The sequence below is a fragment of the Microcoleus vaginatus FACHB-2002 genome (assembly GCF_040004035.1).
In the GTDB taxonomy this organism is placed as follows: Bacteria; Cyanobacteriota; Cyanobacteriia; order Cyanobacteriales; family Microcoleaceae; genus Microcoleus; species Microcoleus vaginatus_C.
Map to the genome: position 1 here is coordinate 57,672 of NZ_JAMPLN010000004.1, position 57,091 is coordinate 114,762.

General features: G+C 46.2%; 56 protein-coding genes (1 of these 56 running past the window's edge). 31 read left to right on the plus strand and 25 right to left on the minus strand.

Annotated features, from left to right (window positions below; all coding sequences use genetic code 11):
• Window positions 1-123, plus strand: partial view of a DUF2079 domain-containing protein gene (locus NDI35_RS04635; RefSeq protein ID WP_445311692.1) — the end only. It extends 1,314 nt beyond the left edge of the window; only the last 123 of its 1,437 coding nucleotides appear in the window; the start codon falls outside the window, past its left edge; it ends in the stop codon at window positions 121-123.
• Window positions 124-158: 35 nt separating this feature from the next.
• Here the strand turns inward: NDI35_RS04635 and cas6 are convergent, their stop codons facing one another.
• Window positions 159-1,283, minus strand: a complete 1,125-nt coding sequence (cas6, locus tag NDI35_RS04640; RefSeq protein ID WP_445311693.1) for a CRISPR-associated endoribonuclease Cas6 — start codon at window positions 1,281-1,283, stop codon at window positions 159-161.
• Window positions 1,284-1,594: 311 nt separating this feature from the next.
• Here cas6 and NDI35_RS04645 point away from each other — a divergent pair, with 311 nt between their 5' ends.
• The 5 genes from NDI35_RS04645 to NDI35_RS04665 all read left to right on the plus strand — a co-directional run bounded on the left by NDI35_RS04645 (window position 1,595) and on the right by NDI35_RS04665 (window position 5,435).
• Entirely contained in the window at window positions 1,595-1,957 is a 363-nt protein-coding gene (locus NDI35_RS04645) for a ferredoxin-thioredoxin reductase catalytic domain-containing protein (protein WP_015174029.1), read from the plus strand.
• Window positions 1,958-2,103: 146 nt separating this feature from the next.
• Entirely contained in the window at window positions 2,104-2,511 is a 408-nt protein-coding gene (locus tag NDI35_RS04650; protein ID WP_445311694.1) for a DUF309 domain-containing protein, read from the plus strand.
• A gap of 305 nt (window positions 2,512-2,816) precedes the next feature.
• Window positions 2,817-3,287: an LptA/OstA family protein gene (locus NDI35_RS04655; RefSeq protein ID WP_445311695.1), complete on the plus strand. Its 471-nt coding sequence runs from the start codon at window positions 2,817-2,819 to the stop codon at window positions 3,285-3,287.
• A gap of 172 nt (window positions 3,288-3,459) precedes the next feature.
• Window positions 3,460-4,188: an LPS export ABC transporter ATP-binding protein gene (gene lptB, locus NDI35_RS04660; protein WP_333068222.1), complete on the plus strand. Its 729-nt coding sequence runs from the start codon at window positions 3,460-3,462 to the stop codon at window positions 4,186-4,188.
• An 80-nt stretch (window positions 4,189-4,268) separates the two neighbouring features.
• Window positions 4,269-5,435, plus strand: a complete 1,167-nt coding sequence (locus NDI35_RS04665; protein ID WP_445311696.1) for an LptF/LptG family permease — start codon at window positions 4,269-4,271, stop codon at window positions 5,433-5,435.
• Between the two features lie 172 nt (window positions 5,436-5,607).
• On the opposite strand, the gene NDI35_RS04670 is transcribed toward NDI35_RS04665, so the two are convergent.
• A complete protein-coding gene (locus tag NDI35_RS04670) occupies window positions 5,608-6,978 on the minus strand; it encodes a hypothetical protein (protein ID WP_445311697.1) in 1,371 nt (456 codons plus the stop codon).
• Window positions 6,979-6,982: 4 nt separating this feature from the next.
• On the opposite strand from NDI35_RS04670, the gene NDI35_RS04675 reads away from it, so the two are divergent.
• From NDI35_RS04675 to NDI35_RS04705, 7 genes are all read left to right on the plus strand, one after another.
• Window positions 6,983-7,225: a hypothetical protein gene (locus NDI35_RS04675; RefSeq protein ID WP_445311698.1), complete on the plus strand. Its 243-nt coding sequence runs from the start codon at window positions 6,983-6,985 to the stop codon at window positions 7,223-7,225.
• Window positions 7,226-7,441: 216 nt separating this feature from the next.
• Entirely contained in the window at window positions 7,442-8,161 is a 720-nt protein-coding gene (pgl, locus tag NDI35_RS04680) for a 6-phosphogluconolactonase (RefSeq protein WP_445311699.1), read from the plus strand.
• A 206-nt stretch (window positions 8,162-8,367) separates the two neighbouring features.
• A complete protein-coding gene (locus NDI35_RS04685; protein WP_445311700.1) occupies window positions 8,368-9,156 on the plus strand; it encodes a double zinc ribbon and FHA domain-containing protein in 789 nt (262 codons plus the stop codon).
• Between the two features lie 82 nt (window positions 9,157-9,238).
• Complete coding sequence (locus NDI35_RS04690; protein WP_445311701.1) at window positions 9,239-9,730, plus strand: FHA domain-containing protein; 492 nt, start codon at window positions 9,239-9,241, stop codon at window positions 9,728-9,730.
• Between the two features lie 55 nt (window positions 9,731-9,785).
• Window positions 9,786-10,523, plus strand: coding sequence for a PRC-barrel domain-containing protein (locus tag NDI35_RS04695; protein WP_445311702.1), 738 nt, complete (start codon window positions 9,786-9,788; stop codon window positions 10,521-10,523).
• A gap of 280 nt (window positions 10,524-10,803) precedes the next feature.
• Complete coding sequence (locus NDI35_RS04700) at window positions 10,804-11,253, plus strand: hypothetical protein (RefSeq protein ID WP_445311703.1); 450 nt, start codon at window positions 10,804-10,806, stop codon at window positions 11,251-11,253.
• Window positions 11,250-11,702 (plus strand): FHA domain-containing protein, encoded by a 453-nt coding sequence (locus NDI35_RS04705; protein ID WP_445311704.1) that lies wholly within the window; start codon window positions 11,250-11,252, stop codon window positions 11,700-11,702. The genes NDI35_RS04700 and NDI35_RS04705 overlap by 4 nt, the downstream gene beginning before the upstream one ends.
• 145 nt (window positions 11,703-11,847) lie before the next feature.
• Here the strand turns inward: NDI35_RS04705 and NDI35_RS04710 are convergent, their stop codons facing one another.
• A complete protein-coding gene (locus NDI35_RS04710) occupies window positions 11,848-12,426 on the minus strand; it encodes a DUF1997 domain-containing protein (RefSeq protein ID WP_445311705.1) in 579 nt (192 codons plus the stop codon).
• 208 nt (window positions 12,427-12,634) lie between these two features.
• On the opposite strand from NDI35_RS04710, the gene pheA reads away from it, so the two are divergent.
• Both pheA and NDI35_RS04720 read left to right on the plus strand, forming a co-directional pair.
• Window positions 12,635-13,582, plus strand: coding sequence for a prephenate dehydratase (gene pheA, locus NDI35_RS04715; RefSeq protein WP_445311706.1), 948 nt, complete (start codon window positions 12,635-12,637; stop codon window positions 13,580-13,582).
• Window positions 13,583-13,632: 50 nt separating this feature from the next.
• Window positions 13,633-14,274, plus strand: coding sequence for a pentapeptide repeat-containing protein (locus NDI35_RS04720; RefSeq protein WP_445311707.1), 642 nt, complete (start codon window positions 13,633-13,635; stop codon window positions 14,272-14,274).
• Between the two features lie 36 nt (window positions 14,275-14,310).
• Here the strand turns inward: NDI35_RS04720 and NDI35_RS04725 are convergent, their stop codons facing one another.
• The 8 genes from NDI35_RS04725 to rpsL all read right to left on the minus strand — a co-directional run bounded on the left by NDI35_RS04725 (window position 14,311) and on the right by rpsL (window position 23,872).
• Window positions 14,311-15,255, minus strand: coding sequence for a PspA/IM30 family protein (locus tag NDI35_RS04725; protein WP_445311708.1), 945 nt, complete (start codon window positions 15,253-15,255; stop codon window positions 14,311-14,313).
• A gap of 190 nt (window positions 15,256-15,445) precedes the next feature.
• The gene (locus NDI35_RS04730) at window positions 15,446-17,233 is read right to left on the minus strand and encodes a helix-turn-helix domain-containing protein (RefSeq protein WP_445311709.1); all 1,788 of its coding nucleotides are present in this window, start codon (window positions 17,231-17,233) and stop codon (window positions 15,446-15,448) included.
• Between the two features lie 286 nt (window positions 17,234-17,519).
• Window positions 17,520-18,161 carry an LON peptidase substrate-binding domain-containing protein gene (locus NDI35_RS04735; protein ID WP_006632192.1) on the minus strand — a complete coding sequence of 214 codons (642 nt, stop codon included), beginning with the start codon at window positions 18,159-18,161 and terminating at the stop codon, window positions 17,520-17,522.
• A 408-nt stretch (window positions 18,162-18,569) separates the two neighbouring features.
• A complete protein-coding gene (rpsJ, locus tag NDI35_RS04740; protein ID WP_006632193.1) occupies window positions 18,570-18,887 on the minus strand; it encodes a 30S ribosomal protein S10 in 318 nt (105 codons plus the stop codon).
• Window positions 18,888-19,125: 238 nt separating this feature from the next.
• Complete coding sequence (gene tuf, locus NDI35_RS04745) at window positions 19,126-20,355, minus strand: elongation factor Tu (RefSeq protein ID WP_190660866.1); 1,230 nt, start codon at window positions 20,353-20,355, stop codon at window positions 19,126-19,128.
• Window positions 20,356-20,457: 102 nt separating this feature from the next.
• Window positions 20,458-22,530 carry an elongation factor G gene (fusA, locus tag NDI35_RS04750; RefSeq protein ID WP_445311710.1) on the minus strand — a complete coding sequence of 691 codons (2,073 nt, stop codon included), beginning with the start codon at window positions 22,528-22,530 and terminating at the stop codon, window positions 20,458-20,460.
• Between the two features lie 345 nt (window positions 22,531-22,875).
• Window positions 22,876-23,346, minus strand: a complete 471-nt coding sequence (gene rpsG / locus NDI35_RS04755; protein ID WP_006632196.1) for a 30S ribosomal protein S7 — start codon at window positions 23,344-23,346, stop codon at window positions 22,876-22,878.
• A gap of 145 nt (window positions 23,347-23,491) precedes the next feature.
• Window positions 23,492-23,872: a 30S ribosomal protein S12 gene (gene rpsL / locus NDI35_RS04760; protein ID WP_006632197.1), complete on the minus strand. Its 381-nt coding sequence runs from the start codon at window positions 23,870-23,872 to the stop codon at window positions 23,492-23,494.
• A 455-nt stretch (window positions 23,873-24,327) separates the two neighbouring features.
• Here rpsL and NDI35_RS04765 point away from each other — a divergent pair, with 455 nt between their 5' ends.
• Entirely contained in the window at window positions 24,328-24,531 is a 204-nt protein-coding gene (locus tag NDI35_RS04765) for a hypothetical protein (RefSeq protein ID WP_445311711.1), read from the plus strand.
• 221 nt (window positions 24,532-24,752) lie between these two features.
• Complete coding sequence (locus NDI35_RS04770) at window positions 24,753-25,604, plus strand: Npun_R2479 family HD domain-containing metalloprotein (RefSeq protein WP_445311712.1); 852 nt, start codon at window positions 24,753-24,755, stop codon at window positions 25,602-25,604.
• Window positions 25,605-25,854: 250 nt separating this feature from the next.
• On the opposite strand, the gene NDI35_RS04775 is transcribed toward NDI35_RS04770, so the two are convergent.
• From NDI35_RS04775 to NDI35_RS04805, 7 genes are all read right to left on the minus strand, one after another.
• The gene (locus NDI35_RS04775) at window positions 25,855-26,370 is read right to left on the minus strand and encodes a Fur family transcriptional regulator (protein ID WP_333175001.1); all 516 of its coding nucleotides are present in this window, start codon (window positions 26,368-26,370) and stop codon (window positions 25,855-25,857) included.
• A gap of 486 nt (window positions 26,371-26,856) precedes the next feature.
• A complete protein-coding gene (locus tag NDI35_RS04780; RefSeq protein ID WP_445311713.1) occupies window positions 26,857-26,985 on the minus strand; it encodes a hypothetical protein in 129 nt (42 codons plus the stop codon).
• Between the two features lie 21 nt (window positions 26,986-27,006).
• Window positions 27,007-27,393: a hypothetical protein gene (locus tag NDI35_RS04785; protein WP_445311887.1), complete on the minus strand. Its 387-nt coding sequence runs from the start codon at window positions 27,391-27,393 to the stop codon at window positions 27,007-27,009.
• Window positions 27,394-27,942: 549 nt separating this feature from the next.
• Entirely contained in the window at window positions 27,943-28,680 is a 738-nt protein-coding gene (rpaA, locus tag NDI35_RS04790) for a two component system response regulator RpaA (protein WP_333237403.1), read from the minus strand.
• Window positions 28,681-29,120: 440 nt separating this feature from the next.
• Complete coding sequence (locus NDI35_RS04795; protein WP_445311714.1) at window positions 29,121-30,083, minus strand: FTR1 family iron permease; 963 nt, start codon at window positions 30,081-30,083, stop codon at window positions 29,121-29,123.
• Window positions 30,084-30,184: 101 nt separating this feature from the next.
• On the minus strand, window positions 30,185-30,619 hold the full coding sequence (locus NDI35_RS04800) for a ferritin-like domain-containing protein (protein ID WP_333102835.1): 435 nt from the start codon (window positions 30,617-30,619) through the stop codon (window positions 30,185-30,187).
• Window positions 30,620-30,735: 116 nt separating this feature from the next.
• On the minus strand, window positions 30,736-31,188 hold the full coding sequence (locus NDI35_RS04805) for a hypothetical protein (protein WP_445311715.1): 453 nt from the start codon (window positions 31,186-31,188) through the stop codon (window positions 30,736-30,738).
• A gap of 135 nt (window positions 31,189-31,323) precedes the next feature.
• On the opposite strand from NDI35_RS04805, the gene NDI35_RS04810 reads away from it, so the two are divergent.
• A complete protein-coding gene (locus tag NDI35_RS04810) occupies window positions 31,324-31,542 on the plus strand; it encodes a hypothetical protein (RefSeq protein WP_445311716.1) in 219 nt (72 codons plus the stop codon).
• A 369-nt stretch (window positions 31,543-31,911) separates the two neighbouring features.
• Here NDI35_RS04810 and NDI35_RS04815 read toward each other — a convergent pair whose 3' ends face one another.
• A complete protein-coding gene (locus NDI35_RS04815) occupies window positions 31,912-32,043 on the minus strand; it encodes a hypothetical protein (protein ID WP_333367076.1) in 132 nt (43 codons plus the stop codon).
• A 2-nt stretch (window positions 32,044-32,045) separates the two neighbouring features.
• On the opposite strand from NDI35_RS04815, the gene NDI35_RS04820 reads away from it, so the two are divergent.
• From NDI35_RS04820 to NDI35_RS04830, 3 genes are all read left to right on the plus strand, one after another.
• Window positions 32,046-32,975, plus strand: a complete 930-nt coding sequence (locus tag NDI35_RS04820; protein ID WP_445311717.1) for an energy-coupling factor ABC transporter permease — start codon at window positions 32,046-32,048, stop codon at window positions 32,973-32,975.
• Window positions 32,968-33,624 (plus strand): energy-coupling factor transporter transmembrane component T family protein, encoded by a 657-nt coding sequence (locus NDI35_RS04825; RefSeq protein WP_445311718.1) that lies wholly within the window; start codon window positions 32,968-32,970, stop codon window positions 33,622-33,624. The genes NDI35_RS04820 and NDI35_RS04825 overlap by 8 nt, the downstream gene beginning before the upstream one ends.
• Before the next feature lie 135 nt (window positions 33,625-33,759).
• Window positions 33,760-34,494 (plus strand): energy-coupling factor ABC transporter ATP-binding protein, encoded by a 735-nt coding sequence (locus NDI35_RS04830; RefSeq protein WP_445311719.1) that lies wholly within the window; start codon window positions 33,760-33,762, stop codon window positions 34,492-34,494.
• Between the two features lie 112 nt (window positions 34,495-34,606).
• Here NDI35_RS04830 and NDI35_RS04835 read toward each other — a convergent pair whose 3' ends face one another.
• On the minus strand, window positions 34,607-35,611 hold the full coding sequence (locus NDI35_RS04835; RefSeq protein ID WP_445311720.1) for an ion transporter: 1,005 nt from the start codon (window positions 35,609-35,611) through the stop codon (window positions 34,607-34,609).
• Between the two features lie 244 nt (window positions 35,612-35,855).
• On the opposite strand from NDI35_RS04835, the gene NDI35_RS04840 reads away from it, so the two are divergent.
• Window positions 35,856-36,863 (plus strand): 2-hydroxyacid dehydrogenase, encoded by a 1,008-nt coding sequence (locus NDI35_RS04840; RefSeq protein WP_445311721.1) that lies wholly within the window; start codon window positions 35,856-35,858, stop codon window positions 36,861-36,863.
• Window positions 36,864-37,059: 196 nt separating this feature from the next.
• Window positions 37,060-37,497 (plus strand): CAAD domain-containing protein, encoded by a 438-nt coding sequence (locus NDI35_RS04845; RefSeq protein ID WP_445311722.1) that lies wholly within the window; start codon window positions 37,060-37,062, stop codon window positions 37,495-37,497.
• A gap of 141 nt (window positions 37,498-37,638) precedes the next feature.
• Here NDI35_RS04845 and aroA read toward each other — a convergent pair whose 3' ends face one another.
• Window positions 37,639-38,994, minus strand: a complete 1,356-nt coding sequence (gene aroA, locus NDI35_RS04850; protein WP_445311723.1) for a 3-phosphoshikimate 1-carboxyvinyltransferase — start codon at window positions 38,992-38,994, stop codon at window positions 37,639-37,641.
• Window positions 38,995-39,439: 445 nt separating this feature from the next.
• On the opposite strand from aroA, the gene NDI35_RS04855 reads away from it, so the two are divergent.
• Window positions 39,440-39,943, plus strand: a complete 504-nt coding sequence (locus NDI35_RS04855) for a hypothetical protein (RefSeq protein WP_445311724.1) — start codon at window positions 39,440-39,442, stop codon at window positions 39,941-39,943.
• A gap of 132 nt (window positions 39,944-40,075) precedes the next feature.
• Here the strand turns inward: NDI35_RS04855 and NDI35_RS04860 are convergent, their stop codons facing one another.
• Window positions 40,076-40,555: a hypothetical protein gene (locus NDI35_RS04860; RefSeq protein WP_445311725.1), complete on the minus strand. Its 480-nt coding sequence runs from the start codon at window positions 40,553-40,555 to the stop codon at window positions 40,076-40,078.
• A gap of 143 nt (window positions 40,556-40,698) precedes the next feature.
• Here NDI35_RS04860 and NDI35_RS04865 point away from each other — a divergent pair, with 143 nt between their 5' ends.
• From NDI35_RS04865 to NDI35_RS04875, 3 genes are all read left to right on the plus strand, one after another.
• Complete coding sequence (locus NDI35_RS04865) at window positions 40,699-41,376, plus strand: hypothetical protein (protein WP_333059019.1); 678 nt, start codon at window positions 40,699-40,701, stop codon at window positions 41,374-41,376.
• A 237-nt stretch (window positions 41,377-41,613) separates the two neighbouring features.
• Window positions 41,614-41,913: a putative quinol monooxygenase gene (locus NDI35_RS04870; protein ID WP_190656699.1), complete on the plus strand. Its 300-nt coding sequence runs from the start codon at window positions 41,614-41,616 to the stop codon at window positions 41,911-41,913.
• 116 nt (window positions 41,914-42,029) lie between these two features.
• On the plus strand, window positions 42,030-42,836 hold the full coding sequence (locus NDI35_RS04875; protein WP_445311726.1) for an MOSC domain-containing protein: 807 nt from the start codon (window positions 42,030-42,032) through the stop codon (window positions 42,834-42,836).
• Window positions 42,837-42,848: 12 nt separating this feature from the next.
• Here the strand turns inward: NDI35_RS04875 and NDI35_RS04880 are convergent, their stop codons facing one another.
• From NDI35_RS04880 to NDI35_RS04890, 3 genes are all read right to left on the minus strand, one after another.
• Window positions 42,849-43,697, minus strand: a complete 849-nt coding sequence (locus NDI35_RS04880) for a Uma2 family endonuclease (RefSeq protein ID WP_445311727.1) — start codon at window positions 43,695-43,697, stop codon at window positions 42,849-42,851.
• 40 nt (window positions 43,698-43,737) lie between these two features.
• The gene (locus tag NDI35_RS04885) at window positions 43,738-44,607 is read right to left on the minus strand and encodes a calcium-binding protein (protein WP_445311728.1); all 870 of its coding nucleotides are present in this window, start codon (window positions 44,605-44,607) and stop codon (window positions 43,738-43,740) included.
• Between the two features lie 75 nt (window positions 44,608-44,682).
• A complete protein-coding gene (locus NDI35_RS04890) occupies window positions 44,683-46,356 on the minus strand; it encodes a methyltransferase domain-containing protein (protein WP_445311729.1) in 1,674 nt (557 codons plus the stop codon).
• 357 nt (window positions 46,357-46,713) lie between these two features.
• On the opposite strand from NDI35_RS04890, the gene NDI35_RS04895 reads away from it, so the two are divergent.
• From NDI35_RS04895 to NDI35_RS04910, 4 genes are all read left to right on the plus strand, one after another.
• Complete coding sequence (locus NDI35_RS04895) at window positions 46,714-50,691, plus strand: glycosyltransferase (protein WP_445311730.1); 3,978 nt, start codon at window positions 46,714-46,716, stop codon at window positions 50,689-50,691.
• Between the two features lie 295 nt (window positions 50,692-50,986).
• Window positions 50,987-51,736: a peptidylprolyl isomerase gene (locus tag NDI35_RS04900; protein WP_333077408.1), complete on the plus strand. Its 750-nt coding sequence runs from the start codon at window positions 50,987-50,989 to the stop codon at window positions 51,734-51,736.
• Between the two features lie 131 nt (window positions 51,737-51,867).
• On the plus strand, window positions 51,868-54,876 hold the full coding sequence (locus tag NDI35_RS04905; protein ID WP_445311731.1) for a peptidase domain-containing ABC transporter: 3,009 nt from the start codon (window positions 51,868-51,870) through the stop codon (window positions 54,874-54,876).
• A 52-nt stretch (window positions 54,877-54,928) separates the two neighbouring features.
• A complete protein-coding gene (locus NDI35_RS04910) occupies window positions 54,929-56,935 on the plus strand; it encodes an HlyD family secretion protein (RefSeq protein WP_445311732.1) in 2,007 nt (668 codons plus the stop codon).
• The last annotated feature ends 156 nt before the right edge of the window (window positions 56,936-57,091 follow it).

The window sequence follows — 57,091 nt, forward strand, 5'->3', positions numbered from 1 at the left end:
TATCCTGGCTGGATGAGCGATCGAGAATTTGTTAAAAACCTAGTAACTCAACTAAAAAACACCCCACAATTTCAACTAAAATATCAGCGAGACGACATATACCTATTTACTAAGAGTCATTAGTCATTAGTCAGTAGTCAACAGTCAACAAATTCGCGCTAATCCTCCACTTTCAAAGCCCTTCTTGCCAACTTCACGTAAGTTTTCACAGTTTCATAAGGCATTTCCAAATCAGCAGCAATATCAAACAAAGATTCCCCCAATTCCCTGCGCGCCAAAATCGTCGCCCAAGTTTCAGCAATCTCAGCAGCGCGACTTCCGCCTGTACGCTTTCTGTGCGCCATAAACTTCTGTGTCAATTCATCTATTCGCGCCGCCAATACGCTTTGTATCGACACTTCAGGTAGCGCTTGTGTCAACCATTGTGCTCGCGTTTGTCCCAATCCAAAAGTTGTTTTGTGGCCAGTGCCGCAATAAGGCGCTAACCGCCCCAAAGCATAAAATAATTGTACAAAATCAGGGCGATTGTGAGCCGATCGCCCTAGCCCCAATTCCACAGCCCCCGTGAACCCCGTTACCATGCCTTTTTTGCCCGCTGCTACCTTTTGCGACTCCAATTTGTGGCGGCTAATAATTACATTCTCATCAATCCAATTCAAAAATTCTGCTTGGTCAAAATTTAGCCGCGAAAAGTTATTCCAGCGGCGTAAATAGCTGTGAAAAACATTTTCGGGAACTGGCAAAGGGAAGTGATGACCTTTGCTACGAAAGCTTGTAGGAGTCACAAAACTAAGTTTGATGGTGGGCGAAAAGGGGGGCTCTGCTGTTAATAATTGCTGGTAAGTTGTGGGAGCAAAAGCAATATCCCAAGAGCGAATTAGCAGCGGAGCATTTCGCAAATCTATCTCTTGGGGCAAATTTTGCACCCACTGACTCAGCCACTGCACTACTTGCTTTGAAAGTCCTGTTACGTACCAGCGATAAATTCGATCGCCCAAAAGCTGAAATTCTTTGCCACCAGGGAGCAAATCACCTTCCAATCCCGAAATAGTAAAGGCTTTTTCTGACTGTTCATCGTGCAAAAGTTGCGATAAATCCGGGTCAGTTTGCTGTACTTGACCTAAAAACCAAGCGTGCAAACCTATAGCATACTGCGCGTACAGATAGCTAGCAGCGCGGGGAGTCAATTCAAACACTAATCCGACTAACTCGGTGTCAGCCGGCCAAATCAGCCCAGAGGGAGGAGATTTTTTGCTGTGGGTGCGGTTCGGGGAAGTTGCCATCAGATGCCGTGCCTATAGCCGTCACAGAAAGAGCGCCGTGCTATCTTATCCGATTTTTATCCCCTTTGGGGGATGATAGTTGAGGGCGATCGACTGCCCAAATCTTTTGGCAGCTCCAAAAACCCGGTCTGCAGCAAGTTTCCCGAACCCTCCGGGATAGAGAAAAACCACTAAAAAACCGACAACCTAAAACTCAATCTTTGTCAAGGTTTTCCTCCTTGTAAGTAAACAGAAATATACAAGTGTTTAAAATCCTATTCTGCGCTACAATTGTCAAAAGCTCGTAGCATCCTCAACTCCGATCCTAAACTATGAACACAACAGAAAAATCTAAACTCTCCAACGAAAAAACTTTGGAGGCGATGAAGAATTTCTCCGAAACCTACGCTAAGCGCACGGGAACTTACTTTTGTTCCGAGCCTTCCGTCACTGCTGTCGTGATAGAAGGACTAGCAAAACACAAGGATGAACTAGGCGCTCCCTTATGCCCTTGTCGCCATTACGAAGATAAAGAAGCCGAAGTAAAAGCCGCCTACTGGAACTGTCCGTGCATTCCCATGCGCGAGCGCAAAGAGTGTCACTGTATGTTATTTTTAACGCCAGATAACGATTTCGCGGGAACTACTCAGGAAATTGGAATGGATCAGATTCAAGCTGTCAGAGAGACTATGTAATCGGTTAAGTAGGCGGTCGTTAAATGGCAGTAGTTTTGAAAACAGGTCGTGATTTTTCCTATTTTTAAGACTTAGCTATTAAAAAAAATCGATCGCCGCCTACTCAAACAGGTATTCGCAATCGAAAATCCCCAATTTTCACTCGAATGACAGAGGAAATCTCGCTGGAGTTTTGCCAAGGTATCGAACAGTTTAACAGCCAAGAATTTTACGCTTGTCACGATACTTTAGAGGCTTTGTGGATGGAAGCCGGGGAGCCGGAAAAAAGGTTTTATCAGGGAATATTGCAAATTGCGGTCGCGCTTTATCACTTAGGAAATCAAAACTGGCGCGGTGCAGTAATTTTGCTTGGAGAAGGAATAAATCGGCTCAGTTATTATCAGCCGAGTTATGCCGGAATTGCCGTTGAAGACTTGCTGGGACAAAGTGCTAAACTTTTGAGCGCTTTGCAACAAGCTGGCCCGGAAGAAGTAGCTAAATTTCAACTGTTGTTCGCAGGTACAGAAGTTGCAGGCTTGCAATTGCCGCGAATTATCAAAGTACCAAAAAGTTAAATAAATGTTTGTATTAGGGTGTGCAGTATACTTGGCCTCTACACAGAGGAGGGCTGGCTTTCTTGCCGGCTGCCCAAGTATATTAATTTGCTGTGGAACGAGCAAGAGGCTCGTTCCCGGTTAAGACAGTTGTAGCCACTCAGCAAAATAACCAATTAAATTCGCTGTTGTCTTGCTAGGATAATTGGTTGAGACTATCGGGTCAATCGATCGACCTCACGGGAATCTTTCTGGCCGTTAAGATAAAATATCTAACTGGAGATAATGCCCTTCAGCAATTTCACAAATATTGAGGCTCCAAGCTTATGATGCCCTCCGCTAAACTACTCAATTCCAGAATATTCAAAGGATTATCGCTGCTGTTGCCCCTCACTCTGGCAGGCGCGATCGCCTCTCCCACTTACCCGCAAGCCGGGCCGCCCCGCACTCTCAGTGTGCGATCGGACATTCAAGAAGCCGACTCCAAAACCGGCATCGTGACTGCCCGTGGCAACGTCCAAATTAACTATCCAGCCCGCCAAATACAAGCAACTGCGGCTCAAGCTCAATATTTCAGCCGCGAGCGCCGGATCATTCTCAGCGGAGATGTTTACGTATTGCAGCAGGGCAACAGCCTGCGCGGCGAAACCATAACATACCTCATCGACGAAGGGCGGTTTATTGCCCTGCCAAACAACCCAGGACAGGTAGAATCTGTCTATCTGGTTGCCCCGGAACAAGATGCGGCAGCTCAAAATGCAGTTGGCTCCCCACGTCCAACTACAGCCCCCCGGTAAAAGTGGACCGCAGCAGCGAAATTTCGCCTCAGCCAAAACATACTACTTGGGATAGATGCGAAATTTCGTGTTTATAAAACTAACAAACTTGAAAAGGTAAAATTTAAATTAGAGAGTCGATCGCACAAAGCCGCAGTCTGAAATTAGCTTGTAGAGCTTGCCGGGAGCGAAAATGAAAATTGTACTCGAAAATATTCACAAATCCTACGGAAAACGCAATGTAGTTAGTCGCGTCAACCTTTCGGTAGCGCAAGGAGAAATCGTAGGACTGCTAGGCCCCAACGGTGCCGGCAAAACCACCACATTTTACATAGCAACCGGATTAGAAAAACCAAATCAAGGCACCGTTTGGCTAAACGATTTAGACATCACTAAATTGGCGATGCACCAGCGAGCGCATTTGGGAATTGGCTATCTCGCTCAAGAAGCAAGCATTTTCCGAAACCTGAGCGTGCGGGACAACATTTTGTTAGTCCTAGAACAAACTCAAGTGCCGCGCTGGGAATGGCGCGATCGAGTTGATTTCCTATTGCAAGAATTTCGCTTAGAAAAAATAGCATCTAGTTTGGGAATTCAAATATCGGGGGGAGAAAGGCGACGGACTGAACTGGCCAGAGCATTAGCCGCAGGGCGAGACGGCCCGATGTTCCTATTTTTAGACGAACCGTTTGCAGGCGTCGATCCGATCGCAGTAGACGAAATTCAAACCATTATTGCTAAATTGCGCGATCGTAAAATCGGCATCCTCATCACAGATCACAACGTCCGAGAAACCCTCGAAATTACCGATCGAGCCTACATCATGCGAGACGGTCAAATTTTAGCCTCCGGGGCGGAAGAAGAACTCTACAGCAACCCTTTAGTGCGACAGTATTACTTAGGTGACAACTTCGTGCGATAGTCTTTTGAAGGCATTCCCCATGGCCATAATTTTAGATTCGAGATGTTAGATTGAGGAGCAAACTGCAAAAAGCCCAAACTATGAAAATAGCAATATCCAATTCTTTGAATCCCATCAACTGGCTGCCGAGAATTTCAGTAATGGACTGGTACATTACCAAAGAACTAATCGGCCCCTTTTTATTTGGCGTCGGACTCTTTACATCCGTCGCCGTCACAGTTGGAGCTTTATTTGAATTAGTCCGCAGAGTAGCAGAATCCGGCCTCCCCTACAGCGCAGCCATAGAAATTTTTCTCCTGCAAATTCCCTACTTCGTAGTGTTGGCTTTCCCGATGTCGATGCTGCTAGCAACCTTAATGGCCTACAGCCGAATGTCCAGCGACAGCGAACTCATAGCCCTCCGCAGTTGCGGAGTCAGCGTATACCGATTGATACTGCCTGCTGTGATAATGAGTTTAATTGTTGCAGGCTTCACCTTTGCTTTGCAAGAGTTAGTTGTACCCGCCGCCAGCTACAGAGCTACTCTGACTTTAGATAGAGCCTTGAAGCGAGAAAAACCGACATTTCAAGATAGAAATATTATCTACACAGAATTTCGCAAACCCGAAAAAGGCGGCGACGAAATCCTGGCCCGCTTTTTTTATGCAGAACAATTTGACGGCCAGCAAATGAAAGGTTTAACAATTATCGATCGCTCCACCCCAGGCCTCAATCAAATCGTTTCTTCAGAATCCGCTACTTGGAATCCCTCAGAAAATACCTGGGATTTTTTCAACGGAACCGCTTATATAGTAGCTCCTGATGGCTCTTACCGCAATATAGTTAGGTTTCAACACCAGCAATTGCAACTCCCCCGCACGCCCTTAGATTTAGCTGCTAGAGCGCGGGATTTCAAGGAAATGAACATTGCCCAAGCCTTAGAGCGTTTGGATATCCTTAAAAACAGCGGCGACGAACCGCAAATTCGCAAATTAAAGGTGCGAATTCAAGAAAAATATGCTTTTCCTTTCGTGTGCATGGTATTTGGTTTAGTGGGAGCAGCTTTGGGAACTCAACCGCGCCGCTCCGGCCGAGGAACGAGTTTTGGTATTAGCGTAGTTGTGATTTTTACTTACTACGTATTTTCTTTCATCACCAGTTCTATGGGTGTGAAAGCTGTTTTGACTCCGATTCTGTCGGCTTGGCTGCCGATCGTGTTTGGCTTGGGGATCGGGGGATTGTTGTTGGTGCGGGCCGCCGCTAGGTAAGTTTTACCACTAACATTGGGAATAGGTAATTCGGAACTTGTACTGCCGTTCCACTGCCTTCGGCTCCCTTCCCTTCGACTACGCTGAGAAGAACCGAAGTCGAAGGCCATGAACCGCGTAGCCTAAGTCTTGGGAATTGATAATATCGTTTTCGTGGCCGAACTTCTTTCATTTAAGGATTAGAAAAAGTATTGATTTCGCCGCCGCCAATGTAGCGTCCCGGAGCCAGGGAGCCTGGTGTAGCAAAAGTTTGAGGTTGAATGGGCTGCACGCCCTGATTTGTGTTTTGGGGAACAACTCCAAAGTTAGGCTGACCCGCCGGCAAATTAAGCTGACTCGGTGGAGGTGTTTGAAATTGAGAATTCGCTGCATTGGGAGAGAATTGAGGGCTAATTATCTTGCTTCCCCCAATCCCACTTGGAAAGGGAGATGGGCCGACATTTGGAAGTAGAGGTGTTGGCGAAGGTATGGCTACTGGAAGTGCCACAGGTTGAACTTCAGGTGCGAAGCCTGAGCCAGATAAATTAGTTTGGTAGGGATTTTTCGGCAAAGCCACCGTTGTAGCCCCTGCATTAATTTCGGGAAGGCTCGGTACTCGGGAAGTTAACCCCGCTAATGATTCAGGGAGTGTAGCTGTCGGTTTTAAGAATTCTTGAGATTCCTTGCTCACAGTATTTGTCGGAGCCACAAGTGGGGGAAGTGCTGTGGGAACATTCACAGGATTTGCTCCACTTTGAGCTGTAGCGGTCGTTGGGAGCAAATTTGTCGCATTTCCTGCAGCCGGATCGGAAGCAGGTCGATCGAGCAATGTAGCCGAGTCTGCTGTTTTCTCAGCCTCCGCCGCCGTTGCCGAAGTGTTAGCAACGACGTATTTTTTCATAGCTGCTTGCAGCGGACTCAAAGGCAGAGAATTTTCGTTTTGTTTATCTGAATTAGCATCACTCGACGCCTGCGATAAAGTTGCTGTCGCTGTACCCCCAGACTCAGGCTTGATCGTTTTTATCCCGGAAGTCAGTCTCCCACTGCCAGATAAACTCAACGCTGATGTTGCGTTTGAACTTGGCAAGCTGGAATTTTGGGGGTTATTGTTTCCGGCCTCGACAGCAGGTGTTGCTAAATTTGGCAAGGGGAAAAATCCGCTGCTTCCTACTTGCTTGGCGGCGGAAGATGGCTGAGGAGTTTCTAAGCCCCGATCTCGAAGTTCCTCGAATAAACCTTTGCTTTTTACTACGGATGAATTTAACAAGTTCACTTCAGAAGCAGTAGAGCCATTAAACTGATTGACTAGCACTGGTGAGCTGTCGATTTCAGCCGCAATGGCAGTATCTTCAGCAGATAGTCCCGATAGCGAAGCTGGAGTGTTTGAGGCTGGTTCTTCTTCGCCATCTATGCTCAACCTTTCTGGATTTACAGAGACCTCCCAGATAAATAACCCCCCCGCACAGAGCACGGCTAGAGGAGCCCAAACCGCCGGTTGGGTCCAGTGGCGCAAGCGCGCTATTAGATAGCGGACAGATGTAGGAAATCGTTTTAAAATTGGCATAGTTTTGCTTCCATCCGATCGTGCGGATTTAAAACTATTTTTCCTAGTCTACCACATCAATCTTGATTATTTTTGCTATGCCGGGGTAAGTGCGATCGCGAGCATCTCGGTTTGGCTTTTACTTTCGGTGTGCGATCGTCCGGCTCGCTATATTTATAGACTTTGCTGTGCGGGACGGATCGAACTCCCAAAAAACGCTTTTTACTTTCTGCAGAGATGCTCCGAGTACGATCGAACTTTTGATTGAAAGTTGCAAAAGCTCAATGCAACAGGTGAAACCCCATAAAGCACTGGTAGAAATATGTCTTGCTTTCCTTAAATCAAGAGGCATAAGATGATAAAATATTATGGGGTGCTGTGTCCGGTCTGCCGGGTCTGTCAGCAGATCGACCTCAAACCAAAATGTCAAGGTAAAATTGGCAATTGCTGAGAACAAAACCCAAGGAAAGTTGAGAGGAAATTAATGAAAAAAGTAGTAGAAGTATTAGCAAATCGGGAACAACTGATAGATCGATCGCTGGAGATTGTGCTGTCGAAAATCTCCGAAGCCATAGCCGAACGCGGACTTTGTACGATCGCCGCAGCGGGCGGAAGCACACCAGAACCCCTTTACAGAGCGATCGCAGCCCAAGACCTGCCTTGGGAAAAAATTCACGTTTTCTGGGGCGACGAACGCTACGTTCCCCCAGAACACCCAGATAGCAATCAAAAAATGGCGCGCCTCGCGTGGCTCGATCGAGTGAATATCCCCGCCAGCAACATCCACCCCATGCCCACAGGCGCCGGCGACCCCGCAGCCGACGCGGCGGCGCACCAAACCGAATTGCAGCAGTTCTTCAAAGTATCCGAGGGCGAGTTTCCTGCCTTCGACATTATTTTATTGGGTATAGGAGACGACGCCCACACAGCCTCTCTATTTCCCGGCACAGCAGCCTTGGAAGTCCGGGATGCCCTAGTAACTGTCGGCAACAAAGACGGTCAACCCCGCATTACCTTTACAGTCCCCTTAATCAACCGGGCTCGGTGCGTCATCTTCATGGTCGCAGGAGCCAGCAAACAACCCGCCCTAGCTCAAATTTTTGCCCCCGCAGCCGACGAAATGACCTATCCAGCCAGACTCGTTCAACCAGAAGGCGAACTTTGGTGGCTGCTCGATGCGGCTGCTGGCTCCTCCGTAAAATAGCCGACAGATCCGCAAGCGTGCCAGCATAGTCAGCATTATCACTAACTCAATCTTGCCCCTGACAGCTAACGTCACGGCGTCAGCTCAGTTGCTAGTATTAGCGAAGCAATATAAGAATTGTGGCGGTTAAAGTTAAAATTTGACCATATACACGAGTATTTTTATGAGGCTGATTTGAAAATCTGGCCGATAGCAAGGAGAAATCGATGATTGTCTGTCCCAATTGCAATCACCAGAACCCCGACGGGGCCAGCCAGTGTGAGGCTTGCTACACGCCTTTACCTGTTACCGCAAGTTGCTCGAACTGCGGTGCAGCAGTTCAGACAGATGCAGCATTTTGCGGTCAGTGTGGCTTTAACTTGCGTCCGGGTTCCATAGTTCCAGAAGTTGAGGTGACAGTACCGTCCCCCTCGCCTGTAGGCCCCACAGTGGTATCGTCACCGGCGCCGGATTTAGTCCCACCCGATCCCCTGATGGCGGAACCTCTAGTTACCCTGAATAAGGGCCTTAACTTGGAAAAAACTCCCGCCAGCATTCCGACGATTCCCGATCCCCCGCCTTCGCCCTCGGTTCCTGTTACAACTGAATCGGTGGCAACACCAGTAAATATCTCTCCTCCGGTTCCGGGCCCACCGCCAGCAGGTGTAGCTAAAACTCAACTGCAACAGCAGTCGGCGCGCCTGCTACACGTTCAGACAAATACGCCGATGGAATTGCCTCACAGTCTGTCTGTGGTTCACATAGGCAAGCCAAATGACTTAGTACCGCCGGATATTGATGTTTCGGGATTTGCTAATTCTGAGATAGTTTCTCGGGTACACGCAAATCTCCGGGTGGAGGGAGATGCTTGCTACCTAGAAGATGTAGGCAGTTCCAACGGCACTTACGTCAACAATACTCCGCTACCCAAGGGAAACCGCCACCGGTTGCGACCGGGAGACCGCATCTCTCTGGGCAAAGGAGACCTGGTTACGTTTTTATTTCAAATCTCTTAGAGCGAGTTTGGATTGGGCGATCGAAAGTCTAAAATCTAAAATCGCATCTTAAGGCGCTCTACCAAAACTCAATGCTGCCAATGTGATTAAGCTGACCTTGCTACATCCACTCCAGTCCATACCCGTCCGCAGTTGGATCTTTGAAGACGAGCAGGTCGTCCGGATCGGGCGCTCGACTGAAAACCACGTCGTTCTTTTTAGCGCTGTGGTTTCTCGTCGCCACATCGAATTGCGGCGCAGCGGCATAACTTGGGAACTGATCAATTTAGGTACCAACGGCACTTACCTCGATGGTAAGCCGATCGCTAAGGTTCCCATTGTGGACGGTCTGATCGTTCACTTGGCTCGCTCAGGTCCGAAAATTCAAATTAACGTAGGCCCAAATCAGTCCTCAGTCCAGTTAGGACAAATTAGCGTCAAGCCCAGGGAGGCTAAGGAAATTCACGCTCCCTCGGGCGGCGTGCAAATTAGCACGATTCCTGTTCCCGACCAAAAAGAAGTTGGCACTTCTAGGGATGAGGAGGAGTTAACGGAGGCAGATCATACTCGCCATTATTCGGAAGAAGAATATTAAATCGGCTTCTTTGGACGATCGACATTTTTCAAAGGCGGCACTCAGGAGTTTATTTATGAGTACATCACCACAGATTGTTAGGCGCAGCGAACTGCTCAACCGTCGCACGATCGACCGCAGAACGGCGGAAGAGGTCGGCAGGGTAGATCGGGTTTGGCTCGATGCTCACTCCCAGCGGGCGATCGGCTTTACTTGCAAGTCGGGACTTTTGGGTAGCAAAAAAACTTGGTTCGCTTGGGCGCAAGTTGATACGGTGGGGGAAAATGTTTTTGTCACCATTAACCCGGAACTGCCGGAATTGCATCAGCCGGAACAAGCTGTTTGTCCGATCGGGCTTGAGGTACTCACGGACGCTGGAAATCAGGCAGGTGCAGTGGTTGACTACCTTTTTGATGTCCGCACGGGTTCAGTCACCCACTACCTATTTAAATCGAGCGGCTGGCGCGGTGTTTTAGACGACATTTACTTGTTACCTGTGGCAGCTATTTCGACCATCGGCAGCAAGCGTGCGATCGTCTCTGAAGCTGCTGTATCGGAGCCAGTGCAGTACGCTGAGGGACTGCACAAAAAAGTCGGTCTGGTAGCAGAGTTTTTACATGAAGATTTCGACAGAACTCTCAAAAATGTGGCAGGTGTGAAGCGGGGCGCTCAAAGTCTGGCGGAAAAATTCCAAGATAAAGCTCTCGAAGTCAGGGATGTAGCTCAAGAAAAAGTTGCAGAGTTGAAGCGGCAAAGGCAAGAATCTGTCACCCCGGAGCCGAACCCGGAGCCGCCTGAGTCAGATTTGAGCTGAAGTTTGGCCTTCCCGCTCGCCGTGCGACTAATTGCCGCTCACATTTTGGGGCCGCGCGCGCGAGGAAGGTCGATCGGTATTTTCCCTATCTGAGATTGATGCGTTGTCGCTCAAAATTCCACTGCTGCTCAAAGCATTGTATTTTAAAGGTATCGCATCAATAAGGAAAATGTTAGCAACTCAAAATGACCTATGCTGTTTGATACAATCAACAACTATTTTATCTAGAGACCCCAGGATTAATAATTGGTTAACTTCTTTCTTTATAAACAGCGAGTCGTTGAGCAGTGACTGTCGCCCGATCGAGAACTTGAATCAGCGGTGCAACCAGCACGGGTCTGAGTTAAATTCTCTGGTTCATCAGCGGGAAAAGGATTATTTAGTCGATCGAATTGAGCGACTCACCCCTGGGCACAATCGCGCCCTCACAGACCACATTAATCAAGCGGTTAAAACCGCTGTCCATCACTGGGAAGTTCACCCGATTAATAACATCGTGTTTGGTTGTTACCGAGGACAGCAAAAATTTGCGCCTGCGCCAAAAGCTAACCCTCAAAAGTTGCTTCAAATGCCTCAAGCAGCCAAAAGTTCGACTTTAAGGGCAGAGCGAGGGAATCATGGCCCACTGATGACGCTTTTAAAAATCAAAATTTTTGCAGTTTTCTCCCAAAAAATCTCTCTGGAAGTATCCCCGTTTCTGTCTGGCGGTGGAGTGTCAAAACATCAGTGATTACCTTAACTCTTTTACATCCTATCCAGTCTGTCCCGGTTCAAAGTTGGTGTTTTGAATCAGAACCGGTGGTTCGGATCGGTCGATCGAACGACAATGATGTAATTATTTACAGCGCTGTAGTTTCCCGCCACCACGTAGAACTGTGGAATCACGCCGATGGCTGGGAAATTATTAATTTTGGTGCTAACGGCACTTATGTAGATGATAGACCGATCGCTCAGGTGTCAGTTGTGGACGGGATGACAATTCGCTTGGGCAATTCCGGGCCAAAAATCCGGATTCGGGTGGGCGCAACGAATCAACCGGGCAAAATAATCAAGCCACCGCAGCGCGAACTCCGCCAACAGGACGAAGTTTCAAAAGACAGGTCAACAGCTTGGCCTGGGGGCGTGGGAATAATCGAAGACGATGAACATGGGGGGCTGACTCAAATCGATCTTGACTGACAGGCAGCTATCTATCTATCCCTGCTGGCTAGTTCCAACAAAGCGACCGATTCCCAATTCGAGCGTCTAACTAATATTGTGGTAAGTGGCATGATTTGTGCCTAAATATCCCTATACATTAATTAACAGCTTCTTTAGTAGGATTTCACCCTTCTAAAGATAAGATTGGGGGGATATCGATCGATATTAGCTCACTTTCGCTGTTTGCCCAGCGGCGGTAATCGGAGAGCAACTGGTGCATCAACCGCTGTTTGACGCTCAGCAGTACGCTCTTGAGCAAAGCATTCCCCGTTGCTTCTAAAATGGGTTTGGGCGTCAGCCAAAACGGCGGCGGTAATTCTACTTGCACTTCCAAATCCGCTTTTCCTTTCAAGGATGCTACCCCGCTGCTTTGGTGTACACAAAGCTTTCCTTTGAGATTGAGAGCAAAGCGATCGTTTATATAACCCACGCCGCGAATTTCGCAGGCGACGGACTCCAAATTGATTGTGCCATCCGACTGGGCCCACACCCTCATGTCTACTGTGGGTTGAAGGCTCAGCATCATAAATTGTAACGGTCGCATTTTCAGGCGGAAACAGTCATCGCTTAGCTGTTCTGTGCGACTTTGGTCAACGAGGGCGTTCACAAGTCGCCTCGGCTGGCGCAGATAATGTTGAATGGGAACCCGTTCCTCTGGTACGGCGATCTCAACGGATTGGGAAGCATTAAAGCGTATATACATGAGAAAATATCAAAATATAGGATTCCTAAGCATATCTTAATAAAGTATCACCTTTTTTAAGGTGACATAAGTCGCGTACTAAGTCGCGAACCCAGCAATGTCATCCGAGAAATCACTGATAAAAACTTTCGGGACATCGCTAATTTTTCATCATACTTCCTAGCTGATGAGAGTAAAGCAAACATTTGTAACCTAAAATTACCTCTAAATGAAAATTTCGTTAGCGAAGCCCTCGAAGAGGATCGCACATCTCGGCCCTGTTGGTACAAATGCAGAAACAGCGGCTCTAGCTTATGTCAATTGGTTGAGCCTGGAAACTAACTTGGAATGCACCCTGTGTCCTTATTCCACCATTTCCCAAGCGCTAGAGGCATCTGCCGTAGGGCAGGTTGACTATTCAGTGGTGCCCGTCGAAAATTCGATCGAAGGCAGTGTGACTGTCACCTTAGATACACTGTGGCGACTCGATCAACTCCGCATTCAACACGCCTTAGTTTTGCCAATTTCCCATGCCCTGGTGTCTAATGCCAAAAATTTTAACGAGATTCAAAAAGTTTACTCTCATCCGCAAGCGCTAGCTCAGTGTCAGGTATGGTTGGGGCAGTTTCTTCCCTCAGCTCAATTAATTCCGGCGAATTCTACCACGGAAGCATTGCAATATCTGGAAGATAGAGATGTAGCAGCCATATCTTCGCCAAGAGCTGCTGAACTTTACCATTTGCCAGTGTTAGCTCAACCCATTAATGATTATCCCGATAATTACACTCGATTTTGGGTACTCAGCAGGAGTGGGGGAGAAATCGCAAACGTAGAACCTGGGGAGCGCTCATCCATTAAATCCATTACACAATCTGCTTCTAAGTTGATCCTCGATGCTTCACCGTCTAATTGCACCCATACCTCACTAGCTTTTAGCGTACCTGCCAATATGCCCGGAGCACTGGTAAAACCTTTGCAAGTATTTGCCAGTCGGGGTATTAATTTAAGTCGGATTGAATCTAGACCGACTAAAAGATCGCTCGGAGAATATATTTTCTTTATGGACGTTGAGGCTAACGCCTGCCAAGCATTTGTTCGATCGGCACTCGAAGAATTAAAAAATCACACAGAAACTTTAAAAATCTTTGGTTGCTACAATGTACTGTCAGTAGTATAATTTTATTTTATGTAGTATACTTTTTAAGTCAAGCTTAGGAGGCTGGTGAGATGAATGCTGATGAACTTCTCAAGCGATACGCAGCCGGAGAAAGAAATTTTCATGAAACAAACTTGAAAGAGGCTTCTTTGCGAGAAGCTTTCCTAATTCATATTAATCTAGCCTGCGCGAATCTCAAAGAAATAAATTTTGCTTTGGCAAACTTAAGGGGGGCCAACTTAATAGCTGCCAAGCTCAAGAATGCTTGCCTGGTGATGACAAAACTCAATGGGGCCAACCTGAGCCGAGCCGATCTAAGTTTCGCACGATTAACAGGAGCGGACATGATTGAGGCAAACTTGGAAAACGCCAACTTGAGCGACACCAAAATGATTGGTGTTAATTTGAGCGGAGCATCCTTGTACGCCGCAAACCTGATGGAAGCGAATCTCCTAGATGCTTGCTTGGACAATACAAACCTCGAAAAAGCCAATCTAAGCGAGGCTAAACTGCGGGGAGCGAGCCTCAGGAAAGCCAACTTGAAAAACGCTTTTTTGTGTGAAAGTAACCTTGAGGGCGCAGATTTGAGAGAAGCTGATTTGAGCGGTGCTAATCTGAGCGGCGCATTTTTATGCGGTGCTAATCTTGAGGGAGCTAAGCTAGATGAGGCAATTTTAAGTGGGGCTATACATTTTTGCGTCAGACAAGTTTGAACTCACGCAACATATAATAACCGCAGACTCCGACAACTAAGGACTAAAAAATATACTATTGACTTGGCTGAAAGTGAAGTCTATTTGCTGCTGTACCTTAGCAAAATGAAGCTGCATCTTGAGGATCTCTTTCTTGGAATTAGCTTGAGCAATCTTACTTTCCAAAGCCAGCAAGTTGCGGTTGAGATTTTCTACTCGCACAGTTTGGTAGTCTAAGTCAATTTTTAGTTCTGCAGCCTGATCGAATTGAACCTGCTTGCGAACCACGGCGAGGCGAACTGAATTTTCATCCTGTGTCTGAAGAGCTAGCAAAGCTCGCTGCTGCCACTGGTTGGCTTGAGATTCAGCTTGATTGTACAGCCACTGAATCCGCAGTTGGGCGGAAATCGCACTGCCAACAGCCTGACGCAGTTCTTTGAGAGGTTCCTGAATTTCTAAGATTAATAGTTCCCAAAGATTCATCAGTTCGCTGGTAAATTCTTCCCGTTCTACAGAGGCTACCAGTGCTTCTAACAGCAACAAATTTGGTTGCATCTGCTGCGTAATTGTCTCAAATATTAACTGTGCTTCGGACATTTGCCGATCGTAATTTTTTTCTGAGACTGCACCGGATGAGTGCTTTAATATTTTTTCAGTGCTGTCTACCTTGCTGTCTACCTTAGCTTCTGAATCAGAACTTGAAGCTACAAAGGCCTGTAATTTTTCGCGGGCGATCGAATTCAGCCTTTGTCGAAGCAAATCGCAGGCCGCCCGCTGCACTGGCCCTGTTTCGCTTTGACAAATCTTGATGACTATTTTTAAGCCGGCATCGCCGTAATTCAATGTCTCTCTCAGGGCGGCAATTCGATGTTCGTTGACAGAACTAGACAGCCGATGTTTAACTCCTGCTAGTCCGCCGAGCACTACACCGCCCACAGGAGGTGGCAGTTGACCGCCTCTAACTGCATCGTATGGTTTCGGTTGGTCGTGATTGTCTAACACAAGCAGTAAATGCTAATTTATGGGACTTAAACAAGTTTTCGTGGTTAATAGAATTGAAACCCTTGCTAGGCAATAAAAATACGTCTAAGGGGGTTAAAATGACCTCAATTCTATACCTATCACAATTTAAATTATTTGAATCAAAATCTATCTGCCACAGGCTTTTAGCCCTTTGCTGGTAGTTTTTTGTCTAAGTACCGTTAAGTAAACTTTTAAGTTCTTCTATGCTATATGGGGGATTTTTTCTATGTATCATTGCATGACAGTTAGGACATACTGGACGTAAATCTTCACGGGGATTAACTTCATATTCTTTATTCATTTTAGATAAAGGTATTAAATGATGAACATGAATTAAACCTTTACCTTTTTCTCCAAAAACTTTCTCAAAATCAAATCCACAAATACAGCAATCTGTTCCATAAAGTTCAATACATTTTTTCCGAGCTTGAGGATTTCTTTCATAGCGATTGAGCCTTACTTGCCGGCTCGAACCTTCTTTAAAAGTTTGAGTTTCTTCTACTTCTGTCCCTTTAAATAAATTACTCGATGAGCCATTAGATGAGTCATCTAGTAGTTTACTCGGTAGTTCATTAGCTAAACCACTAAATAATGGTGACGCACTGGGTGGTTTACCGGGTAAATCACAGGCTGAACCTACCAGTGAACTATCTGGTGTACTACCGAGCAATTCATTACCATTACTCGATGAGCCATGAGATGAGTCATCTAGTAGTTTACTCGGTAGTTCATCAGGTAAACTACTAGACAATGGTGACTCACTGTGTGCAAGTTTTTTTGCACACTCTGGGCATCCGCTTGTCCCCCTTTCCCAGATAGCAGTGATATCATCAAGTTGCTTTGTCCAAGAGTATCCATCAAGAGGACATTTAAGCCATATAAGGATATTAGTTACAGTATAAATTTCTTCAGGCTTAAGATTTCCGTTTTTCCGATAGTCCCATAATTCTGTAACTCTCTCTGGGTAGAGGACATCTAAACTCTTTAAATAAAGGTTATTTTTAAACTTTTCTGCTTTCTCTTCTTGAGTGATGGCTTTTTCAGCAACTTTTTTCTGATCACGTTCTCTAACATAGTTGTGATATGCAGGACTCCGATCGAGAATATACATAACTTGTCGTTGGCTTATTTGATGCCTATCGCCTATCTCCTTATAGGTAAGCTCTTGTTTATAAAGGTCTAAACACTGCTCAAATAATGCAGGATTATTCTTTAAAATCTTCCTAACACTTTTTGTCAAATTTTCCCAATACTGATTAAATGCAGGATTATTCTTTAAAATCTTCTTAACTTGTTGTTTGCTTATTTGATAACGATCGGCTATATCCTGATAGGTATGCCCTTGTTTATAAAGGTCTAAAAACTGATAAGATTCAGAATTGCAATCTAAAGGCTGCATAACTCTGTCTTTCAAATCTTTGAAAGACTGATTAAATGCAGGATTATTTAAAATATCCCTAACTTTTTGTTCGCTTGTTCGACACCGCTCGGCTATATCCTGATAAGTATAACCTTGTTTATAAAGCTCGAAAAACTTATCAAATGCAGAATTAATATATAAAATTTTCCTAACTCGTTGTTCGCTTATTTGATGCCAATCAGCTATCTCCTGATAGGTAAGGCCTTGTTCACAAAGGTCTAAAACATTTTCTTTCAAATACAAATGAAATGCACGATTATTCACTAAAATATGTCTAACTTGTTCTTTGCTTAGTTGATACTGCTCCGCTATCTCATGATAGTTAAGCCCTTGTTTATACATATCTAAAAACTGACTAAATTCAGGATGATATACTAAAGTGTGCTTAACTTGTGGTTCGCTTATTTGATGCCGATCAGCTATCTCCTGATAAGTAAGTCCTTGTTTATAAAGGTCTAAAATACTTTCTCTCAAATTAATTTGAGATATGTTTTTTGTGTTTTCACTTGTTGAAGATATTTCTGTCTCATCTAACATTAAAACTCCCTCCATACATATATCTCAGTCTGCCAACTAGATGTTAATCAGCAACTTCGAGATTAATACTTGACATAACCCCAAAATAAGTAGTTGTGCAGAATTAATTACACAAAATCTCGCGTGAAAGCCATGTAAGCGTCAAGACTTTTTATGTAATTAATTTTGCGCCCTTACTTATAAGGAACCTATCCGAACCTGTTTGAAGTTGTAGATTAAACAGATTTATGTCTAATTCCGGCTTCAATGCAGTCAAACCGATCGTGCTTTTTCCTAGGCAAATTGGCTACTTGAGGGTATCTTTAAGTACAGTCCTCGCTGCCAAGTGATTGCGAGTAGAAGTCAAAATTTCGGTTTCGCGTTCCAATCTCGCAGCAGTATCTTGCAATTCTAAAAGAGTTTGCTGTTCTGTCGCTGCGCCGTAAAGGTAGCTGGCTACCCAGTAGGACAATTCTGTAGGCAAACTGGGAATGTCTTCGGGCAGGTCGATCGGCTGATCCATCAATTTGCTGGAGAGGCGAACTACATCTCTCAGCAGTTGTTCGACATCTTTTCCCAAAGGTCTGAGGTCTTTTTGCGGCGGTTCGTCTTCGATCCATTCTACTAGACCGACTAAATACGGTTTTTCCCGAACGGCGTCGAGCACTCGGAACCGCTGCTGGCCCAGAGTCATAATTTTCATGCGATCGTCGGGCAGGCGTTGGCAGTGAATCACTTCGGCGCAACAGCCAACGGCAGAGACTTTGTTTTGGTTGGGGTCCCACATGAGCACACCGAAACGCCGATCGCCCTCCAGAATCGTATTCATCATGATTCGATAGCGAAACTCGAAGATTTGCAGTGGGAGTGGCCTACCTGGAAATAGAACCACTTCCGGCAACGGAAATAAGGGGAGTTCGCGAACTGCTACAGAGGAAGAGGATGCCATTGTCGCTCAAAAGTGACGGTACTTGCGCTTATTTTTCTTACTTTAACTGATTAAAGGCAATTCCGGGGCAGGAGCGATCGGGCTTTTTCGGTGGCAACGGAAGCGACGGCGAGCTATATCCGGTGCTGGCAGCTTGACAAAGGCGTTATTTCGTCAAAATGTTAAATATACCTTTTTGCTAAACTAAGTGAGTCCGAAGGCGATGATAGCGACTGCTAAAGGAGCGTTTTTGTAGTGATCGCGCCTTAATTAAAAATAATTATTTAAGTTCGTGCCGCAGCAGAAATTTTTGCTAATTATTAACTAATAACTAATACCTAATAACTCATGAATAAGAAAATTTCAACAAAAAGAAGGAACAATTTCTTTAATCTTTGTTCCTTCTTTCCGAGTTTTCGATAACTCAATCTACAGCTTGACTTCGATATCTACGCCTGCTGGCAAGTCCAGTTTCATCAAAGCGTCGATTGTTTTGGCCGAAGGCTGGTGAATGTCGATAATGCGGCGGTGGGTGCGGGTTTCAAAGTGTTCGCGAGAATCTTTGTCTACGTGGGGCGATCGCAGCAAGCAGTAAATCCGCCGTTTTGTCGGTAGGGGAATCGGGCCGATCGCTGTGGCTGCTGTCCGATTTGCTGTATCTACAATCTTTTCGCAGGATGCGTCTAGAATTCGGCGATCGAAAGCTTTGAGGCGGATGCGAATTTTTTGCTGTTGAATTGTTGCCATTTTTGTTTCTTGAATTTTCGAGGTTCAGTTTATTTTTAGTCATTAGTCATTAGTCATTAGTCAGCAGTCATTTGTTATTTGTTATTTGTTATTTGTTATTTGTTATTTGTTATTGAACATTTAACCCATAACTACTAACAACTGGCGACTAACCTATAACTACTCACTACTCACTAAATAGCAGAAAAGCCTATTGACATTTGGTGGCTTTTCTGCTATTTAGGCTGTTATGCGAGTCCTACTTGAGGATTTTGGAAACAACGCCGGCGCCGACGGTGCGGCCGCCTTCGCGGATAGCGAAACGCATTCCTTGTTCGATCGCGATCGGGTGAATCAACTCAACAGTCATTTTGATCCGGTCACCGGGCATCACCATTTCTGCTTCACTACCGTCATCAGCGGTGAATTGTGCGATCGTGCCGGTCACGTCAGTGGTACGGACGTAGAATTGAGGGCGATAGCCAGAGAAAAAGGGCGTGTGCCGGCCGCCTTCTTCCTTCTTGAGGATGTAAACTTCAGATTCAAACTGAGTGTGAGGCATGATGCTTTTCGGCTTGGCAATCACCATTCCGCGTTCAATATCCGCCTTTAAAATCCCCCGCAGCAGTAGACCAACGTTGTCGCCGGCCAAACCTTCTTCCAGAGACTTGGTGAACATTTCCACACCAGTCACTGTAGTGCTGCGAGTGTCCTTAAGACCCACCAATTCGACTGTTTCGCCGACTTTGATAGTTCCACGTTCGATCCGACCAGTGGCGACAGTACCCCGACCAGTAATCGAGAATACGTCTTCAACTGCCATCAAGAAAGGCTTGTCAACTTCGCGTTCTGGGGTGGGGATGTAAGCATCTACTTCTTCCATCAGCTTGTAGATTTTGTCAACCCACTCATTTTCGCCCTTGACAGTCTTGGGATTAGCAAGCATCGCTTCGAGAGCTTTCAATCCCGAACCTGTGACGATGGGGATGTCATCGCCCGGAAAATCGTAAGAGCTCAAAAGTTCGCGAACTTCCAGTTCTACCAATTCCAACAGTTCAGCATCATCCACCATGTCTTCTTTGTTCAAGAAGACCACCAAGCTGGGAACGCCAACTTGCTTAGCTAGCAGGATGTGTTCGCGAGTTTGAGGCATGGGGCCGTCGGCTGCTGACACTACTAGAATGCCGCCGTCCATTTGAGCTGCACCGGTGATCATGTTTTTCACATAGTCAGCGTGTCCGGGGCAATCTACGTGGGCATAGTGCCGACCTGTGGTTTCGTATTCCACGTGAGCAGTATTAATCGTAATACCCCGTGCTTTTTCTTCTGGCGCAGCGTCGATGTCGGCGTAGTTCTTAGCCTTTGCTTGACCTAGTGCAGAGAGAGTCATCGTAATCGCGGCGGTCAAAGTTGTTTTGCCGTGGTCAACGTGACCGATCGTGCCGATGTTTACGTGGGGTTTATTCCGTTCAAATTTTGCGCGTGCCATTCTCGATTTGTTCCTTGTTTCTTTTAGCGATTTTAGATTTTAACATTTTAGATTTTAGACTTTGGATTCAATCCAAAATCCAAAATCTAAAATCTAAAATCATTAGTTCCCTTTGTTCTTAGCGATAATGGCTTCAGCCACGTTTCGCGGCACTTCTTCGTAATGGCTGAATTCCATTGTGAAGATGCCTCGACCTTGGGTTTTCGAGCGGATGTCTGTGGCGTAACCAAACATTTCTGCTAGTGGAACTTTTACAGAAACTTTGGCTATCCCCTGATCCGTCTCTTGACCTTCGATCTGACCCCGACGCGAGTTGAGGTCTCCGATGACGTTCCCGATGAAATCTTCGGGAACTTCAACCTCTACTTTCATCATAGGCTCTAGCAGCACTGGCGACGCCTTCATCACGGCTTCTTTGATCGCCATTGAACCGGCGATCTTAAATGCCATTTCTGAGGAGTCTACGTCGTGGAAAGACCCGTCTACCATAGTAGCTTTGAGGTCAATCACGGGATACCCTGCTACAATACCTGATTCGCACGCTTCTTTCATCCCTTGTTCTGCAGGGCCGATGTACTCTTTGGGTACAGTGCCACCAACAATTTTGGAGACAAATTCAAAGCCGCTTCCGACTTCGGTGGGTTCTAGTTCGATCACGACGTGACCGTACTGACCTTTACCGCCACTCTGGCGGATAAATTTACCTTCGGCGCGGACGGATTTGCGAATGGTTTCACGGTAGGCTACTTGTGGCTGACCCACGTTCGCTTCTACTTTGAATTCCCGCAGCATCCTGTCAACCAGGATTTCCAGGTGCAGTTCGCCCATACCGGCGATGACTGTCTGGTTGGTTTCTGGGTCAACGTTGACTCGGAAGGTAGGGTCTTCTTCCGAGAGCGACTGGAGGGCTTTGGAGAGCTTCTCCATGTCTTGTTTGGTTTTGGGTTCGACAGCCACCGAGATGACTGGCTCTGGAATAAACAGAGATTCCAGAATCACTGGCGCTCCTTCTTCGCAGAGGGTGTCGCCGGTGAAGGTGTCTTTCAAACCCAAGGCTGCTCCCAAGTCTCCTGCGCGCAGTTCCTCAACTTCTATCCGATCGTCCGCTTTGAGTACAATTAGGCGAGAAACCCGCTCTTTTTTGTCTTTGGTGGAGTTCAGGACGTAGGTTCCTTTTTTGAGGATACCGGAGTAGACGCGAACAAAGGTCAGGCGGCCGTAGGGGTCAGCCATGATTTTGAATGCCAGGGCTGACAGCGGGGCGTTGTCGTCGGCAAACCGCTCTGCTGTGTCGCCGTTGGGCAGGAGTCCTTGAATTGGAGGAACTTCCAAGGGCGAGGGCAGATAGTCGATGACTGCATCCAACAACAACTGAACGCCTTTGTTTTTGAATGCCGAACCGCACAACATTGGGACGATCGTACCTTCGACAGTGCCGTGACGCAGGGCCAAGCGGATTTCGTCTTCCGTTAACTCTTCGCCTTCGAGGTATTTCTCGGTGAGGGCGTCGTTGGTTTCTGCTACCGACTCGATCAGCTTGGTGCGGTATTCTAGGGCTTGATCCTTTACTTCATCAGGGATTTCTACTTCCTCGATGTCGGTTCCCGTGTCGTTGTTGTAGATATAGGCTTTCATGTGCACTAAGTCTACAATTCCCCGGAAGTTTTCTTCACTACCGATCGGGATTTGGATGGGTACGGCGTTCGCTCTCATTCGATCGCGAATTTGGCCGTAGACTTTGTAGAAGTTTGCGCCCATCCGATCCATTTTGTTGACGAACACGATCCGCGGTACTTTGTACCGATCGGCTTGTCGCCACACTGTTTCGGATTGCGGTTGCACTCCCCCTACCGAGCAGAACACTGCGATCACTCCGTCGAGCACTCGCATCGAGCGTTCGACTTCGATCGTGAAGTCTACGTGTCCGGGAGTGTCGATGATGTTGATTTTGTAATCTTTCCAACTGGTGGTGATAGCAGCGGCAGTAATCGTAATTCCCCGCTCCCGCTCTTGCTCCATCCAGTCAGTGACTGCTGTTCCCTCGTGCACTTCACCCATTTTGTGAACCATGCCTGAATAGAACAGAATTCTTTCAGTTGTTGTTGTTTTGCCCGCGTCTATGTGGGCTGCGATGCCGATGTTGCGAGTTTTTTCTAGCGGGACGGTACGTGCCACAGCTACCTCCTTAATCTTGTGTTGCTGTTATAATACTATTATACTACACAGTAACCCTATTTTGCACTCCCCAGTGACTTACAAAAGTCTTTGGAGCTTATTGTTACATTTTAATATTTTTTGCAAGATTTGTTTACAAAAATATTAAGGATGCGACATGGAGGATTCAGAGAGTGCATGAATTTTGAGTGCATGAATTTTGATTTTGAGAGTTTTGAGTTTGCTTCACGAATCGCAACTGCGCCAAGAGAAGCAATCTCAACACTCAAAACTTACACTTTTCAATTTGTCACCCGATGCTTTTATACCGCACGATCGCGCTCTTCTCCATGCCCGATGTTGCAGTTAGTAGCGGTAGTGAGCAAAAGCCTTGTTAGCTTCAGCCATGCGGTGAGTTTCTTCGCGCTTGCGAATAGCACTCCCTGTTTCGTTAGCTGCATCCATCAGTTCGTTGGCTAGCTTGGCTGCCATCGAGCGGCCGGTGCGGGCGCGGGCAAATCTGATCAGCCAGCGGAGGGCGAGGGTAGTACCGCGATCGGAACGCACTTCCATCGGCACTTGGTAGGTGGCGCCACCTACCCGGCGGGCTTTGACTTCGACCAGGGGTGTCGCGTTTTTGACTGCTTTTTCAAACAAGTCTAACGGTTCAGCCCCTGTGCGTTCTTGGATGGTTTTGAGGGCGTCGTAGACGATGCTGGAGGCAACGGATTTTTTGCCGTGCTGCATGATCCGTCTCACCATCATGCTTACCAACCGGCTGTTGTAGGTTGGATCTGGTGGAACTGGACGTTTTTGAATAACTGTGCGGCGAGACATAGTTCTATTTGGGATGTTTGATTTTGAATGATTGAGTTTGGGGTTTTGGGATCACATCTCGATTTATGACGATCGAGCGTGCAATTGCTCGGCGCGATCGGATTTATTTTTGCTTCCCAACCCCGACGATCGGGCGAGTTCCGTGTTATTTTTTCTCTTTAGGACGCTTGGCCCCGTATTTGGAACGACCCTGCTTGCGGTCTTTCACCCCAGCGGTGTCTAATGTACCCCGAATGATGTGGTATCTAACTCCGGGCAAATCTTTTACCCGACCGCCCCGGATCATTACTACCGAGTGTTCTTGCAAGTTGTGACCGATCCCAGGGATGTAGGCGGTGACTTCAAAACCAGAGGTCAGCCGTACCCGAGCCACCTTCCGCAGCGCCGAGTTGGGTTTTTTCGGGGTGGTCGTGTACACTCTGGTGCAAACTCCGCGGCGCTGGGGGCAACTCTTGAGAGCTGGCGATTTGGTTTTTTTCTGCGTTTGTTCCCGTGCTGAACGGATGAGTTGCTGAATAGTGGGCATGAGTTACGGCATTTCTAGCTTTTTGCTGAATATAGTGATTTGGCTGTATCCGCACTGAAAGTCCCTTCCCCTCTGGGGGGACGGGATGAATGAAAATAATTATGGGTAAGTGAGGATACCAGACTCTATATTGTACACGACGCGAGTTTCTTTGGCAAGAAATTTGCGCGACCCGCGCTCAAACTTCATTCCTTGCTGCAAGTTGGGAGGGGGCGAGCGCAACGGGCGAATGGTATGTGACATCCTATAATTTAGGCGCAACTCTGATGATTTTCACAGCCGTCAGCAAAATTTATGACGATCGCAATATCGCGCTTTTTCGATCGAATTACGATTATTAGGAGAGGCGCATTAACTCCAGGCTGCGATCGCATCACAGTCTATAGCGGATCAACATCACATAAAGTTATCTAAAATTGCCGGATAATAAGAAATATACATTGAGTTGACGGCAGATGACAACCAAAGCTTATATTCCTGAATATAAAATTTCCGAACTTTACTTGAACATTTGGAAATCCGGTAAGATCGATCGGGATCAGTTCCAGCAAATTCAATACGCAATTAATTCTCACAGTTTAAAAAGTTCAGAGGAGCGAAAAATTGTCAGCAGGCTGCTGTATGCAGTACGGCGGGGATGGGTGTCAGTGATGGACTGAGTTGCTTGGGAGTTTTGAGTCAGGGCGCGAGATTGCTTCGTGACTCCCCGGGCGTAGCTGCGTCAATGAGTTTTGAGATTACCACCCACCTGCCACCCACAGAGCACAACGCACACGGGGTGCATGAGTTGTGAGCTAAAATCTCCTCAAAATTAGAGGACTCCCCATATAGATGCACCGCTCTTAACTTAAAAGGAAATATTAAGGTAAAAGGACAGGGTATGTTTAATTCTACAGAACTGCTGATCGAGGCTTTCATCGAACAACTTCAGAACGGGTACAGCCGCACTTACGGAGGCTATAAATCAGACTATGCTGACATTATTGCCTGGGTGGGGGCAATGGCGTTAGAAAATATCGCCAACAGCGATGCTCTTTATCACAATGTAGAACACGCCATTTGCATTAGCTTAGTCGGTCAAGAAATCTTGCGGGGAAAACACATTCGCAAGGGCGGAGTTTCCTGCGAAGATTGGCTGCACTTCATCATTTCTTTGCTGTGCCAAGACATCGGATATGTCAAAGGAGTTTGCCGGCAAGACCAAGAATCAGAAGGATTGTATGCTACAGGAAAAGATGGCATGAGAATTGCACTTGCTCCCGGTGCAACAGCGGCTAGCTTAGCTCCTTACCGAGTTGACAGAGCTAAATTGTTCATTGACGAGCGCTTCGGCAACCACAAGCTAATTAATGCGGAGATAATTAAGCAGAACATAGAACAGACTCGTTTCTCGGTGCTTGACGGTAACACTGATGAGGATGCAGTTAATTACTCTAGTTTAGTGCGCGGTGCTGACTTGATAGGTCAGCTCAGCAACCCCCAATATTTGCAGAAAATTGGCGCGCTGTTTTACGAGTTGGAAGAAAGCGGTGCTACTAAACTTTTGGGCTATCGACATCCGGGCGATTTGCTGCAAAGCTACTCTAAGTTTTACTGGAGCGGCATTTATCCTCACATCAGTGAATCTCTAGGTTACTTGCAGTTGACGCAGGAAGGTAAACAGATTGTTGCTAGTTTGTACGCTAACATATTTCGGATGGAACACCAACGTGGCGATTCTGAGGTTGCTTGACGGAAGGCGAAGGGAAAGGCGACAATTGTTGAAGGCGTGACATTGCTTTTCTAATAATTCTTCGCTAACATTCCTTAGCCTTCCTTCCCATGCTATTAAGCAGAAGGAGTTTTGAATCCGTGAGATTGCTTTCCTAAGAATCACTTCGCTATCATTCCTTGCAACGCTATTGCCCTACCGGAGTTCAAGAGTGACCAATTACCAATGACCCATTACCACTTCCCCATTACCTAAGTGTATTTCATCCCAATCAACTAATTTCCTCATCAACTTCTGAATGATATCTGGGACACAACCAATTGCTCGGCACCAAAGAAGGCCATCCCTCCCGCAGCGCTTCCAAACAAACAGCTCGCACAGTTAATTGACAGTCAAGCAGTTCGACCCCAGCTTTTTCAACTTGCTTTTTGCCAATTCTTAAAATGGATTCATCGCTAAATTCAAAGGTTTTGTGACACTGAATGCAAACCAGATGGTGGTGGTTGTGCAATTCGGGAAAATTCAGTTCGTAATGTTTGTGCCCTTCTGCTAATTCTAATTCACGCAAAATTCCAATTCTTGCTAATAAATGCAGGGTTCGGTAGACAGTAGACAAGCCTATTCGTTCTCCTTTATTCTGTAAGGTCCTGTATAACTCTTCCGCACTTAAATGATTGCCTTGTGGCAGATTTTGAAAGACACTCAAAATAGTTTCTCGCTGGGGAGTCAGGCGGCAACCTCTCTGGTTTAGTTCGACTTTGAGTGAGTTAGCACTGTATAAATTCATGTCGCCAAAAATAAAAAACTTGGAACGAGGCTTCTAGTGGATTATCTGTTATTTATTCGCGCTCTTTTTTAGATTCTCCTAAAGTGTATTTCCCGTGATAATCCATCTAATTCTCGACTTCCCCTTTAGTTAAGGGTAATCTGCTAGCAATCTATCCCCCTTGGTAAAAGTGGTACTGAAAAAGTAGTTTTTGGTATTTATGGGTAATTTTTGTGAAGTTTCTAGCAATGTTGCCGATCAGCATTGGTAAAACAAATGTTAGGCTCAAAGCCAGTGCAACCGATCGCATCTTCAGTACAAGCAACGCACGGGCGCACTGTAAATGTGAGGCGGTAGTCGTTAGTAAAACAATCCCAATAACAAGGAATTGGATACAAGCGCTTGATTTGATGCACTCGTTCTGGCAATGTTACGGACAGACTCCACAAAAACAATCAAAGTGGCGATACATAAATTTTAGAAAAAGACAGTCATACGGTTATTGTCTCAAGGTTGACCGAAATCTGAACGGCGTTTGTAGGTAAAAAATAGGAATTGCACCATCGATGCTTTGGGTACCAACAAGAAGGTAGCGACACCCAGCAAAACTAGGCGGATGCCAAAGAATGTGGTCATTTTGTCTGCGTCTTCCCATGTTTAGCCAAAGAAAGAAGTTCTTGCTTCGAGGGTGGCTTGCCATTTGAGCGAGTGAAAGATGCCACCGAAGCCTAGAAAGGCTGAGCTGATTAGGTGAATCGCCCTAACGGCGAAATACCGATCAGTATCGGCAATTTTGCCTCCCGCACCCCCGCCCAAGCCGAGTCTGGCTAGGTTTGGCAACACGAGTAAGCCTTGTTCGTCCATGGGCAATTCTGGGTTAAAGCGAGAAACCTCTAATAGGGTATAGGCTCCCGCCCAGAAGACGATGAGGCCGGCGTGGGCGACGTGGCTACCGAGCAAACGGCCGGAAAAGTTGATTAAGCGGGCGTTGCCGACCCACCAGGGAAATAATTTTCCTTCGGCTGGGAAGGATTTTTTTGCCATGCTGGTCACGGCCATTTACCTCTTGAGAAAGATGTCAGGGGAGTTTTAAGCGATCGCAGGTTATTGATATAGATAATCAACAATTTTAGTAGTTTCGTCAAGGGGTATTTGAGAAAAATTTTCAATGATTTAAGCTCAGGTATGTAAATCAGTAGGAAAAAACCTCCCTATATCAGGATTATGACTGTTTTTGGCGCTTGAGCGGAGTTTGCCTTCTCGTTAGCAAAAATAGCAGCTAAAGGAATACCTCTAAATTTATTGATAAATAATATTATTAAAGAGTATTATGGCTAGAGTATTGTTTAAGTAGCTATCCAATCCTCTCGGAAAAGACAAGGTGGAAAAAGAAATCCGGTACTTTCCTATGGACAAGCTTCTCTAAAAGTACGGTTAGAGGGGGGTGCGGCATTGTTTTTTTCCGAATCAAGAGAGTTAATGCCTACTTGTTGACATATTCCTCTCAAACTCCAAACAACCAAGCCTGAGAGCATTTGCTCTCAGGCTTTTCTAGCGGGATTTTTAACTGCTTGTGGCATCTGGCGCGCTAGTTCAAGCAGAGGATTTGGTTTCTTCAGCTACTTGCTCGTTGTTGGGCAACTCCAGGCAATAACCAGCCCCGTATACGGTTTTGATGTACCGAGGATGGCGGGGATCGGGTTCCATCTTGGTTCTCAGGTGTCTGATGTGTACACGAATAGTTTCGATGTCGTCGTCGGGGTCGTAACCCCACACTTCTTTGAGAATTTCGCTGGGAGAGACTGTCTGACCGTGGCGCTGAAGCAAGCAGTGCAGCAACTCAAACTCTAGGTGGGTCAGTTTGACTGTGTGATCGTACCAAACAGCTTCAAACCTTTCGGGGACAAGGGTCAGCGGGCCGTAATTCAGGATTTCGGAGTGTTTGGCAGCTTGGGGGATGCGGTCTGTGCGCCTTAGTAGAGCTCGCACTCGGGCTAGCATCTCTTCTAGTTCAAATGGTTTGGTCAGGTAGTCGTCGGCGCCGGAGTTGAAGCCTTCTACTTTATCTTGAGTTTGACTTAAGGCTGTCAACATCAAGACGGGAATGTCTGAGGTGCGCTCGTCACGCCGCAAACGCTGACATACGGTGAATCCGTCTACTCTAGGCAGCATGAGGTCTAGCATGATCAGGTCGGGGAGCAGTTGTATGGCTAGTGCCTGACCTTTGATGCCGTCTTCTGCCTGGGTGACTTCGTAGCCAGCCATTTCTAGGTTGACGGCTACGAGTTCGGCGATCGCCGCGTCATCATCAATAACAAGTATCCGGGGCATCATTATTTATCTCACCGCTAACCGAATGGCAGATCCTACAGCCTTCTGGGGGTTCCAGGTAACTTTAACGAACAATTTTTTAATTTTAAGCTTCATTAAGGATTATAAGGTTGATTAAGAACTTTCGGGACTCTGTAAATATTCTTGTACTAATTATAAGCCCTAAGAGCGCTTATCAGAAAACTGTTGGGCAAAAATCTTGCTGGGGGCAGATTTTGGGTCGGCAACAGCCGCCTTAACTTTTGCAGGGTGCGCCTGGGGCTTCACAGGGTAGCCCTAACGGTAGTCCGCGTTTTGCATAACCCTGTTAACCGTTAACTGTAAATTTTTGAAGTTAGTTAATTTTGCTTATAAAATTTTTGATCAAATTGTTGCCTGTGGGGCTAATTTTTTTCTCGCCCTGCCATCCGCAAAACAACCGATAACAACCGCTTACATACCTACTGAGGGCGAGTTTGCGATCCTTCTGGCTGAGTATTTTTGTTGGGAACAGTCGCCTTAGAGCGTAGTTTTTGGAAATAAAGACTGCCGATGGTGGCTAAGAATATTGTGTAAGCGGCTGCTTGGACGAGATAAAGTCGATCTCTGTATCCAAATAGTGCTTTGAGAACGACTCCCGGGAATTCCCGATCGGGCAAAATTTCCGCTGCATTCCACACCATAGGCCCTAAAATACAAGAGTGGACTGGTGCGAGGCGATCGTAATAAACACAAATCGCTGCATACTTGCTATTCATCTGGGACAAAATCCCAGCGGCTTGGTCAAAATGTTTGAGTGCAGATACTGCCAAACCTGCCACGATTAACAGCAACAAAATGCCCATAAACTTGAAAAACAGGCGGATATCAATTTTGACACCCCACTTGAACAGTAGCGCGCCAATGATTGCCGCCCCAGTCAAACCGCCCAAAGCTCCCAAAGCGGGACTCAAACCTTGTTGAAACTGAGCGCTGACAAATATAACTGTTTCAAAACCTTCGCGCAGTACCGCAATAAAAATTAAACCAAATACGCCCCAGCCGGCATTGCTATTTTCTGTTAAAGCTGCTGTAACTGCTCCTTCAACTTCAGCTTTGAGAAAGCGCGCTTGCTGAGTCATCCAAATTAGCATCCAGCTTAGCATTGCGATCGCCACAAGGCCCAACACACCCTCTAATAGCTGTTTAATGACTGGTGCGTAAGGCTGCTCCGATGTGGATAGTGCTGCGAGCAATCCATTAAATAGAACACCTACAAAACCGCTAGCAGCAATGCCGGCTGCGACACCTGCATAAACCCAAGAATTGAGGTGACTTTGCTCGGCTTTTTTGAGGCAAGCTAGTACAATTCCGATGACTAAGGCGGCTTCTACGCCTTCGCGCAGGGTAATTACAAAAGTTGGTATAGCTTCACTAAAATTCATTTTTTATAATCATGGCATGGGCATGAGGCATCGGTCATTGGTCATTGGAAATAACCAATAACCAATAACCAATAGCCAATAACAACTAACTAATGATTAAATCAACTATAATCCCGCAGCATTTTTTTCAGTTCTACTTGGTGCAATTCTTCTTGTCCAATTAGATTACGGGCATATTCTTCCAAATAAACGCTGGAGTCTGTCACGACATCAAGTAAAGATTTATACTTTTTGAGGGCTTTTTTCTCGTGATTTAAACTTTCTTCTAACAAGTCTTTCACCGAGTGTTTGTAGGTTTCTTCGATGGGAGCAATTTTCTGACTGGGATGCCCCTCTAACCCGGTGAGAATTTCTCCTGCTTGTTGGGCGTGGAGTAGAGATTCCGTAGCTTGTGCTTTAAAAAACTGCACGATGGGAATCCGGTTTGGCCCTGTCACCATTAGTGAATAGTGGGTATAGCGCACGACACCTGCAAGTTCCCATTCCATGATGGTGCATAGCAGTTCCTGGGTTTTTTTCTCGTCAAGTTCTTTCATTTGTTGTTTTAGAGGTAGAATGCCTTAGAGGGCGCTGTTTATAATATCACATTTAAGTTAAAAATGAAAAGTAAGGTGCTGATGGCACGCCTTACCGGAGAGATGTTGTATGTGAGTTAGGGGTTAACTTTTAAGGTTCCCGTATGAGCAAACACTACAGTAAACTTAGCGACTGGTGCTGCACTGTTACTGCTGCTAGTTTCGGAAGATTTCAGCAGATTTGGCAAAGCACTTTCTTGGGTGTAATCCTTGGCTGGTTGATTGAGAGGCTGGAAATTGTCGATCGCCCCATCTTGACTTGTACTGACTGGATAGACTAGATTTTGATTGAACGTAGGGCTAGTTTGCCAACTCTGATTTATGCGATCGTAGACTTTCAGAGCTAACTCATCTAGTTTTACGCCAGCCGTAATTTCTGCTGTCTGATTTGTGCCATCCACCGCCTGAACTTGCTGCTGGCCTGCTGATACAGGTACAGCTTGGAAAGTCTTATCTGTAGGGCTACTCGCCATAGCCGTTTCAGTAGAGGTATTAGTGAAAGGTACAACGTCTGGAGACTTTTCAGGCAAATTTTTGGGGTTGTCAACAGCTAAACTAGAATTATTTGCAGCCGGAAGCGCACTCTTACTCGCAATAGCTGGTTAGGGCACCCCCTAAGCAACAGCATTAGCGGGATTTTGCCCCTCGATTGTCAAAGACTTGAGATGAAAACCGCGAAACTTTTCTTTTTGGCTAACGCGCCGGAGCATCTCAATGAAAGCAGCCAAGCTAAAAATTGGAGTTTTGAGGCTCTCTTGCTGCGAGGCAGGAGGGAAGAGTCAGAAGGAAGGAGCCAGAAGAAGTGTTTTTACAAATATGAGATGCTCCCTAACGCGCCACATTACGATGGGAAAAGTCAATCGATTTTAGATTTTAGATTTTAGATTTTAGATTAAAGCATTGACCCCACGGATAAATTCGGGGGGCAAGTTTCATCGGATACAGGTTTTTTATTTCTGGACGGATGAATCCGGGGCTTCTATCCTGGATGCTTTCGGTCAAAAATTTAATGTAAGCTATTCTCAAGAGTGGGAATAAAACCAATTAGGGATTTTCAGTTTTTTCTTGATATTTTTTTTAAATTCTTGCTTGAGCTTGATGGTAAATACATTTTGCAGTTGAATCTGTAAACAAACATTGATAATTCTTATCAAAAAGCTTGAATGTGCGGGTGGTCGGTTATCCGAATAATTCTTCAGGATTATTTAATGTAAAATTTCTCATCCTCGAAATTCTGCCCATGAGGCGCTAATCTATATCCAATAAGCGATCGCCCGCCACCAATCCCCCGATCGCTCGATCGCATTAATGCCCCCAGAGGGGGTTTTAAATTTTTGTAAAAAATAGTTGACTAAAGAGTTGCAAGTTCTCTCGTTTGGATACATCAATGCACATACCTGATGGTTTTCTTTCACCGCCAGTAGCCATTGCCACCGGCATAGCAAGCGCAGCAGCAATCGCAGTTGCCCTGAATCGAACCCGCGCCAGTCTGGGACTCCGACAAGCCCCAATCATGGGCTTAACCACAGCTTTCGTGTTTGCAGCCCAGATGATCAACTTTCCCGTCGCCGGCGGTACCAGCGGCCACTTATTAGGAGGGGCGCTCGCATCCGTCGTTTTGGGGAACCCTTGGGCGGCAACTTTAGCGATGAGCACAGTTTTTATAATTCAAAGCGTCTTGTTTGCCGACGGGGGCATCACCGCCTTGGGAGCCAATATTTTTAACATGGGGCTAGTTGGCATTTGGGTGGGCTGGTGGCTGTTGCAGCCATTGCAGCAACTTTTGGGAGGTTCCAGAAACCGTTTGCCACTAGCTGCGGGGATTGCAGCCGCCCTCAGCGTCGTGGCTGCTTCGATTAGTGTGGCGATCCAATTGGCAATTTCTGGTACTGTAGGGCTCAATATCGCATTGCCAGCAATGGTAGGCGTACATATTTTAATTGGAATTGGCGAAGGGATAATTACAGGCGGCGTTTTAACTTATCTCGTCAAAGTGCGGCCGGATTTACTGCCGGGAGAACAGCCGCAATTGCAGAAATGGGTAGTGCCAGTAATCGGAGTTTTATTAATTTCGGGGGTGCTTTCGCTGTTTGCTTCAAGTTGGCCTGACGGGTTAGAAGCGGTAGCCGAAAAATACGGCTTTAAAGATAAAGAAGCTGTGGCGATCGAAAATCCCACTCCTTTAGCAGATTACACAGTTAAAGGATTAGAAGAACAGCCGATTGGTACTAGCATTGCTGGACTTTTAGGGTCTGCATTCAGCTTCGGCGCGGCTTTTGGGATTGCTCAGTTGGTGGTAAAACCTAAAGATGTCTAAACTCTCCATACCTTTTCGATTGCGAGTGTCTCTCACAATTGTGATTGGCATGGGTTTTCTGAAGACAGGCGCTTGGCTGTGGCTGGGAATTTATGGGGCGATCGCACTTTTTTGGTCGTTTTGGCTCAGGGCTCCGGTGCGAACCCTAGCGCAACTGTTGGGAGCAGAATTGCTTTTTCTCTCCTTATTAGTCCTGCCGCAAGGTTGGGAACGCGCTAGTTTTCTGTTGCTGCGTTCCCTAATTTGCCTGCTAATTATGAACAGTTTTCTGCTAACTTTGCCACCCCACAGTTTCGGAATCGCCCTCAAAGGATTACCCCTACCAGCAGCTTTGCAAGAGATTGTACTTTTAACAGGACAATACTTAGAAATCCTGCTGGCCGAAGTCAACCGCATGAAAATATCAGCCCAACTCCGGGGCTTGTCCGGTACCGGAGGATGGCTGCGTTACGCCAGTGCTTCCATGATCGGAGCGCTTTATTTGCGAAGTCTCGATCGGGCAGAAAGAGTACACGCAGCCATGCTAATTCGCGGCTATAAAGGAGCTTTACCTGCTGACTCAAAATCAACACCAAAAGAGCGACTTTGGCTGACAGTAGCAATGTTAATAGCAGCCGGATTAACAATAGCTTCTTATGGTAAGTGGTAATTTGGAAGGGGCAATTGGTAATTGGTAATTGATTAATTCATGCCTCTACCTTTTGCCTTATCCCTTCCCCTCTCTGCGCCCTCTGTGCTCTCTGCGGTTAAATACTCTTAATCCTAAAATCGAGGCAAATAAAAATTGACTCAACTCAAATCCGTGCCAACAATAGAAGTAGAAAATTTAGTATTCGGATATCCCGATCAAAAGCCAATATTGCGGGGAATTTCTTTTACTTTGCAACCGGGAGAAAGAGTTGCTCTACTCGGCCTTACAGGTGCTGGTAAAAGCACTTTGCTCGAAAACTTGATCGGATTAAAAATGCCTCAAGCGGGCGAGATTAGAGTGCAGGGAAAAAAGTTGGAAGAGGCGACGTTATCCCAGGCGCGCAGGCAGATTGGATTTTGCTTTCAAGATGCTAACGACCAGCTATTTATGCCGACTATTTTAGAGGATGTCATGTTCGGCCCCCGCAATTACGGAGTGCCGCCGGGAGTGGCGCGCGATCGAGCTTTAGCCCTATTAGACGAATTTGGTTTAGTAGAATTTGCCAACCGTTCGGCCCACGAACTTTCGGGAGGCCAAAGAAGATTAGCAGCCTTGGCAGCAATTTTAGCATTAGAGCCGGCAATTTTAATCTTAGACGAGCCGACCAACGGACTCGATCCCTCGTGGCGGCGTCACTTGGCTAAGGTTTTGTCCCAATTGCCGATAGAGGTAATTTTGATCGCTTCTCATAATTTGAATTGGATCGGTAAAACGACTCAAAGGGCTTTAGTTTTAGCGGATGGTGAGATTAAAATTGACAGAAAAACCCAAGATTTGCTGGCAGACACATCTACTCTAGAATATTACAATTTGCCGCCAGATTGGTAATTAACTATTGGTCAGTAGTCATTACATAAAGCAGTGATAACTAACCACGATTGCTTTACTGGCTCATTATGGTAATGATTGGGTAGAAATTACCGGCAATATATATCTGTAATTAAAGCTCGAACTTGCGGACAGCTTCATTGTACAGATGAATAGCTAAATCGCGCAGAATTTGTTCATTTTTAAACTCACTTCCTAACTTCTGTTTGGCCATTTGAACACACATTTTCATCAAGGCTGATGAACTTTCAACGTGCAGTGCGATCGCCTTTTGCTTTTCTTCAAAAGTAGCCTCGATTTCGGCTCCCATTTTGACCGATTGACAATTCGCAAATTCCTCTAAATTTTCAGCCCTTTTTTCCTGCTTTCTCTTTTGTAGTTCCTCAGAAAAACCCCCAGCAATTATCCCTGCAGGTAACGCAAAAATTCCGATTCCCAAAAACGCTAACATGGCTCCTAACAATTTCCCTAAAGGAGTGATTGGATAAATATCGCCGTAACCAACAGTAGTTAATGTCACAACTCCCCACCACATTGCATCGGGGATGCTGCCAAAAGCTTTGGGATGTGCCTCGTATTCAACAAAATACATGATGCTAGAGGCAAATATTAACAAAATAAAAACTGCAAATGCAGTGGCAATTAACTCCTCTTTTTTAGCGTACAATACTGCTCCCAGAGTTCTGACTGACTCTGAATAACGGCTCATTTTTAGCAAGCGCAACAAGCGCAGAACACGAATTAAGTTAACGAAATTTAAGCTAGGAAATAACAGCAAAAAGTAAAAAGGTAAGATCGAAATTAAATCTATCAAACTTAGCGGTGTAAGAGCATATTTTAATCTTCCCCAAAGCGGGTGGCTGTATCTGCGATCGACTGTAGACACCCACAGCCTCAAAATATATTCTATGGTAAATACTAAGGAGGAAACAATTTCGATGTTTGCCAAAAGCGATGTGTGTTCTGGCGACAATCGGGGCGAAGTAGAAGCAATAAAAGCGGCGACGTTGATCAGAATTAAACAAGTTATGACAACATCATCTGCTAAACTGTATAAATTGCTGGAATCTGAGGTTTCTAAAATTTCATAAATTATAGTTTTGATTGTTTTACGCATCTGAGTTTGTCCTAAAAACTTAGCAATTAACGCTCGCGGTTGACTACAGTATAAGCAATTAAATTCAAAAAATTAAGCAGGAGTTGCCCTAAAGCTAAAAAATGGGCTTCTTCAGAGAGGCTCTTGTTAAGAAATTCAATATTTCTCAGGGAAAGTGGGTTGTTTGGGGCAACGGCGTTCTAGTAAAATTTAGAGTTGATCTGGAAAGAATTTCCAACTATTACTGGGTTTGCAGGCAAAAATCATGAAGGTAGCCGTATTCAGCACCAAATCCTACGATCGCACATTTCTGGAAGCAGCGAATGTCGGCGGCAAACACGATTTAGTTTTTTTTGAACCGCGTCTGAACCTGGAAACCAGCGTTTTGGCTGCGGGATTTCCGGCAGTCTGCGCGTTCGTGAACGACTCCTTGGACGCGAAAACGCTGCTTAGCATTGCCGAAAAAGGCGTCCGCTTGCTGGCCCTGAGATCTGCCGGATTCAATCACGTCGATTTAGCAGCAGCGAAGGATTTAGATCTAACTCTCCTCCGAGTTCCGGCTTATTCTCCCTACGCAGTGGCCGAACACGCAGTCGCTCTGATTTTGTCCCTCAACCGCAGAATCCATCGGGCCTACAACCGCGTCCGCGAAGGCAATTTCGCCCTAGATGGCTTGTTGGGTTTTGACCTCCACGGCAAAACGGTGGGAATCGTCGGAACAGGGAGAATTGGCGCAATTACTGCCCAAATTCTGCACGGATTCGGGTGTCGCCTGCTGGCATACGATGTTTACCAAAACCCAGATTGCCTCGCCCTAGGCATGGAATACGTCGCACTTCCGGAACTGTTCGCCACCTCTGATATTGTCAGCCTCCACTGTCCGCTGATACCGGAAACTTACCATTTAATCGGTGCAGAGGCGATCGAGCAAATGAAACCGGGGATGATGCTGATCAATACCAGCCGCGGTCAGTTGATTGACACTAAAGCTGTTACCAAAGGACTGAAGTCTGGTATAATTGGCTACCTCGGCTTAGATGTGTACGAACAAGAGACGGATCTGTTTTTTGAGGATTTGTCAAATCACGTCATTCAAGACGACGTATTTCAGCGTTTGCTGACTTTCCCCAACGTCCTGATTACCGGACACCAAGCTTTCTTCACCGAGGAAGCTTTGAAAAATATCGCCGAAACCACGATCGGCAATATCACCGACTTTGAACAAGGACGCCCTTGCCCGAATCAAATCGACCTCGATCAAGTGAAAAAATGAGTCAAAAGACCGATTTGGCAGCGAAGGCAATTGTTTAAAATCAAGTCATATCGTTATTTTTGCTTGCAATTTGTGAAACTCTGCCTTAGTCTCATCAATTAGTCCCTGCAGCGCGGATGCTGTGCTAATTGCCGGAGAATTATACTGGCAGCAATTCACAGCCTGCAATTTTACCTGACAACGGAGGAAGTATTCAATGACACAAGCTAACTTTTCGGACGAGACACAAACAATCACTGAAGTCGTGACAGTAGATCTGGTGGAGGACAAACCGGGGGTCATGACTACAGTGACAACCCCGGAAACAACCGCCAGCCAGTTCCAAGATATTAAAGACCAAGTTATTACAATTTTGTCGGAACTTCCAGCCTATCTCTCTAATTTTTTTGCTGACTACCAAAAGCCCCTCATAACTGTTGGTTTAATTCTGGCAGGCGGTATTAGTATTAAGGTAATGCTGGGAGTTTTAGGTGCTCTTAATGATGTCCCTTTGGTAGCTCCCGTTTTTGAGTTGATAGGGATGGGATATACGGGTTGGTTTGTTTACCGCTATCTGCTCAAGGCTTCTGATCGCCAAGAGTTGTTAACGGAAATTGATTCTTTAAAAGAACAAGTTGTAGGCAAAGATTCTTAAACGAAGGAAGAAGGAAGAAGGAAGAGGGAAGAAGGAAGAATGAAGAAGAAAGAATGAATAAAGAAGATTTTTCCCACTCTCCCCTCTCCCGATCTCGCACTCCTGGCTCTCCCAATCTCCCGCTCTCCGGCTCTCCCCCTCTCAATTTGGATGGCAAACTTGTTGCAAAGTGGCGGTAAAGTCGGGGTAGGAAATGGCAGCAGCTTCTGCTCGGTGAATGTTAGTAATACCTGTGGCGTTGAGCGCTGCGATCGCCAAACTCATCGCTATTCTGTGGTCGGTGTAGCTGTCAACATCCGCGCCGGTCAAAGGAGTTCCCCCGGTAATTTCTAAACCGTCGGGTAACTCGGAAATTTTGGCTCCCATGCGGTTGAGTTCGGCAGCAGTCACGGCCAGCCGATCGCTCTCTTTGACTCGCAACTCCGCCGCATCTCGAATTATTGTAGTACCCGATGCAAAGATTGCCGCTACTGCCAAAATCGGGATTTCGTCAATCAGTCGGGGAATTAAGTCGCCAGCAATGGTGCATCCCCGCAATTGGCCGGAACTGCGAACCAAAATATCCGCTACAGGTTCCCCAGCCGCCTCTCGCTGATTTTGCAGTTCAATGTCGGCGCCCATCATTTCCAAAGCTTCCAAAATGCCTGTACGAGTTGGGTTGACGCCGACATTTTCGACTACGAGCTCGGAACCCGGAACGATCGCCCCAGCAACTAGCCAAAATGCCGCCGAACTAATATCCCCCGGTACAATCACATTCTGCCCTTGCAGTTGTGTCGGCCCAGTAACTGTCACGCTACAAGTTTCTGGATCGACGCTCAATAGGGCTCCAAACGCTCGCAGCATTCGCTCGCTGTGATCCCGCGACAGAGCGGGTTCTGTGACTGTAGTGTCTCCCTCCGCCATCAAACCGGCCAGCAATATGCAAGATTTAACTTGAGCCGAGGCGATCGGAGAATGGTAGTGAATCGGTTTTAACTGCTGTCCCAGTATCGCTAAGGGAGCTAAAGAATTACTTTTTCGGCCCCAAATTTGCGCTCCCATTTGTTGCAGCGGTTTAATGACGCGCGACATGGGGCGCGATCGCAGAGAACTGTCACCCGTTACCGCATAAAAACGCCCCGGATGAGACGCTAAAATTCCCAACATCAGCCGCATCGTCGTGCCGGAATTACCCGCGTCCAAGACTTCTACAGGCTCCTCTAACTCGCCAATTCCGACGCCCGTGACTGTCACCCGTTCCGCGTTGAGTTCAGAAACTTTTGCTCCCAGGAGCGAGAAACATTTAGCGGTGCTGCGGGGGTCTTCTCCTAGCAGCAATCCCTCAATTGTCGTTTCACCGTGGGCGATCGCACCCAACATCAAAGCTCGGTGAGAAATCGACTTATCGCCCGGAACTCGAATCCTCCCCACCAGCGACAAGCCCGAGGCCGGTTTTTGAATGCTTAAAGTTTGGCTTTTGTCAAGGAGCGTAGTAGTTATAATGTCAGCTTGCATTGAGATAAACTAGGATTGGATGGCGTTAGCTATCCTACCTTTTTCCCAGTCCTAAGTTAGTCGTCTTTTGTACGGCCTGCGGGTTTTTTCCCAATGTGTCCGGTTAACTCCAAGGCTGATTAAACTCTCCGGGACAGTGCGCTGTCAGTTGTCAGCGACAATAGAGAGCGGGCGCAACGGCACGGATTTCACTTTAATTTCACATTAATTTCACAAATATTATCCGTGTATCTGCCTAGATTTCATTTCCTGCTATCAGTTATCGACCAGATAATTGAATTTTGACTGAACAATTTTATATTTTCGATTGCGAGTTGTAGGTTTTTCATTTTTTTAAGCAAAAGCTCCGGAATTTGGAACCCAGCAAATCTAAAATATAAAATATAAAGCCTAAAATCTCAAATCTCAAACCGCCCAATTCACCACAACTCCTAAACTTTTATTTATGCTGACCCATCACCGCAAGCCTGTAAGTTTATCGCTGGTATCCACAGATTTACCTTTGTGGTCATTCGTTGAAACCGCTGCTACGGTTTATCAAAAAGACCGCGATCGCTTTCACTTGTTGTTGCACGAACCAGCAATAATCGATCGCCAATTTTCCGACGGTTCCGACGAATCTGCCGAGCAAGTTACAATCTTGCCCCCAACTACAAAACCCCGGTTGCTCTGGCTAGAAGTTTCGCCCTATCGAGTCATTATGACCATGCAAGGAAACGGCAAATACAGTTACCGCCACTGCTGGGAACGAGGAATGTACGGCCTGAGCCGTTATTGGCTTCAGGGCGAATCGCTGGCTACTCCCGAACAGTTGCGACTTCGCAACTTCACCCGCAACTTGACGCTGACAGGAAAGCCGGAACCGGAACACTTGCAGTTAGAATACGAGTTGTGGTCGGAGAAAGTACAACTCGGTCGCTATATTTTGAATCTAGAAATTCATCACTAAATTGGGTAATTGGAAAGGGTTAATTGCAAAGGGGTAGAGAGTAGGTGAAGGCGACGCATTCCTCAAATTCATTCACCCCCCGTGGGTTTTTGGGGTTCGCGTGGCCATCTCAAAACTCAAAACTCTTAGCCTTTAGCGATCGCTCTTACAATAATTAATCAGTTTGCTAGTCAAAGCGTCTTGATTTGCGGCTGCTTGATTTGCCTGTTGGCCTGCTCTAATAATATCTGCTTGAGCTGTTTGGATTTGCTCTCGACCTTCTATACTTGTAGAAGCGAGATTGCCAGCCTGAAGACTTTTGCTTATGTCGCCGAGTGCTTGACTAATTTCCTGGAAGGATTTAACCGATGGCTGCTGAATTTCTTTGAGGGTTGGATCTGTTATTCGCAGATCCTCAAGTTCATTCGCTATCAGGTTCAAATTTTTAGCTAAATTGTCGGTCGTTGCAGCATCGTTGCTGTCTTTATCAACATCAATGAGAGCGTTGCCTTTGTTGACAATTTCAGTAAATTTAGTACACTGGACAGCTCGGCTATCGCTGCAACTAATCGTCAGCATACAGCAAGCAACAACTATCAGCAGGATGGCAATCTGTTTGCGAAAAAAGTACATGAACCCTCGGTTGCAAAAAAAAGTAGATTCTGGGATGGTGTAGTAGAGTGCGTCAGCGATTAGCCGATATATCGACTGTCGAACAACTTTCGCAGCATTCAGACACGCTCTACTAAGCTAAACTACGTACCTGTTTAGGAACTATGGTCAAAAACAGCAATAACCTAAAGAAGGGAAGCATTTGGGGATATCTTACCCTGCTTTTGCCTATTTCCTTGACGGCGGTTGCCAGTTTCGAGTCGGGAACGATGTTTTGGGCGATCGCCACCACAGCGGGCATTGCTTGGGCCTGGAGGCTCTACCAGCAGCAACAAAAACACAAACTCGCTCATTTAGACTCGGTTTTCTACAAGTTAATCAAGGAAAATCAAGGGCGAGTTACGGCTTTGGATTTGGCGATGAATGCAAAACTCCCCGGAGAAAAGGTTCAAGAGTATCTCGACGAACGAGCCTCTGAGTTTGCAGCGGATTTTGAAGTGACAGAACAAGGCGGAATTTTGTATTATTTTCAAATAGCTCCACCTGTCAATCAAAGCGAAACAGCTAATGCGGGAATAGCTGTTCAAGAGCCTCCCACAAATCGGGAAAAAGCACAAGATAAAAAACCAAATTTATTCCCCATTGCTCAAACCAAGACTCCTGAAAAACCCAAAATCTCTTTTACCCAGACGGAACTCTCCCGCAGGTTCAAAGTTCACGCAACTACGATCGGCAAGTGGAAACTTAAGCCGGAGTTTGCTCAGTGGAGCCGCGAAAAAGACCCGGAGGCAATCGCCTGGGAATATTCTACAGAAAACAAGCGATTTTATCCCAAAGATTGAGTGCCTCCGGTATAGACCAAAATATATCAATAAACCCCGTTTATACGACGCTCTGCGGTTGCTAACGAAGAATTTGGGAAGAAACCCGGTTTCTGAGACTTGAGCGCGTCCAGCACTGATTTTACTGCCGTTGACCGATCGACCTGTGTAGGTTATTTTAAGTAAAATCCTCTATAGTTGAGTTTGCCAAATAAAAATCGGTAAATTCGATCGTCCTATCTCTGACTTTTTTCTCCTATGTCCAAAACAACCTTGCGAGTAGTCGCCCGCCTCGCTGCCTTTCCCGACAAAGTAGCAGAACTTAAATCTCTGCTGCTGAGCATTATGGAGCCCACTCGCAAAGAAAAAGGCTGCATCAAATACGAACTCCTGCAAAATCAAGCCGATCCCACAGATTTTACCTTCGTTGAAGAGTGGGAAAGTGCAGATTTGTTGGAACTACATCTCGGTTCAACTCACATTCAAGACGCAGTGCAGAAATTAGACGGTTTGGCCGTTGGGCCTCCAGATATCCGCCGCTATGAATTGCTAGCTTAATCCGGTTTTTAGAGCAATTTTATTAAGGGTTGGTGAAATAGCTTCTACCCCCCTAGCCCCCCTTACGAAGGGGGGATAAGATTGAGATTTAAAAGTGTAGTAACTTCCTAAAATTTATGATGTCTGCAACAATAAAACAGTTATTTATTTATCCAATTAAAGGGCTGACACCGCAAGAAATGTCGGAGTTTGCTTTAACAGCAGGACACGGAATTAAGGGCGATCGAGCTTTTGCCTTAATGTTTGCAGATAATCTTGAAGCTGCAAAAATGCCGGCAGACAATGTGCCTTGGATGAGCAAAAAAAATTTTGCTGTCCAAAACGATTGGCCTCTGTTAGCAGCTTTGGAATGTCATTATCAACCGGAAACGACGGTTTTAACAGTCAAGCGTCAAGGAGTTGAAGTGTTATCCGCAGAAACAAACACAGCAGCGGGGCGCGATCGCATCGGCAGTTTTTTCACAGAATATTTGGCAGCAACTGAACCCACAAAAGAAGCGAGACACCCGCAGTTTGCACCTTTGCAATTAGTCGGCGATACCAGCGGCGAAACTCGTTATCCCGATCGAGAACCCGTACACATCTCTTTACTCAGTCAAGCCACATTAGACCAATTAACAGAAATCGCTCTTCAAAACATTGACGTGGGCCGATTTCGCCCGAACATTGTGCTAGAAGGTATGGCAGCTTGGTCAGAATTTGAGTTGATCGGAAAACAGTTTCAATTAGGCACGGCGCGCATAGAAGTTACAGCACGAATCGGTCGCTGTGTCAATATAGAAGTGAATCCAGAAACGGGCGATCGGGATATTTCCCTACTCAGTTTACTCCAAAAGGAATTCGGTCACGCACAAACGGGAGTGTTAGCCAAAATTATCAACAGCGGCACAGTTAAAATCGGCGATGTTTTGACTTCTTATTAATAAAAACCAACATTAAGATTGTGAATGCTGCCTAACTTCCTCTACTGATAAACCCAGTGCTTCTGCCACTTGCTGTGTATTCAATCCCATTGCCAACAACCGAGGGATGGCATCCCGCCGCGCTTGGGCTTCTGCCGTCAAAGCCTGCTCTGCTAAGGAAGCTCTTTGCTGTTCGACAGCAGCTCGTTCTGTACCTGTCAGCAGCAAATTGCCCTCGCTGTCCCACCACCTCAGCCACAGCATTGTCTGGTTTTGATAACTGCCTTCCCACAGTCCTAATTCTACGCCCATTGGCGCGCTCGGATAATGACCGCGATCGTTCGGAAGCAACTGCTGGTAAAACCCATTGTTCAGGTTGTAAACCTCCAGCCTGCCACTATTGATCTCATAGATGCCATAAAACGGAATCCGCATGATCCGCTCATATACCCAAAACTTCCCAGGTCTTGGCGCCGATTCGACTTCCGAGTACGATAGTGGCGTTGTGTCCCGCTCTTCTGAACCATCTCCTGATGCGAACTCCAAAGCAATCATCGGAGCCATGAATTCCCGCCACAGCACGTAAGAGCGACGGATCTGATTTCCTAGTGTTGGTGGCACATTCGGCACGTAGAACCAATCAGGAGCTTCCGCTCCCTTTTCAAGCGGGTCTGTTTCTCGCCAATAGATGCCGCAGTCTTGCCCTATAGCATATTGCCCATCGGGATGAAGCTCTTGCAATACCGACCCGATAGAATCAGTCAAAATAATGCTCTGGGGATGCTCCTGAAAATTCTTCACGAAAGTGCCATCTTCCTCTGGCAGTTTCGTGTGGTCGGGGAAGGGAGAGGGAAGGACAATCTTTTCGGTTGCCGGGGTCATGCTACCTCTCAAGTATTGCAGCTTACCTGAATATCTTAAGTCATCCTGCTTCCGGCACCCTCACCTTATTACCAATCAAGTTCAGAAAACTCGTGCCAAAATGTTGAATCTCCAAAAAATTAGCATAGGAAGGAGTTGACTTGTAAACTCTAAAAGTCCGCATAATTCCTAAAGTCGCGGCACTTTCCAGCGGGCCGATAAAGCTAGTATCTCTGTCCAAAAAATGAGACTGCTTAGCCCAATGTGCCATTTGTTCCGCATTCAAAAAATAGCAGCCGGAATGAGGATTCAAAGCCCGCTCAAAAGCGACTGTTTGTTCCATGATTTTTCCCATTAACTGCCGCTGCTCCTCTACATTTTGAAACGGAGAAGTCGCTGATTCTGCTAAATCACCATCAACATATGCTTTAAAAACCGCGCCTTTAGGCGCTATTTCATAGCGATTAGGTTGCAGCAAATTCCCATTTCCTCCGTGATGCGTAAACCACTTTAATTTACTAAAAAACCACGGATCATGCAGAACTAAATCATCTTCCAAATAACAGAAATAATCGTATTTGTTAAGACACGCCCGCAAAACTGCTTGACACTCAAACCCCAACAGCAGCGGTTCGCATTTGGTAGCGTGGTGCATAAAACATCTGGGCTGCACTGGCAGTTGAGGCAAGAGATGATAGCCTTGAGTAGTGCAAACAACAATGTCAATTTCATGCTGTTGAGATTGATTTGCTGGGATAGTTGCACATTCGCTAATGTCAATCATGGACTGAGATTTGCCGTACAAAGCTTGCAGCGATGTCACACAAGCGGTTAAAGCATTTAGTCGTGGTTGCGGATCATTTCGCTGGGAAGCGTGTTTCCCGTCGCCGCTGGGATTGTAAAAGTGAGCAATAGTGAATAGAATTCGCATTGGTGTGGAGTAACAATTAGAAATTAAACAATAAAACAGAACGATCGCACAATAACCCTATAAATCTTACCGCACTTAGTCACCAAATAACTCCGGCAGGCGATCGCGCAACTCAGCATTTAAACGTGGCAACTCGTCCCGCATCTGTAAGTACCAATCTCGCCGCTCCCGGTAGTGCCCACAGAGCAAGCGGTTGTCGCGCACCCATTCGTAAGCATTCGCGGCTATTCCTCGGCGCATAGAAGTGTCAGAAATCAGCGAATTCAGTTTGGTTTCAAACTCTTTTTCATATCTATAAATCAATCCGGTTTCACCTTCGACAATTGAATGTTCGTACACGGTGGGACTTGCCAGCACCGCTACTCCCCGCGCTGCACATTCAATAAATTTTAAGTCGGATTTCATTTCGTTAACCGGGTTGGAAACGAGCGGTAACAGAGCGATATCGCAAGTGTACATAATTTCTTGATACCGTTCATAACTGCAAAATGGTTCAAATTCTTTTTGCTGTATTTTCAAGGATTCAAAAAATTTTCTGTCGTGGATTACTTTAACTCTAATCCGGTGCTTGTGGGCGACTAAAACTTGATTGAGTGCTGCCATAATCGGCTGCCAATCTTTTTCGCGGTTGAGTGCACCAAAAAAGATTGTGACTGTATTTTCTGCCGGATAAATTCGCGGCGGAGGTAGATAAGCTAATTGATTGGGAAATACAGCCACATTGGGATTGTATTGGCGCAAAATTTTTGCTAGGGGTTCTGTAGAAGTTTGAACGCAGTGACAGCCGCGATAGCTGAGGTAATTATTATCTGCATATTCCCGGCGGCGGATGGGATTGTCATCAATTTCAGCTACTATTAAATAGCCTTGTTGCAACAGTTCTTTGAGTTGGGGAATGTAGGCAGGATATTGCATGATTGTCCGCTGCCAGATGAAAACTTTTTCCTCTTCCGGCAGGGGGGGAATTAATCCTGCTGTTTTCACGCCGGATACGGTGCGGACACCGGGAATTGTGGCGCTAAATTTGTCCGGTTCCAAAACTCGCACGCGATCGCACCCTGTAGGAGCCATAATGATAGTCTGAATCAGCAGTCTGCGCGCAGGTACGGTCGATTTGGTCGATCGCACGATATAATGTTCTGCACCAGTTTCCGTAGCAAAACTGCTCGCTGTGAGTTCTAAAGCCTTTACCATGGGATGCAGTAATTCCTGAAAGTGGACAAAATTTTCTGTTTTGTGTCCCTTCCCTTGAAATTCATAAACCTGCAATCCGGCTTGAGCAAATAGTGATTTAATACTTTCTAGGGTAAACCAGTGCTGCATCTTACTGTCGGGATTCTCCCACTGTCCCCGCAACAGATTGACAATTCGCCGCCAGTATTGAACATTAGGGATTCTAGCGAGAATTTGCCCCTCTGGATTCAGCAAACCACTGTACTGCTTGAGCACTTCCCAAGGGTTTTTGAGATAGGGTAGCAAGTCGCCAAAAACCAAACAATCGACGGTTCCTGGGGCGATGTCGAGACTTTCGAGGGCAATTTCTTCAATATCGGCTACTGTCACCCAGTTTAGCCGATCGACTGCAATTTTAGCTTTTTCTCGATCGCATTCAATGCCAATATACTGACAATGGGGATTGATCAGTTTGTACTGTTCGCCCGTCGAACCCGTACCGCAGCCAATTTCGACAATGACTTTAGCATCCGGCGGTAGCAGCTTCAAGAAGTCGTGGTTGGCGCGATCGATCACTTTGTCTAAAATTCCTGATTAGTTTATCGTAAAATAAAACAGAGCAACCCATGCCGACAGACAACCAGCCGAAGGTTAGCATTGCGATGCCAGTATACAATGGCGATCGCCATCTTTGTCAAGCACTAAATTCTCAGTTGCGAACTTTTTTTCTTTTCTATTCTCTTGGTCTGCGTTAAGAGCGTTTCCTTTAAATCTTATTCACCAATCCTCCAGGATTGCTATATGTTAGCAAATATTCGGCAAAATTATAATTTCTTCTCTACCCTACCCTTTTTTAGCGCTATTGAGCCGATCAATTAATTGTGCTTTTCCTCAAAAAATCCACACTACACTGTGCTAAATACATTAGAAACTATGAACCCTAATCTAGGAATGAACATCGCCGGCTACATCAACGGCGAATTTGGCATAGGAGAAGGTGTCAGAGCAAACATCAGAGCCGCAGAAGCCACCAACATTCCCTTCGTCATCAACAATTTTACCCGCAGTCCCCACCGCAAGAAAGACACCACCTATCAAAATTTTAGCGAAGATAATCCCTATCCCGTAAACTTAATTCAAGTCAACGCCGATGAAGTTGCAACCTTTATCAAACATATAGGTTCCAGTTATTTTGACAAAAAATACAACATCGGCTTTTGGGCCTGGGAACTTCCCGCCTTTCCCCCGGAATGGCAGCCCGCATTTAATCACTTTCACGAAATATGGACTTACAGCAACTATTGCGCCGAAGCAATTGCAGCAGTAGCGCCAATTCCCGTTATCAAAATCATGCCTAGTATTGCTCTCCCCGCACCTTCCCTGAACAGAGAAGCACTGAATTTACCGAAAAATAAATTTATTTTCTTGTTTGTCTTCGACTTTTCCAGCCGCATCGAGCGCAAGAATACTTTGGCGACAATTCAAGCATTTAAACAAGCTTTTGGCGAAGACAACAGCGTATTATTGGTAATCAAATCTTCTAATTCCAACAAATTTTCAGCGGAGCAAGCATCCTTAAACTCAGCCATAGCAAATAATTCAAATATCAAACATCTAGACGGGTATTTGTCCAAAAATAAACTTAACGGTTTGCTCTACAATTGCGACTGTTATGTATCCCTGCACCGCTGCGAAGGATTTGGCTTAACAATGGCTGAAGCCATGTTTTACGGAAAACCCGTAATTGCCACCGGCTATTCATCAAATACAGAATTTATGAATGTAGGCAACAGCTATTTAGTCAAGTATAAGTTAATCCCAATTGAGAAAGATTGTGGGCCTTACAAAAAAGGCAATGTTTGGGCAGAACCGGATGTCGAACACGCTGCGGATTTAATGCGTCATGTCTTCAACAATTACCGGGAAGCTCAGCAAGTTGGAAGAATAGCTGCTGATGAAATTAAGACTTTACTGAATCCGCCAACTGTCGGGAGAAAAATTCAAAACCGTCTCGAATATATTGCCGAAATTACAGAGAATTTCAAAAGCTGGGAGGGCGGAATACGGAAAAAGTCCTCTCAGGGGGCGACAGTAAAAAATGCACGACCTTTAGTTAGTATTTGTATTCCTACATACAACGGAGCGGCATTTGTTGGCGAAGCAATTCAAAGTGCTTTGGTCCAAACATACTCTAACATAGAACTGATTATATCCGATGACGGTTCCACAGACGAAACAGTTGCGATCGCCCAATCCTTCCAATCGCAAACCTCAGTCGATTTCCGCATCATCCTGCACCGCAACTACGGCTTATCACAAAACTGGAACTTTTGCATATCCCAAGCAAAAGGTCAATACATTAAATTTCTGTTTCAAGACGACTTGCTGGCATCAGAATGTATTGAAAAAATGGTCGCCGTCGCCCAACAAAACCCAGAAATAGGTATGGTTTTCTCCCCGCGCGGCATCACCATAGCTGACAATGAATCTAACCCGATTTTACGCCTAGCTTCCCAATCGATTAAAGATTTGCATAAAAGTTGGTCGAATTTAAAATCTATTCAGCCCGGAAAAGAGTTACTGGCAGATACTAACTGCCTGAGCAACCCCATCAATAAAATTGGCGAACCGAGTACCGTTTTAATTGCCGCGCGAGTCTTTGAAGAAATAGGATTATTTGATTCGGGATTATCTCAGTATGTAGACTTAGATATGTGGTGGCGAATCATGGGTAACTATCACATTGGATTTGTAGATGAAAAACTGTCCTCCCTGCGGATTCATCCCGAACAACAAACTTGGAAAAACTTCGCGGCTGGGGAAAATCATAAGGATGTAGTAAGATTTTACAAAAAACTACTAAATAGTCCTGATTACAGTTTCCTGGATCGACAAATCAAACAGACAATCCGCCACAAGCTGGCATTGAGAACCCAGCCGAGTTTATCGGAATTGTCAGCACTGCTTGATCAATACAATAAATTCCCTTCAAAACAGCCTCTTCTCGCGCTGCGCCCATACCGCCAACAGCTAGCTGAATATTGGCTGAATTTGCCAGCGAAAAAATTAGAAAGTGCTTACTCAAAAGACATGGGGAAAGCTCATAAATTGCTACTAGATAGCGGTCTCAAAAATGAAACTTTAACTGAGGAAGAACAAAGTTTTGTCCAGCAGTTATCCTCGAAACTTGCTGAAGGAGGGGAAATTGCCGAGAAGATTGAATATCTCCTCGCAGCGATGCTGTACCGCGACGCTTATCAGTTGCCACTTGATTATAACAATGCAGCGATTCCCCAGTGGTTTTTTGACGATTTTCTGAAATTCCTATTTCAGTCGCCGAATTATTTTAAACTGAGATGTGGGGCCATTGTCAAGAACGGGCAAGATGCCCGTTCCACAAGAGATGAATTTTCGGGTGGAACAGGCATCTTGCCTGTTGGTTACACACAAGATGAATTTTCGGGTGGAACAGGCATCTTGCCTGTTCCTAAACAAGTAATTGAGAAGGGTGCAAGATATCAGTTTCAACCCAAGTCGGAAGTTGAAAGGTACTCTGAATATTTCCAGCAGTTAATCAAGTACGTCGCAGCTAATATCGCCAGTTTTCCCGATTCAGAAGTTTGGCGTTATTTGGCGGCTTTTATTGCGAAAAATGTTAGATTCCAAGCTTTGTATTTGAGCGAGGTCAATCTGCTCAATATATTGAGTCAGCGAGCTGAGATTCTGGAATTTTATTTGAAAAATATCGGCTGTCAAATAGAATGGAATTTTGCTCAGAGAGAACATGAAAGAAGTAAAATTAGAGTTGGCTTTTTGCTTGATAAAATTAGTGATGAACCCGATACTCGTGCAGCAATTCCGAGTTTTGAATATTTAGACAGAAGCAAATTTGAAATTATCGTGTACTATTTCCAGGTACAAGACGAGCGACTGGGGAAATATTGCGACAGTTGCGCCGACAAACTGGTGCAACTGTCAGAAGATTTGCTCCAGCAAGTTCGAGAAATGCGATCGCACGATTTAGATATTCTGCTAATCTGCACCAATACTAGCGACACTTCTCAACCAAGCGCGCTGCTGTGCCTGCACCGACTAGCGCGAGTGCAAATAGCTAGCGGTGCATCAACCCCCGCCACCACGGGCGCCCGAAATATCGATTATTTCATGGCCGGAGATTTGGCCTTGCCTCCAGGTGCAGCAGCAGAGTATCGCGAAAAATTAATTACTTTAAAAGGCTCAGGAGTTTGTTTAAGCTATACTTTAGGATCAGCACCTGCCAGAGTTGAACCGACTCGCAGCAGTTGGGGAGCTACAGACGAATCTGTAGTGTTCATGTCCGGCGCTCAAGCTTGGACAATTATCCCAGAATTGAGAGAAACTTGGGCAAAAATTATTGCGGCGGTACCAAATTCTATTTTAGTTTTGTATCCCTTTAGTTCCCGCTCAGAAAACTATCCAACAGTGCCTTTTTACAACCAAATTCGATCGCTCTTTGCCGAATTTGGGGTTGACAAAAAGCGCTTAGTTGTGATTAAAGCGCTGCCATCTCGCGCAGATTGCATAAAATGTCTGGAATTGGCTGATATATATTTAGACTCCTATCCATACAGCAGTGCCTGCTCCTTAGCAGAACCCCTGTTGGCCGGGTTGCCAGTAGTGGTAAGAAAAGGGCAAACAACTCGATCGCGACAATCAGCCGCCGTGCTCGAAGAACTGCTAATTCCGGAACTGGTAGCAAATAGCGAGAACTCTTATTTAGAGCTCAGCACAGCACTGGGAACCAACCCAGAACTGCGCCAGCACTACCGCGATCGAATTCAGCAAAAAATGGCGGCAAACCCGAAATATCTCGACAGTCGCGCTTGCTCGACCCAACTCGGAACACTCTTTGAAAGACTATTCCGAGAGTGAAGGAACAAGGAAGTTCAGCAACTAAGCAGTGTACGGGATTTAACGGATGGATGTTGAGGGAAGAAGGAAGATGGCAGAAGTAAAGATTTTCCCACTCTCCCACTCTCGCATCCCGCTACCATTATGAGACTCGCGGGGAACCCCTCGCTAGGCAGAGCGTCAAGAAATAGACAGCAATAGCGCTAGCCCACAGACGGTCTGCTATCATCGGGGAATCGAGGGGTTAGTGGTTGTCGCTCTTTTCCTGCCACAGCTAAATTAAAAGGGGAAGCGCAAGTCAGTTGGAGATAAAAAAATGACAGGACTTTTTCAAATAGGCGATAAATTACTGCAAGCTCAGGATATGCCATCGCTCCTGAAGCGGTATCAGTTGATGCCACAATTCTTGCGGGGTGTAATAGTAGACCAAGCGATCGCATCCTTTAGTTGCAGCGACGAAGAACGCAAATCCGCCGTCGAGAACTTTCTGGCACAACACCAACTGACAGCCCCCGAAGCCAAAGAAGCTTGGCTGCGCGGCCAAAACATGACGGAAGAAGAACTTCAAGAGATGGCCGTCAGGCCCTTGCTGATCGAAAAATTTAAGCAAGCCACTTGGAGACCTAAAGTAGATAATTATTTTTTAACCCGCAAAGCCAGCCTAGACCACGTAGTCTATTCCCTGGTACGCACCAAAAATCCTGCACTGGCAAACGAGCTTTACTTTCGTATCCTCGAAGGGGAACAAACCTTTGCTGAAGTGGCCCGCGACTATTCCGAAGGGCCGGAGTCCAAGTCAGGCGGCTTGTTGGGCCCAGTACCCCTCAGCCAGCCCCACCCGGCAATCAGCAAACTTTTGTCCGTCAGCCAGCCAAATCAACTCTGGACGCCGCGTCCTCTGGCAGAATGGATGGTAATTATTCGACTAGAAAAGTTCATGCCGGCCCAGCTCGATGAATCGATGCGGCTGCACTTGATTAACGAACTCTTTGAAAGCTGGCTCACCGAACAGATCTCCCAAATAGGCCCGCTACAGCCCCTCTCTTCCGTGTCTTCAATATCATGACCGAAAGCAATTTCGTCTGGGGCCCCCGGATTTATCCGTGGAGACTTTAAAAAGCGTAGCATCCTGACAAAAAGCCTCCGGATTCATCTGTGGATTCAATCTAAAATCTAAAATCTAAAATCTAAAATTGGATGACTTCTTCCGCTGTTTCCCTCTCCCAAATTCAGGATTTCCTAGCTCAAACACCTCCCTTTGACCGACTGTCAGAGACGGCTATGACAGCCTTGGTGGCTAAATGCCAACTCCTCGGCTACCGAACGGGGCAACCCCTGTTTGAACGGGAAAAAATGCCGACTCAGGTGGCAATTATCTATCAAGGCCAGGCCCGGCTGCTGGGCTTTGACCAGCGCTCGCAGCGCCACGTAAGTTTACGCTTGGTGCAGTCGAAGGAAATTCTCGGGTGGGCTGGCTTGGTCAGGGGGGTTCCCTGCGAAACCGCGATCGCCTCTACAGATGTGATCGCGATCGTCCTACCTGCCGAAGATTTCCTGAACGTACTGGAAAAACAGCCGACATTTGGAGAAGCCTTTCGCGAACACTGTTCCTTGAGCGAAGTATTTGAACTGTTGAGCCTGGAATTGCAGCGCCAAGCAGACGGCACTTCCAATCTCAAGGAACTCACCCTGCAAGCTTGGCAAGATGCGACTGTTGTCAACGTACCAAACGGCAACAAAAAAACTCAAGACATCGCCAAAGAGCTAGATGCCGATCGAATTTGGCTCGTCAGCAGCGGCGTCTTGGGCGACTTTCCCACCGGCAGCCGCTTCTCTGTGGAAAACGCAGCCAAATCCTTAAAAGTAGAAGGCCGCCTCGGCGCCCGCTTGGTCGGCTTCCGGGAACCCCCCGAACCCCAACCCGAAACAGACTCATTAAATGGCACGACAGAGACAGGAGGCTCTGACCAGAAGCCGCCCGGTGGAAAAGTCATCGAGGTTAAAGTCGCCCCAGACCTTCCCCCAGAACCCGCAAGCGGTCAACCAAAGGAGGCGGCAAGATACCCAGTTTTCCGTGCCAAAGGGCAGATTGAGGCCCCGCTTGCTTGCTTCCAAATGTTGAGCAAGTATTTCGGCCTTAAATTTCGCAGAGATATCATCCGCAAAGTTCTAGAAAATCAGTTAAAAACCGCTGGTTCTATCAGTATGCAAGCCTGCGGGGCGATCGCCCAAAGCATCGGCCTCACGCCCCAATTGGCGCAAGTGCCCGCAGAAGCAATCAACCGCATCAAAGCCCCCGTAATGATTAAATGGCAAGATAGCTTTGCCATTATTTACAGCATCACCGAGCAAGAATTGGTGATGGCCACGCCCGAACAGGGGCTGATGCGGAAGCGGATACCTCAGTTTAAAGAAATCTGGGGCGAAGCAGGAGAAGTCCTGCTGCTGCAAGCTCCGCAAGTTGAGCAAAAAGAGCAGTTCAGCTTCTGGTGGTTTGTGCCGGCGCTGATGGAACACAAGACAGTGTTTTTTGAGGTATTGCTCGCTTCGTTTTTTGTACAGTTATTTGGTCTTGCCAACCCATTAATCAGCCAAATAATTATTGATAAAGTCTTAGGTCAGCGCAGCATTGACACCTTGGATATTTTGGGAGCATTTCTGTTAGGTGTTGCCCTGTTTGAAGGACTGCTCAACGGTTTGCGTACCTTTTTGTTTATAGATACCTCAAACCGCATTGATGTCAAATTGAGTGCAGAAGTCATCGACCACTTACTCCGGCTGCCCCAAAATTACTTTGACAATCGGCGCGTGGGAGATCTGGTTTACAAATTCAGCATGATGGGCCAGATTCGGGAATTCATGACGAGTACAGCTCTGACAGTGGTTCTCGATGCGGTATTTTCGGTGGTTTACGTCGCCGTGATGCTCTCCTACAGCGTGCAGCTAACGTTTGTATCTTTGGCAGTGGTACCGATACTGGGGCTGATGATTGTTCTAATCAATCCGCTGGTGCTGCGCCTGATCAAACAAAGAAATATGCGTTTTGCTGACTCTCAATCTTATCTAGTAGAAGTAGTCAGCGGGATTCAAACTGTTAAGGCTCAAAATATTGAATTGAAATCCCGATGGGAGTGGTCTAGCCGCTACGCAAAATACATTACAGCCAGTTTTAAAACAATTATCACGGGGACTACGGCCGGTACGATTAGCGGCTTTTTAAACCAGGTGGGTAACTTAGCTCAGTTGTGGGTGGGAGCTTATTTGGTACTGGGAAATGAGATTACTTTGGGTCAGTTGATTGCTTTCCGAATTATTTCCGGGAACGTGACTGGTTCGCTGCTGCGTTTTGTGAGCGTCTGGCAGAGTTTCCAAGAAGTCTCGATGTCGATCGATATGCTTAAGGATGTGGTCGATACGCCGACGGAAACCAGCGATGAAGACCGGAGCAATATCCCGCTGCCGGCAATTCAAGGGCAGGTTACCTATGAGGAGGTTTCCTTCCGATTCCTGGAGAGCGGTGCACTGCAATTGGCTAATGTTAATTTGGAATTTCCCGCTGGCAGTTTTGTGGGAATTGTGGGGGGAAGCGGTTCCGGTAAAAGTACGGCGATGAAGCTGTTGCAGCGTCTTTATCCGCCGTTGTCGGGCCGGATTTTTATTGACGGATACGACATTTCTAAGGTGGAACTGTACTCGCTCCGCAGCCAACTTGGGGTGGTGTTGCAAGATACTTTGCTGTTTAACTGTACTGTGCAGGAAAATATTGCTCTGAGTAATCCCGATGCGAGTACGGATGAGATTGTGCGAGCTGCGAAATTAGCGGTGGCTCACGATTTTATTATGGGCTTGCCTGCTGGCTACAATACGGTGGTGGGAGAGCGGGGTTCGTCGCTTTCTGGGGGTCAAAGACAGCGTTTGGCGATCGCCCGCACGATTTTGCAAAACCCGAAACTGTTGATTTTGGACGAAGCTACAAGCGCCCTCGACTACCATTCCGAACGCCAAGTTTGCAATAACTTAGCAGAAGCTTTCGCCGGCCGCACGGTGTTTTTCATTACTCACCGCCTGACTACCATCCAAAACGCTGATGTAATTATTATGATGGATCAAGGTTCTGTAGTCGAGCGGGGAACTCATAAAGAATTAATGGCTCTTAAAGGGCGTTACTACTGCCTCTTCCAACAACAAGAGTCATCGAATACCTGATCTCTAAAAACTCACAACTGATCACTAACGCTTAACAACAGAGAACTAACAAATGGCTATGAAATCGTTAATACTTTCTGAGCAACCAGTCATTCTCGAAAAACCAGCGATTTGGTCGCACTTGTTTTTGTGGATGATCATGCTGATGACCACTTCTGCTGTAGTTTGGGCTTATTTTGCTAGCGTAGAGCAAGCTGTCCCCGCTGTGGGTCAATTGGAACTCAAAGATGGTGCTAGAGACATCCAAGCACCTGCTACGGGCGCTGTGGTGAGACTTCACGTTGAAAATGGCGATCGTGTGGAAAAAAACCAGCCTCTGCTCACTTTCAACCCCCTTGCACCCAGTGCCGATTTAACATCGATACAGAAAACTAAAGAAGCTCTGGAAAAGGAAAATAAATTTTACGAAGATGTTGTCAACGGCAAAATTCAAGGCGCTGTTCCTTCTAACCTAGAATCAACAATCAAGGACAGACAGAGCCTCACGGCACAAAATCAAGTGCTGCAAGCTTTGATTGACGAACTGTACCTCAACAGGGGAGCCAGCGGAAATTTTGATGGTGCCCAGCAAGGACTTTATGTTAATTATCGATCGGAATTTCTGTCTCGCGTAGCCGCAGCCCAAGGCCAAGTTCAGGAGTTGGAAAAACAACTGAAGCAAGCTCAGGATGCTGAGAAAGCCGCCGGCGATCAAATGACAGTGGCACAGCAACAATTGGGTTTTGCCCAGAACCAATTAAATTATGCTCAGCAGCAGTTAGCTTCTTCGCAAGAGCAAGTAAAATCAGCCCTGGCTCAGAGAGATTTGGCCCAAGAACAGTTAGCGAAATCCCAACAAGTATTGAAGTCGAATCAAAACATTCTAGGGAGACTCGCCCCCCTGGTAGAGGAAGGAGCCATCGCTGAACTGCAAAAAGAACGTCAAGAGCAAGATGTTTTCAGAGGCCAAAGCGACGTTCTCAAACAGCAAGATCAAATCAAGCAGCGCGAAGGTGAAATCAACTCTCGCAAAGGCGAAATTAACACACGCCTCGGTGAGATCAATACGCGCCGAGGCGAAATTAACGCCCGTCAAGGTGACATCCAAAAAATTACTGCTGAAATACAGCGTCACCAAGGAGAGCAAGCGCGCATTCAGGAGTCCATCAGCCGCGCCGAAGAACAGTTGAAAAACACGAAGGATTCCTGGGCGAAAGAACTTTATACCAAAATTGCTGAAAACGAGAAACAAATTGCCAGCAGTGATTCTCAGCTCAGCCGCTTAAAAGTGGAAAACCTGAAAAAGTTGTCCGAGGTGAACGCTCAGCTAGAAAAGGCTCAACAAAACCGCGACACTCAAGTGATGAAGGCTCCGGTATCGGGGGTAATCTTTGATTTGAAGCCTTCTACGAAGGAGAAAGCTAAGTTGGATATGGCGAAAGATCCGATATGCCAATCCATTATTAATTCGGTGGTAAAACCGGGCGAACCGCGCCCAGCACGCTGCGAAGAAGCTTATTACGAAGCACAGCAAACTGAAAAGCTGCTTAAAGTTTTGGATGACGACAACGGTTTGGAAGCAGTTGTTTACCTGGAAAACAGCAATGTGGCTCTGGTATTGGATGCTTTGAGACAGAAGCGGGCAAAATTGGAGGCGTATCACGGCAAGCAATTAGATGGAGAAAAGATTGACTGCGAAATAGGTAAAAGTTGCGTTTGTCCAGAGAAGGAAGTTAACAGAGAGAAACTGGGTTTGACGAAATACCAATGCGTGCCTGTGGAAGTGAATGTAGAAGCTTTCCCGGCGATGGAGTTTGGTACTGCTGAGGGTGAAGTGATAGAGATTAGCAGCGATGCTGAGCCTCCTACTGAACTGCGGAAATACTACGCTTTCAAAACCAAAATTAAGCTCAAAAATCAGAAGTTTGTTTTGAACAAGGACAAGGCAAATGAAGTGGAGGTTAACTTGCAGTCGGGAATGTCCGTGAGTTCTAATATCAATATCGGCAAGCGGACTGTTTTGCAGATGTTTATCAACCGATTTACTGGGAAAATGGATACGTTCAAGACTATTAAGTAATTCGGTTAACGGCTATAAAGAAGTAGGGTGCGCCTAGCGCACCTTACCGCTATAAGTAAATACAACGTCCTTGATAAAATTAGGTGGTTAAAACCCCTCAAAAGTTAAACTTTCGTTGGCTGCTAGACTCAGCTTAGCCGAACGTCCTTCGCTGAC

What these genes read in the sequence shown, in the direction of transcription:
- NDI35_RS04650 (WP_445311694.1), top strand. Translation starts at nt 2,104, where the DNA reads ATGACAGAGGAAATCTCGCTGGAGTTTTGCCAAGGTATCGAACAGTTT.
- aroA (WP_445311723.1), bottom strand. Translation starts at nt 38,994, where the DNA reads ATGCAAGCTGACATTATAACTACTACGCTCCTTGACAAAAGCCAAACT.
- NDI35_RS04870 (WP_190656699.1), top strand. Translation starts at nt 41,614, where the DNA reads ATGTCCAAAACAACCTTGCGAGTAGTCGCCCGCCTCGCTGCCTTTCCC.
- pgl (WP_445311699.1), top strand. Translation starts at nt 7,442, where the DNA reads ATGAAAAAAGTAGTAGAAGTATTAGCAAATCGGGAACAACTGATAGAT.
- NDI35_RS04840 (WP_445311721.1), top strand. Translation starts at nt 35,856, where the DNA reads ATGAAGGTAGCCGTATTCAGCACCAAATCCTACGATCGCACATTTCTG.
- NDI35_RS04785 (WP_445311887.1), bottom strand. Translation starts at nt 27,393, where the DNA reads ATGGCAAAAAAATCCTTCCCAGCCGAAGGAAAATTATTTCCCTGGTGG.
- NDI35_RS04645 (WP_015174029.1), top strand. Translation starts at nt 1,595, where the DNA reads ATGAACACAACAGAAAAATCTAAACTCTCCAACGAAAAAACTTTGGAG.
- NDI35_RS04860 (WP_445311725.1), bottom strand. Translation starts at nt 40,555, where the DNA reads ATGTACTTTTTTCGCAAACAGATTGCCATCCTGCTGATAGTTGTTGCT.
- tuf (WP_190660866.1), bottom strand. Translation starts at nt 20,355, where the DNA reads ATGGCACGCGCAAAATTTGAACGGAATAAACCCCACGTAAACATCGGC.
- lptB (WP_333068222.1), top strand. Translation starts at nt 3,460, where the DNA reads ATGAAAATTGTACTCGAAAATATTCACAAATCCTACGGAAAACGCAAT.
- NDI35_RS04800 (WP_333102835.1), bottom strand. Translation starts at nt 30,619, where the DNA reads ATGAAAGAACTTGACGAGAAAAAAACCCAGGAACTGCTATGCACCATC.
- rpsJ (WP_006632193.1), bottom strand. Translation starts at nt 18,887, where the DNA reads ATGGCAACAATTCAACAGCAAAAAATTCGCATCCGCCTCAAAGCTTTC.
- rpaA (WP_333237403.1), bottom strand. Translation starts at nt 28,680, where the DNA reads ATGCCCCGGATACTTGTTATTGATGATGACGCGGCGATCGCCGAACTC.
- NDI35_RS04695 (WP_445311702.1), top strand. Translation starts at nt 9,786, where the DNA reads ATGAGTACATCACCACAGATTGTTAGGCGCAGCGAACTGCTCAACCGT.
- NDI35_RS04720 (WP_445311707.1), top strand. Translation starts at nt 13,633, where the DNA reads ATGAATGCTGATGAACTTCTCAAGCGATACGCAGCCGGAGAAAGAAAT.
- NDI35_RS04865 (WP_333059019.1), top strand. Translation starts at nt 40,699, where the DNA reads ATGGTCAAAAACAGCAATAACCTAAAGAAGGGAAGCATTTGGGGATAT.
- NDI35_RS04910 (WP_445311732.1), top strand. Translation starts at nt 54,929, where the DNA reads ATGGCTATGAAATCGTTAATACTTTCTGAGCAACCAGTCATTCTCGAA.
- NDI35_RS04670 (WP_445311697.1), bottom strand. Translation starts at nt 6,978, where the DNA reads ATGCCAATTTTAAAACGATTTCCTACATCTGTCCGCTATCTAATAGCG.
- NDI35_RS04820 (WP_445311717.1), top strand. Translation starts at nt 32,046, where the DNA reads ATGCACATACCTGATGGTTTTCTTTCACCGCCAGTAGCCATTGCCACC.
- NDI35_RS04735 (WP_006632192.1), bottom strand. Translation starts at nt 18,161, where the DNA reads ATGGCATCCTCTTCCTCTGTAGCAGTTCGCGAACTCCCCTTATTTCCG.
- NDI35_RS04825 (WP_445311718.1), top strand. Translation starts at nt 32,968, where the DNA reads ATGTCTAAACTCTCCATACCTTTTCGATTGCGAGTGTCTCTCACAATT.
- NDI35_RS04710 (WP_445311705.1), bottom strand. Translation starts at nt 12,426, where the DNA reads ATGTATATACGCTTTAATGCTTCCCAATCCGTTGAGATCGCCGTACCA.
- pheA (WP_445311706.1), top strand. Translation starts at nt 12,635, where the DNA reads ATGAAAATTTCGTTAGCGAAGCCCTCGAAGAGGATCGCACATCTCGGC.
- NDI35_RS04900 (WP_333077408.1), top strand. Translation starts at nt 50,987, where the DNA reads ATGACAGGACTTTTTCAAATAGGCGATAAATTACTGCAAGCTCAGGAT.
- NDI35_RS04780 (WP_445311713.1), bottom strand. Translation starts at nt 26,985, where the DNA reads ATGACCACATTCTTTGGCATCCGCCTAGTTTTGCTGGGTGTCGCTACC.
- NDI35_RS04655 (WP_445311695.1), top strand. Translation starts at nt 2,817, where the DNA reads ATGATGCCCTCCGCTAAACTACTCAATTCCAGAATATTCAAAGGATTA.
- NDI35_RS04730 (WP_445311709.1), bottom strand. Translation starts at nt 17,233, where the DNA reads ATGTTAGATGAGACAGAAATATCTTCAACAAGTGAAAACACAAAAAAC.
- NDI35_RS04685 (WP_445311700.1), top strand. Translation starts at nt 8,368, where the DNA reads ATGATTGTCTGTCCCAATTGCAATCACCAGAACCCCGACGGGGCCAGC.
- NDI35_RS04810 (WP_445311716.1), top strand. Translation starts at nt 31,324, where the DNA reads ATGAAAACCGCGAAACTTTTCTTTTTGGCTAACGCGCCGGAGCATCTC.
- NDI35_RS04835 (WP_445311720.1), bottom strand. Translation starts at nt 35,611, where the DNA reads ATGCGTAAAACAATCAAAACTATAATTTATGAAATTTTAGAAACCTCA.
- NDI35_RS04880 (WP_445311727.1), bottom strand. Translation starts at nt 43,697, where the DNA reads ATGACCCCGGCAACCGAAAAGATTGTCCTTCCCTCTCCCTTCCCCGAC.
- NDI35_RS04905 (WP_445311731.1), top strand. Translation starts at nt 51,868, where the DNA reads ATGACTTCTTCCGCTGTTTCCCTCTCCCAAATTCAGGATTTCCTAGCT.
- NDI35_RS04795 (WP_445311714.1), bottom strand. Translation starts at nt 30,083, where the DNA reads ATGAATTTTAGTGAAGCTATACCAACTTTTGTAATTACCCTGCGCGAA.
- NDI35_RS04815 (WP_333367076.1), bottom strand. Translation starts at nt 32,043, where the DNA reads ATGTATCCAAACGAGAGAACTTGCAACTCTTTAGTCAACTATTTTTTA.
- NDI35_RS04665 (WP_445311696.1), top strand. Translation starts at nt 4,269, where the DNA reads ATGAAAATAGCAATATCCAATTCTTTGAATCCCATCAACTGGCTGCCG.
- NDI35_RS04875 (WP_445311726.1), top strand. Translation starts at nt 42,030, where the DNA reads ATGATGTCTGCAACAATAAAACAGTTATTTATTTATCCAATTAAAGGG.
- NDI35_RS04845 (WP_445311722.1), top strand. Translation starts at nt 37,060, where the DNA reads ATGACACAAGCTAACTTTTCGGACGAGACACAAACAATCACTGAAGTC.
- NDI35_RS04895 (WP_445311730.1), top strand. Translation starts at nt 46,714, where the DNA reads ATGAACCCTAATCTAGGAATGAACATCGCCGGCTACATCAACGGCGAA.
- NDI35_RS04765 (WP_445311711.1), top strand. Translation starts at nt 24,328, where the DNA reads ATGACAACCAAAGCTTATATTCCTGAATATAAAATTTCCGAACTTTAC.
- NDI35_RS04775 (WP_333175001.1), bottom strand. Translation starts at nt 26,370, where the DNA reads ATGAATTTATACAGTGCTAACTCACTCAAAGTCGAACTAAACCAGAGA.
- rpsL (WP_006632197.1), bottom strand. Translation starts at nt 23,872, where the DNA reads ATGCCCACTATTCAGCAACTCATCCGTTCAGCACGGGAACAAACGCAG.
- NDI35_RS04855 (WP_445311724.1), top strand. Translation starts at nt 39,440, where the DNA reads ATGCTGACCCATCACCGCAAGCCTGTAAGTTTATCGCTGGTATCCACA.
- NDI35_RS04885 (WP_445311728.1), bottom strand. Translation starts at nt 44,607, where the DNA reads ATGCGAATTCTATTCACTATTGCTCACTTTTACAATCCCAGCGGCGAC.
- rpsG (WP_006632196.1), bottom strand. Translation starts at nt 23,346, where the DNA reads ATGTCTCGCCGCACAGTTATTCAAAAACGTCCAGTTCCACCAGATCCA.
- cas6 (WP_445311693.1), bottom strand. Translation starts at nt 1,283, where the DNA reads ATGGCAACTTCCCCGAACCGCACCCACAGCAAAAAATCTCCTCCCTCT.
- NDI35_RS04770 (WP_445311712.1), top strand. Translation starts at nt 24,753, where the DNA reads ATGTTTAATTCTACAGAACTGCTGATCGAGGCTTTCATCGAACAACTT.